A 55,489-nucleotide genomic window follows, 5' to 3' on the forward strand; every position below is an offset into this window, starting at 1 on the left:
CAGTGTTGTGCTCTGAGTTTCGGCCAGAAATCCCCTGAGCTTGGGTGCTGTGACTGCCCGCCGCGCGGGGGGGCGGTGGGGCCGGGGCCGGGCACCACGGCGGTGATCAGTCGGGAAGTCCGCGCCAGAAGGCGCATCGGTGCTCGTCGCCGAGGTCGGCCGGGCCGATGCCGCCCTGGCTCGCGGGTTTCAGGCTGAGCACGGTCTGGCCGGACGGGGTGAAGGGGGGCCAGACGGGTGCGCCGGCGGCCTGCGGCTTGCCGCTGTGGGCGAAGGACGTCCAGTAGCCGATCATCTGCTGCGCCAGCCGCCACTGCTCGGGGGTGAGCCCGTCCCAGGCCTTGCCGTCCAGGTCGAACAGGTAGGGCAGGTCACTGGCGTGCTGGGCGCCCAGCGGGAATTCGGAGGGAATGCCGGCGATGTTCGGGGCCTGGGCGTCGGCGAACTCATAGGCGTACACCGTGGTGCGGGCGGCCATCGCGTGGTTGCCTTCCAGGGTCGGGCAGGCCCATGCGCGGTCGCTGCTCACCGTCGCCCAGGCCAGGCCGGGCGAGGAGAAGGCCGTCAGCGGGTATTCCCGCATCACCGTGCCGGCCTGCTCGCCGAACGCGCTCTTCATCAGAACGGGGTAGTTCTCGGCGGTCACCGGCATGCCGGCCTGTGCGGTGCCGGTGACGAAGCCGTTGCTCTCGCTCCTGGTGGCGCCGGAGATCACCGGCACGCGCAGGAACCTGCCGGTGCGCAGTGCCTGGGCCGGGTCCAGCGGCAGCAGCGGCGTGCCGTGGGCGAGGGCGGAGCCGAACCGTTCGTTGATCTTCATCAGCTCGGAGACCGGCTTGGAGCGCAGGCACTCCAGCTCCTTGCCCGCCGCGCAGCCGAGCTGCCTGGCAGCGGCCAGGCCGATGTCCCGGCTGGTCTTCAGCGAAGCGTATGGCGTGAACGGCGGCATGTCCGGAACGGGGAGGTAGGTGCCGGACGGCCAGTTGAGCGTGCACGCCCCCGACTGCATGACGGCCTTGTCGACCAGGCCGCGCGTGGCCGGGGAGGTCAGCAGCGCGCAGGTGCTCATCCCGCCGGCGGACTGGCCGATCAGCGTCACGTTGCCGGGGTCGCCGCCGAAGGCCGCGGCGTTGCGCTGCACCCATCGCAGGGCTTCGAGCTGGTCGGCCAGCCCGAAGGTGCCCGAGCCTGGCAGCCCCGGCAGCGCGAGGTAGCCGAACGCGCCGAGCCGGTAGTTGGGCGTCACCACGATCACCTCGCCCTGGCCGGCCATCCGCCGGGCGTCGTACATGCTGCCGGAGCCTTCGACGAAGCCGCCGCCGTGCAGCCACACCATCACCGGCAGCGGCTTTCGGGACGCTCTGGCCGGCGCGGTCACGTCGAGGAACAGGCAGTCCTCCCCGCCGAGCTGCTTGCCCCTATCCGCCTGCGGGCATGGCCGGCCGGGCTTGGTGGCGTCGGCCACCCCGCGCCACGGCGCGACCCGCACCGGCTCCTTCCACCGCAGCCTCCCCAGCGGCGGCTGCGCGAAGCGGATCCCCGAGTACGTCCTGACGGCGCCGTCGTCCACTCCCCGTATCCGGCCCGAGTCCAGCTTCACGATCGACGGGCGCGGCTTGGGCGCCGTGGGCGGCTGCGCGGCGGCCTGCGTGACGCCCGCGGTCAGGGCAAGGCAGCCGCCGGTGACCAGAGCGAGTAGCCGCCGCATCGGCCGGCTCGCCATTGACGTGGCAAAACGCGATCTTTTTGCGCTCATGCGGGCCAGTCTCGCCCCGGGCCGGGGGCCGCCGTGAGGTGCGGACGTTGCGGCTTGGCGACCGGTTGTTGTGAATCGGCCACCCTTAGCGGCACCCTGCTCCCCGGACCGCTCGCAGACGTGACGTCAGGGAAGGGCCGCTCCGCGTCCGCTCTCGACCACGAACCCGGCCCGGCAGGGCAGCACGCAACACGTCCCAGACTCGCTCGGCATCGCGATCGCGCTCGGTCCGCAGCGGCCGCCGTCCTCGGCCGTAGCCGAACCCTCGCCCGTCATCGCTCGATGATCCCACCGTAGACGCCTCGGAACTGCCGTCCAGCCCTGCGTATCGCCGCAGGCCAGGAGAATCCGTTGGATACCGCCCGGGCCTACAGCGAGACCGGTTCGGCACAGGCCCGCTCACCCTGGACTACCTCGATGGGATGGTCGGCCGGTTTGCTCACCTGATCCCGCCCGTCGCGCTCACGAGAGCCTCAGGTGGAGCCGGGCGCGGTGGACGGCCAAGGCGCGGACGAGAGGGTGGGCGAAGCCGAGGCCTTCGACGATGTCGGCCAGCCGATCTTCCAGCAGCGCCTGGTGCTCCTCCAAGCGGTTGTCGGTGAACAGCACGCTCAGCAGGAACGCCGCGGTGAGCAGCGTCTCGTCGTGGGTGCGGCCGAGGGTGCGGTCGGCCTCGGCGAGGGCTTCCCGGACGGTGGCGAGCGCGAGGTCCGTCCGTCCGGCCTTCAACTGGGCGTACGCCAGGCGGTAGCCGGCCGACACCATGATCGGGTGTCCGCGTCCCAGCAGGGCCGAGCCCTCTTCCATGGCATCGGCGAAGGCGGCCATCGCCTCCTCGAGCCGGTCGTGGTCGCGGAGCAGGGTCGCGCGTTCGAGCCGGGTGGCGAGGCGTGCCCAGGTGTCCTGTGAGCGGTCGAGGAGCGCGATGCGTTCCTCGACTTCCGCCAGCGCCTCGGACTCCTGATCTCCTTCGCCGTCGGCGCGCTGGAGGGAGACTCGGACGATCACCGTGTCGGGATGGCCGGGGCCCACGTACTGCTCGAACAGGGGCAGCAGTTCCTCCCACATCGCCCGCGCCTGGCTCGATCGGCCGGCGCTGTTCAGCACGACCGCCAGGTTGCTGCGGGCCAGCAGGGTGTCGTGGTGGTGTTCGCCCGCCGTCCTGGTCCGGTACGCGACGATTTTCTCCGCGAGTGCGGTGGCACGGTCGTATTCGCCGGCTCTCATGTGGATCGCGGCCAGGTTGTTGACGCCATGCCAGACGTCGGGATGGTCGTCGCCGAGCAGCGCGGCGCGGCGCTCGGTGACTTTCTCCAGCAGCCGGGCGCCGCGCCGGGGGTCGCCCGCCTTGTCGTACGCGCTGGCAAGGTTGGCCCGGGCTGTCAACGTCTTCGGGTTGTCGTCGCCCACGTGCAGCTGAGCCGAACGCGTCACCCGTTCGGCGATCGGGACGGCCGCCGCGCCCATCTCGTTCTCCAGCAGCAGGATGACGGCCTCGCCGAGCAGGTTCAACGCCTCGGGGAAGTCGTCTTCGGGGGCGGTGCGGGCGATCCAGGCGTTCACATGGGGGAGGAGTTCCAGGCAACGCGCGGTCCGGCCGGCCCGGCCGCCGCTCCGGAGGTAGTCGTGCATCGCGCGGATCGCCGCCTCGCGCCCGGCTGCACCGTGCTCCTCCCGGAGTCGTTCCTGGAGGTCGGGCGACGCCGTGAGGGTGCCGTCCGCGGCGGGTTCGAGCCGGTCGCGGGCCTTCTCCTTGAGCAACCCGGGCGGGATGCCGTCCGAAGCCAGCCAGCCGACGATGAGCAGCGGGTCCTTCATGGTCAGGCTCCGGTGTGCATGTAGGAGGCCCAGATGGTGGGCGTGGCGGGATAACGTTCGCGCTGCCTGCGGACCGCCCGGTGCAGGGCCAGAGCGGGGCCGTCGGTGAGGTGTGCGTAAAGGTCGCGGGAGATCTCGGCGGCGGTCGCGTCGCTCACCGGCCAGAGCGCGCCGATCACGTCCCGGAACCCGGCGAGCTGGAAGGCGGCGGTCAGGTGCACCGCCTCGTCGGAGAGATTCGGGCTGATCTCCGAGGTGCTGCACGCCGACAGCACCGCCAGTCCGCGATCCGGCAGATTCAGTGCGGCGAGGTCGGAAACGGTCAGGGGTTCGCTCTCGTGGTCGGCGAGCAGGAGCCGGCTGGTGCTCGGCGCGTGCACGTCGGTGAGCGCGTGGCAGGCCAGGTGAACGTGCTCGTGGTCGCGCAACGCCGCCAGGAAGGCCGCCTTGGTCGCCTTCGCCCCCTGCAGGACGGTGGCCTCCGGCAGCAGTTCGAGTATCCCGCTCACCTCGTCCGGCACCCCGCGGAGCGCCGATGCCGCGGGCGTCTCGGACTGGGCGACGATCAGTGTACGGCCGGGACTCACTCCCTGCGACGTTCGGCGGACGTGCTCCAGCACGCGCAGGCTCGCCGTGTACGAGGAGACCACCCGGTCGGGCACGCTCCCGGCGGCGTGCCAGGGCAGGTAGGACAGGAGACCGGTTGGGCACCACCACAGGCGCGGCCAGTCGTTCCCGGAGGGCGTCCGGGTGAAGCCCAGCTCGGCCAGGATCGGCTCGGCCGCCGTCTGCCCCACCCATGCCAGCGTGTCGCGCACTTCGGCCTGCGCCAGCCGTCTGACGCGCAGGGAATACGAGTCGTCCGTGGCGAAATGCCGGGCGGTGTGGAAGGTGAGCACGCGTTCGGTCGCGGTGGTGATGTCCAGGCCGGGCAGGGGAAGGGCGCGTACGGGGCGGCTCCGGTCGTTCGTGATCAACAGTGCGTAACCGCTGCCCTGTGCGGCGGCCACCAGCACGATCGGGCCCTCCGCGGCGAGTGTGGCGAGGTCGGAAGGTCCGGCCGCCGCTGCTCTCTGCACCGCCTTCCAGCGCTGGACGAGCGAGGCACGCTCGGCCGCGAGCGTCCGCTCGCTTTCCCGGTCCGGCACGCCGACGGCGGCGGAGGTCCGGTCGCGGGCGTCGACCGCCCGCAGCCTGGTGTCGATCTCGCGCAGCTCCTCGGCGAGCGCCGGGTCCGACGCGTGCAGCGTGGCCAGGTCACCGCGGATGTCCAGGGTGTCGCGGGACAGCAGGCCACGGCTTCGCTCCAGCAGCTCCACCGCGAGTTCGAGCCGGTCCTCCGCCACCCCGGAGGAGACGATGACCCCCGTGAGCCCCGCGTAGGTGCGCAGGGCGTTCTCCCGGTCGGCCCACAGGGGTCCCGACGACACGTTCAGCCGCAGCAGCTCCACGGCCTCGGTGAGGAGGTCCAGCAGGGGGGCGCCGTCGCGCTCGGCCGCCTGCACGCGGAGCAGGGCCGCCTGGAACCGCACATCGGGCCGCGTGGCCGCGGACGCGGTCAGCGCCTCCAGGTCGGCCGCGGTGGACGTGCCGAGCTCGTGCAGGGCCAGGGCTCTTTCCAGGGCGGCGGCCGAGGCGATCGAGACGGGCGCTTCGGTCAGCCGCTCCGCGAGCTCGACGGCCGCACGCATACGGCCGGTGTCCCGCTCGGCGCTGCCCAGCAGCCGGTAGGCCCGGGCCAGGTCAAGCAGCACGAACGGCTCGGCGTAGTCGCCCGGCGAGACCAGGGCCAGCCCTTGCTCGCCCAGCTCGGCGGCCTCTCGGATCGCGGCCTCGTCCCCCGAGAGGGCATGCAGGTCGGACAGCATCGCGACCAGTCCGGACAGCCGGCCGACTCGATCCTCCCGGGGCAGGTCCGGTTGCGAGCAGGCCACCCGAGCGGCGGACACCGCCTCGCGCAACAGGTCGACGTCCTGCCTGCGCGCGGCGTACCGGTGCAGGATCACCGCGTGCGTCGCGGTCACGGAGTCGGGCACGTCGGCGGGGGTGTGCGCCATCGCGAGGCGGCTCTCGTGCAGCGCATCGCGCTGGGCTTCGAGATCCCCGGTGATCTCGTACAGCACGTTGTGGGCGGCGGCCAGGTTGGCACGGACCAGGCGTACATCCACCCGCTCGGCCCGCGATGCGCGCAGGACCGCCGTACGGCCCAGGTCGATCGCTTCGCGGGCGATGTCGGCGTCGTGCGTGCGCTGGGCCAGAGTGCGCAGCGCGTTGGCGGTGTTGTGGGCGGCCTCGGCGACGACCTCGTCGTCGTCGCCGGCCGCGGCGAGCAGCGTGCGGCCCAGCGCGGCGGTCTCCAGCAGCTGCTCCACGCCGCCGTGTGGAGCGGACATCAGAGCGATCCCGCACAGGGTACGCAGCAAGGGCACGTCAGTGGGCGCCCCGCCGGGGGACAGCCACCGGCGGCACACCTCGCCCAGCTCGTCGTGACCGTCCGGATTCGTGAGGAGTGCGCCGAGGAGGTTCGTCAAGGTGTCGGCCGCCCGCGCGTCTCCCCGGTCGACGAGCAGCTCCACCGCCTCGCGGGCAGGCGTCGCGTCACCGGTCATCCGCAGCACCTCGACGGCGGCCGCCGCGAAATTGATCGCGTGGTTGGCGTCATGGCCCAGGCGCCAGCCCTCACGGAAGGCTGCGACGGCGGCCTCGGCCTGTGCGGGGTCATGGTCCGCCGCCGCCAGGCCGAGGGTGGCCAGGCCCAGATTGGCCAGCATCAGCGAGCGCGTGGCGACATCCGGCGTCGTACGGTCGAGGACGAATCGGCTCGCCTCGGCCGCCGCCCGGCACACGTCGGGGGCGTGCGTGGCGGCGCGAAGCAGGCTGAGCTGGGCGGCGAGCGCGCCGGCGATCATCGTGAGCTGGGGGTGCGCGGGCTCGGCGCAGGCCCTGGCCCGCTTGAGAAGGTCGATCGACGCCCACAGGTCCGTGAGGCGTCCCGATGCGTGGTAACGCCGCATCGGCACCTTGGCGCGCTCCAGCCACGCCAAGGGGTCCGTGCCCCCGTGCGGCAGACGCCTGTGCATGAACCGCTCCTTCCGTCGAGCCGGGGACTAGCTAGATCATCGCCGTTATACTCACACCATGTCCGGCACTTCCCCCGAAGTTCTCGCCGAGCTTGCCGAGCGGCTCGAACGTCTCTGCCGGGAGCACGGGCGTGGTGGCCAGCTGGCCGGAATGCTGGCCGACGCGGGTGTCGAAGACCTGCTGGATCAGCTCACCACCCAGGTCGTGGCCGATCCGCAGGAGCCGGGGCGGACGCGAGAGCTGCTCGACGCCGTCGACGAGGTGCTGGCCGAGCAGGGCGTGCACGCTCTCACCCGGCCGAACCGGGAGTGGCGGCCGCTGCCCGGCGTCCGGCCCGGCCAGCCCGAACTGACCGCGTACGTGTGCCCGGTGCGGTGCTGCACCCGGTCGTCGCCGGAAGCGGGCTCGTGCGCCCTGAGCGGCAAACCGCTTGAGGCCCTGCGCCTACCGTCATGATCTCGCTGCTTCAGGAGCTGTCCAAGAAGGCCGCCGAGCGCTGGGCGGCCATCGTCCTCGGTCCTGGGCTGATCTTCGTGGCGTGCGTCGTCGTGGGCCATCACCAGGGGTTCGGCCATGCGCTGTCCATCGGCCACGTGCGGACTCTCGTGCCCGCCGGGCTCCTGAAGGACCCGGCGTGGCTGGCCTCCATGTCGGCCGTGCTCACGCTCGGGGCCGTTGTTGCCGGCCTGACGGCGACCGCGGCCGGCCGGTACGTCGAGCGGCTGTGGATGCCGGGCGGCCCTCAGTGGTACGTCCGACTCCTTACCGCGCTGCGTGCCCGCCGCTGGGACCGCCTCAACGGCCGGCTCCGGGCGGCGGTCACCGAGGCGGGGCGGGTGATGGCGCGTGACCGGCTGCTGGGCGTGGACGACAGCCGGCGCTTCCCGGCCGCGCATCGCCTCCGCGCGCGGCTCGACCGTCTCGGCGAGACCCGTCCTGGCGAGGCCACCTGGTCCGCACAGCGGATGGCCGACGTGACGCGCCATGTCCATCGCCGCTACGGCCTCGACCTGGCGCTGGTGTGGCCGCATCTCTGGGTTCTCACCGACTCCGACGTACGCAAGGAGCTTCAGAACGTCGTGAACGGGTACGCGGCGGCGGCTCGGCTGTCGGTGTGGGGCGCCGCCTACCTGCTGGTCTTCGCGGCCACGGGATGGTGGCCGGCCGGGATCGCGGGGGTCGTGCTACTGGTCATCGCCTGGCGGCGTGGCCGGAGCGCGGTCAGCACGCTGGCGCCCGTTCTGGAGAGCGTGGTCGATCTGCACGTCCGGGCTCTGGCCGAGCGTCTGGGGGTGCCCCAGGACGGTCCTTTCAGGAAGGAGACGGCCGACGGCGTGCACGCGGTTCTGAGGCAGTGACCCGTACCCACACCGCTGGGTGTGGCCGCGAAGCCCGCAGCCAGGACAGGCGCGGCCGAGGCGGTCGGCCTCCTGGACGGTGGACGGCGCCTCCAGCAGCGCGGGATCTTCTTGACCGCCACGTCTGCCTCCGGCCAGAGCGCTGACGCGGAGGGTATGCCCAGCTTCTGATTCCGGATTCGGTGCGGGCTCAGGTGAGGGAGGTGTCTCCGAGCGACTGCAGCAGGGCGCGCAGCGCGTCGGCGAGGTGGTCCGCCTGGTCGCGGTCGAGGGCCTGAAGCAGGCGGGCCTCGTTGGCGATGTGCAGGGCGAACAGGCGGTCCGGGCCGCCTACCAGGCGTTCACCGACGGCGACCTCGACCGGTTCATCGAGTCGCTCGACCCCGGCTTCGTCTCCCGGCAGTCGACGGCCGTCCCCTGGCGCGGCACATACCGGGGACATGAGGGCGTACGGGAGATGTTCGGCAAGCTGGCCGAACACGCCGATGCCACGTACGAGCCGGCACAGTTCATCGAGAGCGACGAGCACATCGTCGTCGTCGGCGACGCCCGCATCGCCCCCCGCGGCGCCGGCGCGGCGACCCCCGTCCGGGAACTGCACGTCTGGCAGGTCACCGGCGGCCGGCTGCTCGGCCTGGAGGTCTTCCTCAACGCCCCCGCACCCCTGCTGGCCGCACTCGGAGCCTGAGGAGCAGGTCCTGGAACGCTCGCACGATCGACCGGCGGGGAGTGCGGCCTCTACCGGGTGCGGATGAGCCCCGCAGCCGCCGGCACGAGCACCCACTTCCGCAAGACGGTGGCCGAGTCGCCTGCCGGTGGTGGCGCCACGCGGCGGCTGGATGCCCGGCGTCGACGAGCGCATGCGCTTCCACCTCGCGCTGACCCGTCGAGGAGGGGGGCGAGCCGAAGCCTGCTCGCCCCCTCACCGGCCAATGGCGTTCAGCATGTGCCGACCAGACGCCAGAGCGAGGTGACTTCCGCAGCGCGGGCGGCATGGAGGAAGTCAGCGGTGTCCCGCGCTCGTGGATGCTGCGGCCTGGTGTCGATTTTGTCCACCACGTGCAGGCCGGCTGCCTTGATGTCGGCCAGCAGTTCGCTCCGCGTCCTGAGCCCGAGGTGCTCGGCCAGGTCCGACAGGATGAGCCAGCCTTCACCTCCCGGTTCGAGATGTGCGGTCAGCCCGTACAGGAAGGCGCGGAGCATGCTGCTGCCCGGGTCGTAGACGCCCTGCTCGACGGCGGAGGTGGGCCGGGCCGGGATCCAGGGCGGGTTGCAGACCACGAGGTGCGCGCATCCGTCCGGAAAGAGGCCGGGGCCCACGACGTCGACGCGTCCGGTGAGGCGCAGCCGGCGGATGTTCTCGCGGGCGCAGGCCAGGGCGCGCGGGCTGATGTCGCTGGCCACGACGTGGCCGATTCCCCGTCGGGCCAGGACGGCGGCGAGCACTCCCGTTCCCGTCCCGAGGTCGAACGCGGTACGGCGACCCGCGGGGAGCGGCGCATGTGCGATGAGGTCGACGTATTCGCCCCTGACCGGGGAGAACACGCCGTAGTGCGGGTGAATGCGAGCGTCGAGGGCCGGTACTTCCACGCCCTTGGTACGCCACTGATGCGCTCCGATCACGCCCAGCAGTTCTGTGAGCGAGACAGCCGTAGGCCCGGACGGCGGACCGTACGCCTCGGTGCATGCCTGGCGCACGTCGGGGGCTCTGCGCAAATTAAGGCTGTAGTCGTCTTCCAGCAGAACGAGGAGCCTGCCGAGCACGCGGGCCCGGTGGGCGCGGGCTCTGCGGTGCAGGTGGAAGGACTCTGCCGGGCTGCCGCCTTGCCGGGAAGGTTTCCGGTCGATGCGGCGGCCCATCGCCTGCAGGAGTTGGCGGGCGTTGTGGAAGTCGCCCTGCCACAGCAAGGCGGTTCCTTCGCAGGCCAGACGGTGAGCGGCGTCGGCTTTCATGCGGTCGTCGGCGCCGACGACCCGGCGGGGAGGCGGTGTTGCGCTCTCGGAATGCCAGTGAGCGGAACGGAGGATGCCTGTCTCGGTCCAGTGAATGGCGGACACCACGTACTCCTCGTGAATCGAACGTGCAGGGACACGAAGAGCACTTCGACGAGGAGCAGGGGTGACGGCCCGTGCTGCTGCAGCACGGGCGCGCGTGTCAGGGCAGGTAGGGCTACCGCTCCCGCGTCGAAGCGCGAGAGGAGAGATCGCCGAGAACCATGCCTAGCGTCACGACCAGCCCTTTCATAGAGATGACACAAGAGGCTCGCACAGCCGCCCCTCCGCAGGCAAACCAGGGGGGCCGGTCGCGGCTCCGGTGACCGGGGCACAGCCGACGTTGCAGCCGTGCGCGACCAGTGACGCGGAGTCCTTCAGTCCCTGCCGTTGTAGGTGCGCAGCTCATGGCGTGCCTGGTGGCGGCTCCGGCGCCGGTCCTCGCGGCGGATGTGAGTCCACTCCCGGCCGCCGCCGAGAATGCCGCATTCGAACAGGTAGTGGTCAGTGGCGCCCCAGTAGCAGCCGCTTCTTCCGCTTCGGTTCATGAACGCGCTGTCGGCGGTGATCTCCTGCGGCAGCGTGCACGGCCCGAACCGGTGGTCGTGCACGGGACGGCAGTTCACCATCGGCGCTTCGGCCATGCCCACCCACCAGGGCCGGGTCTTGTCGGTCTTGCTCATACGGTCACCTTTCGGCTCCGCGACGCCCCGGGATGGGGCCGTCACAAGACCGGATGCACCGTGATCACCTCCACATTCGCCCGCCATGTCGGAGCCGAAAGCTTATCGCGTGGGACGTGTCCCACCCTGTGCACGGTTATCGGGCGGGGCGGGAGATCAGCGCTTCTATGCCGTCCAGCAGGAGGTTGAGGCCGAACTGGAAGTCGGCGTCCTCGGTCCAGCCGGTGGAGTCCCTGAGCAGGCCGGCGCGCATCATGGCCGACAGCGCCGGGTACGTCGCGGGGTCCAGGACCTCGGTGAGTATCTCGCCGTACTCGGTGGCGCCCTTGGCCCTGGCCGCGAGTTCGGTGCCCCCGGCGCCGAGCGAGTGCGTGAGGGTGGCGTCGGTGAGGGCGTAGCCGGTCAGCACCGTGGCGGCGTGGAATCGCTGGCCGTCGTCCAGCCCGGTGCCGGACAGCGCGTCCAGGGCCCGGTCAAGCCAGAGCAGCCGCCGCGGGCCCATGGGCGGGGTGCTCGGGCGCAACTCCAGCAGCCAGGGCCGCGACAGCAGGAGGTCGCGGGTGAGCCGGGTCCACGTGGCCAGGTAGGGGCGCCAGGGCAGGTTGCCGCGTTCGGGCGGTGGGGGGACGGCGCTGTCGGCCATGACGGTCAGCAGTTCGTCCTTGCTGCCGACGTACCGGTAGAGCGCCATCGGGGCGACGCCCACCTGGGCGGCGACGTTGCTCATGGAGACAGCGGCCAGCCCTTCGGCGTCGGCGATCTCGATGGCGGCCGTCGTGATCGTGGCCAGGTCCAGGCGCGGCTTCGGGCCTCTGCGCGTGGTGGGTTCGCGGTCCCACATCCGCGCCACGACGGGTGGCAGCTCTGCCATCGAACATCCTCTCGTGCGATCGGGATCTGTGTATGTCCTATAGGTTAATAACTGCGTATGCCGTACAGAGTAGGCTGTACATGATGATGGAGGCGTGATGGAGATCCGTACGTTCGCACCGGGCGACCGTGCCGAGCTGCGCGAGCTGTTCGGGCGGGTGGGGGTGGGCGCTCCCACGGCGTCGCTGTGGGGGCACGTGGACTCGGAGGCGGCCGTCTACCTGGACCCCTACATGGAGCTGGAGCCGGACTCGCTCTTCGTCGCGGTCTCCGGGGGCGCCCTGGTGGGCTACCTGACGGGGTGCCTCGACAGCGCGAGGTTCCCCGGGGAGGGGGAGCGCATGGAGAAGGCCATGCGGACCTACAAGCTGATGTTCCGGGCCAGGCCGGCGGCCTTCTTCGCGCGCAGCCTGGCCGACCTGGCGTGGGCCGCGGTCCGCAGGCGGCCTCGCGTCGGCGAGTTCGCCGACGCCCGGTGGCCCGCGCACCTGCACATCAACGTGGCACCCGAGGCCCGGGGGACCGGCGCCGCCGACGGGCTGATGAGCCGGTGGTTCGACCGGCTCAGGACGGCCGGGTCTCCTGGCTGCCACCTGCAGACCCTGGTCGAGAACAGCCGGGCGGTGCGGTTCTTCGCACGCATGGGCTTCGCCGAGCACGGCCCGGCGCCCCTGGTGCCCGGCCTCCGGCACGACGGCCGGCGGGTCCATCAGCGGACGATGGTCTGGAGCGCCGTCCGCGCTGCCGGAGAGGCCGAGACCGCCTGGCGTCCATGATCCCGGCCGCACCGCCACATCGACGGCCGAGCACGGCGGAGCATGCCCGGCGATGCGGTGCCGGCAGGTTGAACTCCTGCCACTCCTGCGCCGTCATCGACCTGCCGGCCGCGACGCAGGCCGAGGCGAACAGGTCACGGTCCGCGGGAAGGCCGACGTCCCAGCGCCGCATGGCCGCCTCGACGCCGCCTCCGGCGCTGACCAGCGTGCGCCCGTCCGCACTGAACGCCATCGCCGCGACATACGCCTCATGGCCGGTGATCGCGGCGCCGATCGGCTGCTGGGTGGCCACGTCCCACAGGCGGATCCTCCTGTCGTTGCCGCCGCTGGCCAGGAACCGCCCGTCGGGGCTGAAGGTCAACGAGGTGACGCCCCCGTCGTGCCCGGTCATCGGCGTGCCGATCTGGCGGCGGCTCGCCACATCCCACAACCTGATCGTCCTGTCCACGTCGCTGCCGGCGCTGGCCAGGATGCGGCCGTCGGGGCTGAACGCCAGCGCCGTGATCGTCCCCGTATGACCGGTGAGTGCCGCGATGCGGCGCTGGGCGCCCGCGTCCCACAGGTCCACGACGGTGCCGTCGAACTGGGTCGTGGCGGCCAGGACACGGCCGTCAGGACTCAACGCCGCCGTCGGGTACGACGTCCCATCCAGCCTCATCGGGACGCCGATCGGGCGGCGGGTCGCCACCTCCCACAGCCTCGTCCCCTCCCGGCCGAGCGTGAGCAGCTTCCGGCCGTCCCGGCTGAAGAGCAGGTCATCGACGTACTAGCGATCGGCGGTGAAGGGTTTGCCGAGACGCCTGTGTCCGTCCACGTCCCACAGCTGCACCGTGCCGTCCCCGGTGACCACGGCCAGCGTGCGGCCGTCCGGGGCCGGCGCCGCCAGGTGGCCGGTGAACGGGGCGCCGACCGGGCGGCCGGCGGCCACCTCCCACAGGCGCACCTTGTCGTTGTCGTCCGTCGTGACCAGGGTGTGGCCGTCGGCGCTGAACCCCGCTGACATGAGATCGTCCGTTCCGGTGGTGAGCGGAGTCCCGAACGGGCGGAAGATGGACACGTTCCACAGCCGGACCGTCTTGTCGAGACTCGCGGTGGCCGCCGTCCGGCCGTCGCGGCTGAAGGCCATCGAGACGACCTCGTCCGTGTGGCCGCCGAGCGTGGCGCCGAGCTGGCGCCGGGTGGCCACGTCCCACAGCTTGGTCCCGTCGCCCCCGGTGGTGGCCAGGACCCGGCCGTCGGGGGAGAAGGCCACGTGGTGAGGGTCGTGCCCGCTGCTGATCGAGCCCTTGCTCCGGAGGGTGGCGACGTCCCACAACGCCACCTCCGTGCCGTTGCCCGCCCCGGCCAGCGTGCGGCCGTCCAGGCTGAACGCCACCGATTTGATCTCGTCCTCGAAGCCGACGGCGCCGATCTTGCCGCCGGTCGCCGCGTCCCACAACGTCACGACCTTCTCGCTGGTGGTGGCGAGCCTGCGGCCGTCGGGGCTGAACGCCACCGACCCGATCCCGTAGCCCTGGCCTGCGAGGAGGCGGATCTGGCGGCGCGTGGCCACGTCCCACAGCTGGGCGCCCTTCCCGGTGTGCCCGGAGCCGGCCAGGGTGCGCCCGTCCGGGCTGAACACCAGCGTGCTGAGGTCTTCCCTGCTCTTCAGCGGCCCGCCGAGCGGGCGGCGCGTGGTCACGTCCCACAGGCGTACGGTGGCGTCGGCGGCAGCGGCGGCGAGAATGCGGCCGTCCGGGCTGAACGCCACCGCGTCTATCTCCGTCTTCCGGCTGGTGAGCGGCGCGCCGATCTGGCGCCGGGTGGCCACGTCCCACAGCCGGACGGTGCCGTCCTGACCGGAGCTGGCCACGGTCCGGCCGTCCGGGCCGAACGCCACTCCTTCGACCGCCTCGGCGTGCCCGATGAGCGAGCCCTTGCCGGGTGTGCTCGACGCGCTGAGCAGGGCGCGGCGGGCGTCGTCGGTGGGCGCGAAGTGCCAGGCGGTGGCGGCGAGCGCCTGCGACTGGAGGGGATCGCGGGTCAGGACGCGTTCGCTCTGCGCGGCGAGCTGACGTGACAGGGCCTGACGACTCTGGATCTCGGTCAGCCGCTGCTGCGCGTCGGCGTCGCGGGCCGCGAGGACGGCGGTCCCGGCGCCCGCCAGCGACGTGATCACGAGGGCCACCAGCGTGACGAGCGTCGCCCGCCGCCGCCGCGCCAGCCGCCGCACGGCCTGGTCGCCGGCTCGCAGGAAGTCGCGGACGACCTCCCCGAGCGCTGCGTGCTGGGCGGGGTCCGCCTCCCAGCGCCGCCGCGCGGGGGCGATGGCGGCCAGGCGGGCGCCGCTGTAGAGGTATCCGGGCTGGCGGTGGTGGGTGTCCCAGCGGGCGGCGTCCTGCGCGAGCTGCTGCAGCGCCAGCAGGTCGGCACGGTCGGCCTGGAGCCAGGCGCGCAGCCGGGGCCAGGCCCGGATCAGCGCCTCGTGGACGATCTCCGCCCGGTCGCTGCCGACCGTGACGAGGCGGGCGCGGGTGAAGGCGTCGAGCACCGTACGGGCCAGGTCGTGCTCCTCACCGGCCGGCAGCACGTCGGACAGCGGCGCGGTCCTGCGGGTGTCGCCGGTGTTCTCGCCCAGGTGCACCAGCCGCACCAGCATCCGGCGGGCGAGCCGCTGCCCGTCCTCGCCCAGCCCGTCCAGGATCTGATCGGCGGTACGGGCCAGCGCCTGGCCGATGCCGCCGGTGGCCCGGTACCCGCCCAGGGTGAGCACGCCGTTCTCGCGGCGTTGCCAGGTGGCCAGCAGCGCGTGCGAGAGCAACGGCAGCGGCGGGCCGCCCAGCCCGGCTCCCAGGTCCTCCAGCAGCAGCTCCACCAGCCCTTCTTCGAGGGCCAGGCCCGCCAGCCGGGCGGGCTGCTCGATCACCTCGCGCAGTTGCTCGCAGCTGAGCGGGCCGACCACGACCGGGTGCTCCAGCGCGTGGGTGAGCTCGGGGAAGGCGGTGCAGTGGCCGAAGAAGTCGGCGCGCACGCCGATCACGACCGCGGCGCGGCGCGCCGCCGCGGCCAGCGCCGCGATGAACGCCGCCCGCTGCGCCTGGTCGGTGCATTCGGTGAACAGCTCCTCGAACTGGTCCACCACGATCACCGCGTCCCCGGGCAGGGCCTCCACCAGCTCCGCCCATCCCGCTTGTTCCGCCGGTTCCGCCCGTTCCGGGACGTCGGCGACGGCCTCGATCGCCTCGCGCAGGCGCGCCGGCGGGGCCGCGCCCGGCGTGAGCAGCAGGCAGCGGCGCACGCCCAGAGCCGGGATCAGCCCGGCCCGCAGCACCGACGACTTCCCCGCCCCCGAAGGGCCGGCGACCAGCAGCGGCTCCCCGCCGCAGCGGCGCACGCGCTCCTCCAGCGTGCGCGTGAGCTCCGCGCGGCCGAAGAACAGCGCCGCGTCCTCCTCCCCGTAGGAGTGGAGTCCCAGGAACGGGCTGCGGCTGCCGTCCTGCGCCGCCGGCGCGGGCAGCGGGCGTCCCGCGGGAAGCCGGTAGGCGACGTTGACCGCGAAGGGACGGCGCCCGGCGGCGTCGGCGGCCTGCCTGCGCGGCAGCGGCAGGCCGCGCGCCCGCAGATCCCGGTTGAGCGCGGCGTGCACGTCGTCCAGGGACAGCAGCGGCGGCCCGGCGGGATCCCCCTCCGACAGCAGGCGGATCAGCGCCCCGGTGAACGCCGTGTGCCGCTCGCCGGGCAGCGACCAGGCTGCCTCGTCCATGCTGGTCGCGGTCAGCAGGTAGCTGTCCGGCCAGCCCGCGGCGCGGCCCGCCCAGCAGCAGTCCAGGATCACGATGCTGAGCCCGGCCCGGCTCCTGGTCAGCAGCTCGCGCGCCTCGGCGTACGGCAGCGCCTGGTTGCGCGGCGGCCCCCGTCCCAGGTCCACGCTCGCCCGCGTGGCCAGGTACAGCCGGTTGTCCGGTCCGATCAGCCCGTGGCCGGCGTACCAGAACAGCAGCACCTCGCCCGCCCGCCCGGCCAGGGCGTCGATCTCCGCCGCCAGGTCGGAGGGATCGGGCGGATCCAGCAGGCAGGTCACGTGCTCGCGGGCCAGCCCGGTGGCCTTGACCAGGGCGTCGGCGAGATCCCGCGCGCTCGTGGCCGCCGCGGGCACGTCGCCCGTCAGCGCCCCGGGAACATGCCGGCTCGACCCCACCAGCAGCGCCCGCACCCCAGGGCCGGACAGCAGCCCCGGCCGGTCAGTCACGCGGGCCCTCCGGGGGTGGCGGCCCGTTCTTGAGCGCGGCCTCGACCTGCGCGGCCAGCGCCCGGGTCTGCTCGGCGTTCAGCGTCCTGACGCGCTGGGCGCTGACCTCGACCTCGGTGTCGCCGTCCGTCCTGCGTACCTTGACCGTCACGTCGCTGGTGCGGTAGCGCAGCCAGGCGATCAGGACGCCGGCCACGGCCGCCACCACGCCGGCTGAGCCAGTCACCACCTGCACCGCCTCGGCCACCGGGCCCAGCGCCCCGGGAGGGGGCTCGCGTTCGACCAGGCGCACCCAGCGGCGGACCTGGGGATCCTCGGACAGCCACGCGTGCAGCTCCCGCACCTGGCCCGGCCCGCCGTCCACCGCCAGCACGCCCTGGCCGGCACCCGAGGTCTCGTTCGAACCGCTTCCCATGCCACCCCTCCGCGAGCCGGTACGGCGATCGCCACCTGGGTATCGCTCCGGCCGGTCCCAGCGCTACCCGCCCGGACGCGGATCCCCGGAGTCACAGAGCCGGCCAGGCACCCGGCACCGACGCCGCGCCCCTCGCCATGACGGCCGAGTCGATCTCAACGCACCGAAGCCGGCGAAGTTACCGGCAGCAGGTGCCGCTTGGCCGGGTGCAGCTGATCGGTCGTGGTCTGGCGCCGGTCCAGGAACGGCAGGTCGGCGCGGGGCCCCGGATCGCCGGCTGGACGGCTGGGTCGGCAGGCTCAGAGCCGGATGCCCTTGATGATCTTTGCAAGCTCGGGTACGAGAGGCCGGCTGGCCATCACGGTGACGACGACACCCTTGCGCTCGACCCAGCCCGCGTACTGGCCGTGGCCCAGTGCGCCGTCGCCCTGCTGGGTGAGCACCTGACGGTCACCGATCTTCACGGTCTTGGTCTTTCCGGAGAACGTCCCGATGTCGAACGGCCCGTTCTTGAGCTGCGCCAGCTTGCTCGCCTTCGGCCAGCACACCACCCTGACCCACAGCGACCGGCTCCGGCGATCCACCTCGTCGCGGTCGTCCGTCCACTGGTAGCCGTACTCGGTGATGCCGTCGTGCTTGTTGACGACTACCGCTCCGTTCGTGAACCCCTTCGGGATGTGGTTGACGCGGACTCCCTTGATGGCGGCGGCACCCCTCGGCGGCTTGTCGACCTTGGAGTCGTACGACCGCTTCACCTCCGCCTTGGTCGGGACGGGGCAGGTGGGGCGCTCGGCGGCCTGGGCCGGGAGGGCCACCACGGCCGCGGCGACGGGCAGCACGGACAGCACGGCGATCTTCTGCAACTTGTTCATACGGGGTTGGATGCGACGGATTCGAGAATGGTTCGGTAGCACGCGACCCGCTGGCCGCTCCAGCACGCTCACCCCTGGCGACAGCACCCGATGCGGCCCCGGAACGGCCACGACCTGTACGTGGCCGCCTACAGGACCGCCAGGTGGCCGTATCTGGACAAGGCTGCGGCCAGGTCGCCGGATTTGCCGCGCAGGACGGCGTCCAGGAAGGCTACGGTGGCCGCCGCGGTGATACGCGGCCCGGCGGTGCGGCCGAGGGAGCCGACGAGCGTGGGCAGCGGCGGCAGGATGAGCGGAGCGTCGGTGAAGGTGAGGTGTGCCGAACCGGGGACGGTGAGCCGGTAGCTCGTCGCTGTGCTGAGCTGGAGCACGCGCGTGAGGCGGGGGATGTAGTCCGGCTCCTCGCCCGGCTTCACGTCGTGGGTGAGCGCGAGCACGGGCTGGTCGAACGGTTGCGGCGTGGGGTCTCGTGGGAAGCCGTCCATGTCGATGACGGCTGCGAACCGGGGGTCCTGGCGGGCGGCTTGCAGGGCGGCGGCGCCTCCGAGGGAGTGGCCGGTCGCCGCGGCCCGGCGGACGTCGAGCCGCCCGAGCAGGAGGCCCGGGATCTCACCGCGGTCCAGGCGGCCGAGCTGGGTGAGGACGAAACTGAGGTCGGCGGCCCTGACCGCGGTCCATCCGGCCGCGCGCCTGTCGTCCTCCTCTTGGTCGCCGGTGGACGCGACCCGGGTGCGGATCGTCCGGCCGTCGGCAAGGGTGACGACGGCTGAGTCGTACGGGTGGTCGAGGGCCGCCACGACGTAGCCGCGGCTTGCGAGGTCCTCGGCCCAGGCGGTGCTCTGGGTGCGCACGCCGCCGAGCCCGGGCGAGAACAGCACCACGGGGAACCGGCCGCCTCCGGCGGCCACTGGGGCATCGGGCACTGAGCGCGCGTGGGCGCGTGCCGCCTCGTCGAGCAGGAAGCTCGGAAGGCCGAGGTAGCCGGCCTGGCCGCGGGCGACGAGCCGTGCCTCCTGTGCCGTACGGCCCAGGTACCACGCCCGCCGGGCGGCACGATCGCGGCGCGCGGGATACCAGAGCTGGACGACGACCGTTCGCTGGTCCTCGGCCCGGGACGTGGCGGTTTCCGCTCGGCCGGGGTCGGTCCACTGGACGACGGTGGTGCCGACGGCGTGTGCGCCCGATGGCTCGGGGAACACGGGCCGGGGGAGTGCCCACGCCGCCGCCACGCCCGCGAGGATCAGAGCCAGACATGCCGCCGTCCCCGGCAGGGCCTGCCACCACCGGGCCCGCCGTACGGGCCGCCCGGCACGCCCCCTCAGCAGGGAGAGAGCGGCGAACGTCAGCGCGATGCCACCGCCCGTGAGGACGGGTATGAGCTGCCAGCGGATCCCGGCCACGGCCAGCACGATCGCGGACACCACGAGCGCTGCCGCACCCGCCCACGTCGAAGCCCGGCGCGCGCCGGGCGGCAGCCAGCGGGCCAGCACCAGCACGACGGCGGCCGCCGAGGCCAGGAGCTCTGCCAAGGACAGGCCGAAGAACACGGTCACGGTCACGTTGATCATCGTTTCGGACCGACCTTGCCCGGACAACGGCCCCGATGCGGAGAGCCGTGCGCGACCTCGGTATGACCTCCCGCAGCCGGTCTGCGACCGAGGGCGTAGGGCCCTGTAGCGCTGACGCCATCCGGCAGGGCCCGGTTCCGGGCAGATGCGATGCCGGTGGTGCCGGCCGCCGCCGGATGTCCGGAATGTGCAAGGGGCCTGGTCTCTCCGGGGAAAGACACCGCCGGCCCCTCCGGGATGGGATTCGGGCAACCGTACGGACGGATGCGAGGCGCTGCCGCGCGGACTGGAGCGGATCGACGTTGAGGGCACGACCTGAGGAGCGGCGTACATGAGCGGGGAGTTCGCGGGGCGGCGGGCGTTCGTGACCGGGGGCACCTCGGGGATCGGCGCGGCCACGGCCGTGCTCCTCGCCGAGCAGGGCGCCGAGGTGATCGCGCTCGGACTGCCGCCCGCCGACCCCGCCGACCTGCCCGGCCACCCGCGCGTCCGCGTCGTGGAGCACGACGTGCTGGACCGCGCCGGGCTGAGCGGGCTGCTGTCCACGGGCGGGCCGCTGGACGTCCTGGTGAACTGCGCGGGCGTCAGCCACGACCGCGAGGAGTACGACCTGGCCCGCTGGCAGCGGGTCATCGAGATCAACCTCACCGCCACCATGGTCGCCTGCGAGGCCGCCCGTCCGTCCCTGGCCGCAAGCGGCGGCGCCATCGTGAACGTCTCGTCCATGTTCGCCTTCTTCGGCAGCCGGGACCGGCCCGCCTACAGCGCGAGCAAGGGCGGGGTCTCCCAGCTCACCAGGTCGCTGGCGGCCGAGTACGCCTCCGATGGCATCAGGGTCAACGCCGTCGCCCCCGGCTTCGTGATCACCCCGCTGGCCAGGGGCGTCCTCGACGACCCCCGGGCCACGGCGCAGGTCCTGGCCCGCATCCCGGCCGGGCGCCTCGGGCGGCCGGGTGAGGTCGCCTCGGTGGTGGCGTTCCTGTGCTCGGCGGCGGCCTCGTACGTCACCGGCGCGGTCGTCCCCGTGGACGGCGGCTACCTGGCGGTGTGACCCGCCACCGAGATCGATGCCAGGCCCGAGCGAGCAGGTGGCGGCGCGCGGCGTACTGGTGTATCGCCGGGTGGTACGCGTCATGGACCGCTATGAAGCCGGGGCGTGCGCCCCGTCATGGGCGTACCGCCTGGCCGATCGCCGGATCGATCGGTGGCAGGCCGAACAGGGAGAAGACGCTGCTGTCCATGAACGCGACGACGCCCTCTATCCCGGCCGGGGAAACGGCCAGCACGTGGAGGGCGTGGGCGCGCCAGGCTCCGTCCAGGGTCGCGAGGTAGATCGCGACGCCGGGTTGCCCGTTCGCGTCGACGCGGACGAACCGCGCCTGCCCGGGTGCCGGCAGGCGAGGCGCCTGAGCGGGGTCATGGAAGAGGCGGAGGCCGGCGATCAGGAGGACACCGTCAGCACGATCTTGCCCTGGATGTGCCCCCGCGCGGCCCGCGCGTGCGCGCTGCCCGCCTCGGACAGCGGGTAGGCGCTGTCCACCCCGACCTGGAGCTTGCCCTCGTCGAACAGGCGCCCGATCTCGCCGAGCTGGGGGCCGTTGGAACGCACCTGAATGACCGAGACGGTGATGCCCAGACGCGCCGTCTCCTCCGGGTCGTACTGGGCGAAGAACACCGGAAGCATGGTGCCGCCACGCTTGAGCACGGTCAGGAACCGTGAACTGTCCGGGCCACCCACGGTGTCGATCACCAGGTCGACGCCGCTGACCACGTCCGCGGCCCGCGTCGTGGTGTAGTCGATGAACTCGTCGGCGCCGAGCTTGCGCAGGAACTGCTCGTGCCGCCCCGAGGCCACCGCGATCACGCGTGCCCCCTTCCACTTCGCCAGCTGCACCGCGAAATGCCCCACTCCACCGGCGGCCCCGTTGACCAGCACGGTCATCCCCGGTGTGATCGGCACCGGCCGGTGCACCCGGCCGGTGAAGGGAGAGGGCACGTCGTGGCCGAGATCGACCAGGTACTGCCAGGCCGTCAGCAGGGCCATCGGCGCACCGGCCGCCTCGACGAAGCTGATACCGGCCGGCTTGTGAGCCAGGTCGGAAGCCGGAGCGGCCACGTATTCGGCGTACGTGCGGCCGTCGAATCCCGGGAACCGCAGCATGCCGAAGACCTCGTCACCGACGGCGAACCCGGACACATCTGGAGCGACCGCCTCAACCACGCCCGACATGTCCGTTCCGGGGATGAGTGGGTACTCCAGCACCGGCCTCATCTCGGCCGGTATGACCTTCATTCCCTCACGCAGGTACCAGTCCGGCGGATTGATGCCCGCCGCGTGCACCCGGACGAGCACCTCGCCCGGGCCGATCCCGGGAACCGGCACCTCCTCGTACCGCAGAACTTCCGGCCCGCCCGCCTCGTGGAACTGGATCGCCTTCATCGCGCCCATCGCTTTCTCAGGGGAAACATTGCTCCCCAAGTCAAGGCCCTGGACCGCGTGGCCGTCCAAGACCCCTCCGGCAACGGGTCATTCCGAAACAGCATGACGCGTACCCTGAAACGGTGAACGATCTCGGACGGGACCTGGAACTGCGGCTGGTGCGCTACTTCACCGTGGTGGCGGAACACCAGCACTTCGGCCGGGCCGCCGCCGACCTGCACGTGGCTCAGCCGGCGCTGAGCCGCCAGATCCAGCGGCTCGAGAAGTACCTCGGCACACGGCTGCTGGACCGCACCTCCCAGGGCGCCCGGCTCACTCCGGCCGGCCGGACATTCCTGCCCCGGGCCCAATCCCTGCTGCAGGCCGCCCGCGAGGCCGAACTGGCCGTGCGCGAGCAAGCCCGGAGCGAACGCATCACCATCGGTTACGTCGAGGACCTGGTGATCACCACCGTCGTACGGGAACTGCGCCACCGTCACCCCGACGCCGAGATCGCCACCCGGCATCTGAGCTGCCGCGACGTCGGCGCACTGTCGGACAGGCGCGTCGACGCCCTGATCGCGCGGACCCCGTTGCCGCTGGCCGCCGACGAGGTATCCACCACCCCGCTGTACGAGGAGCCCCGAGTGCTCGTCGTTCCTCGCGGCCATCCCCTGGCCGGCCGCGCGTCGGTGACCGCGGAAGAACTGGCCGGCCAAGAGGCGGCGCCGTGCGCGTTCGAGACCGCGGACTGGACGTCCTACCGCATCCTCGGGGCAGGTGTGCCGCCGATCGAGAGCTACGAGGACAAGCTCGAACTCGTCGCCAGTGGCCGGGCGATCGCCGTCCTGCCGGTCGGTGATCGGCGCAGCTCACTGCGTCCCGACCTCGTCACCGTCCCGATCGAGGGCGCTCCGCCCAGCCAGGTCGTCCTGGCCGGCCGCAGGGGCGACCCGAACCCCATGCTCAAGAGTCTCCGGCTGGCCGCCCGGGCCGTCCTGACGAAGTCCTGAGATCTTGGCGGGTGAGCCGGCTCTTCCCCTGGTCATGGCGTGATCGGGTCGAGGGCCCACATGAGGACCAATCACCTCCGCTTCCGGTGAACTACCTCCTTGTCCCCCTTGCCCGGATACGCCATGATCAGCAGCCGTTGCCCGCTCTCCGCCTCGCCCTTCCAGGGGAACCAGGCGTGGTGCACGCGGATGCGGTAGTGACCCTTGCGCCCGTTGAGGGCGAGGTTGGGCCACTCGGTGCCGCTGAGGCTGTCGTAGAGCACGATCTCGCCGCCCGGGCTGTAGTAGCCGACCTCGACCACCTTGTCCCAGCCCTTGGTCTCGACAGGCGGCCGGCGGGTGTAGGTCTCCAGGGTGACGCAGAGGTCGAAGTCGGGGTGGGTCATGACGGCCAGGATGCCGCGGGAGGAGGAGACCAGCCCGTTGCCGGGGTCCGTGTCCGGCGCCGCTTCCTCCTCTCCTCCCTCGTACGTCTGCAGCACCCCGTAGTTGGTCCACTGCGGCTCCTTCATCCGGATCGCCCTGGCCGGCTTGATGCGCGGGCGGTGGCGCGGTGTGGCGTCGCACATGGCTCGGGCGTCGGCCTGCATCGCCGCGATCTCCTGGTCCTGCTTGGCCTTCGCGGCCTCGACGATGGCGGTGGCGCTGGGGCAGATGCCGGCCAGAGGATCGGTGAGGGAGGCACGGTCGATCTTCAGCCGGGTCAGCTCCCGTGGGTCGTTGCGGGTGTGGACGCCGCACAGGCGGCGCCCGTAGGCGAGCACGACCTGGTCGGGTGTGGTGGCGGGGAACACGTGCAGGCCCCGTGCGCCGTCGTCGCCGCGCAGGGAGCACACGAACTTCTGCTCGGCCGTCAGCTCGCGCGGCGCCGCCTGGCCCGTGTCGACCTCCCACGGCGCGGGCAGGTCGCAGTCCGTGGCGGGGCCGCGGGACTGGTCCGCTGCGGGCAGCAGGCACAGGGCCACCGCCGAGGCGAGCCCCGCCAGGAGGACATGGTGACGGATGCGATGGGCGGGCGGGGCGGCGTACAGGAGGAGCAGGATGAGGCCGGAGGCGGTGAGCGCGAGGGCGTACCAGAGCGGGGAGATGCCGGGGGAGAGGAGCTGGGCGCTCTCGTAGGGGAAGGTGGCGCCCGGCTCGACGTAGAGGCTTTCCGGGTAGAGCCACAGCTCCCCGAAGAAGGTGGAGTACTCCGAGGTGAAGGCGCTCACGGCGCCGGCCCCGCCCAGCAGGAACAGGCTCAGCGTCGTGCCACGCAATAACGTGCGCGTCCGCCGCCGCACGGCTACCAGGATCAGCACCGCCGGCGCGCCGACGCCGACGAGGAGGTCGAGCGCGAACCAGTACGCGGTGGCCTCCGGCCCGGTGAACTCGCGTACCACGTCGCCCAGCACGTTCTTCGGCCCGAGCCAGAACGGGACCCCCTGCGCGAGGTTGACGGCGGCGGGGACCAGCGGGAGCACGATCGCCACGGCCGGCAGCGGCCACCACCTGGCGCGCGCCCGCACGGGCTCCGTCCGGGGAGAGGGAGGCTGGAGCGTGCCCAGGTCGTGCGCGGAACGTGCCCACCAGACCAGCGAGAAGACCGAAACCGCGCTCAGGAGCGAGGGCATCAGCAGCTCCCATGCCACCGATTCCGCGCCGCCGAACGCCACGATCGAGATCGAGCCGGACGAAAGGAGCGAGAAGAAGACCGCGATCACGCCGGCCCGTACCGTCGCGCCGTTCCAGCGCGGATCCCGCGCCTGCGCCACCAGCAGGGACACCAGACACACCGACCACAGGGCGTCCAGCGCCCAGGTCCAGTTCTGCCCGGCGAAGAGGTAGTTGCCGCTCTGGTACGCGATGGTGATGACGCCGTCGTGCACCACACTGAGCGTGCCGGTCACGAGCATGAGCACCCGTGGCCATCGGCGGGGGTTCCCCCGCAGCACGCGGAAGAACAGCCATATCGCCACGAGCTCGACCACATTGGCGACCAGGGACATCCACCACAGGTAGGGGATCGGCAGGTCCCAGGACAGGACGTATACGGACATGGCGTAGAGAGCGACCCGCAGCAGCCGTACCTCCCGGCCGTACCGCGCCGGTTCCCCGCGCAGCCGTCCGCGCAACACCTCCCGGTACGCCCACGCCTGCACCGCGGCGATCGCCACCAGCAGGGCGGCCAGCCACGGCCACGCCCGGATCTCGTCCGCCAGGTGTCCGTTCGGGTCCGCGACGACTCTCCACAGGGGGACGAGGTCGCCGGTGACCAGCCCGACGACGGCGAGGACGCTCACGGCGGCCAAATAGAGGGCCGCGAAGCCGGCTGCGAACCGGCCGAAACGATGGCGGCGCATGAGGCACTCCGGCATGGGGGATGGGGAGGAAAGCGCCCAACCTTACTGATCCCCGGCCAAGTGGATCAAGCGCCGGCTGCAGTCGCCGGAGGCGCGGCGGGATGTCCCAAAGGGATGTGGCCGATGAGTCATTGACCGCACACGGGTTGTTTCGTACGTTCATGGGGCTCGTCGGACGGCATCGCCGGGAGGCGCTCATGACGGAAGTGTCCAGCACCCCATGGCCATGGCCCGACCTTCCGCCCGGTCCGCTCGGCACCGCCTCCCCTGAGCTGGCCCGCAGGCTCGCCGAGGCTCCGGCGGAGCCCGTCACGATGCCGAGCGGGGACCAGGTGCCGATGATCGTCGGCTATGAGGACGTCCGTACCGTTCTCGCCTCGCCGGCCAGCAGCCGCAACCTGCGCGAACCCGGGCTTCCCAGGATGGTCAGCGGCACCTCCCTCGAGGACGACCCCTCGGCACTGATCAACCAGGACCCGCCGGAGCACACGCGATACCGCCGCATCATGCAGGGCACCTTCACGCCCAGACACATCGAACGCTGGCGGCCACGCGCGGCCGCGATCGCCGACGAGCTGATCGACGCGGCCGGCCAGGAGTTCGACCTGGTCACCGAGTTCGCCCTGCCGCTGCCCGCGCGCGTGATCTGCGAGATGCTCGGCGTCCCGATGGACCGGTTCGACCAGTTCCGCGGCTGGACGGAGATGTTCCTGTCCACGTCCGAGGCGAGCGCCGAAGCCAGGGGAGAGGGATTCGCCGCGTTCATGGCGTACGCCGGCGAGCTGATCGCCGAGCACCGCGCCAAGCCGGGCGACGACCTCATCGACCTGCTCATCGAGGCGCGCGACGAGGGGGACAGGCTCAGCGAGCCGGAGCTGACCCACATGGTGTTCACCCTGATCATGGCGGGGCACGAGACCACCGCATCGATCATCATCCGAGGCGCGTTCCGCCTTCTGTGTCACCCTGACCAGTACGCGCAGCTGGCGGCCCGCCCCGAACTGCTGGAACCGGCGGTGGAGGAGATCCTGCGCTGCGAAGGCCCCGGAGGGAACGGCCTGCTCAGGCTGGTCACCGAGGACATCGAGCTGCCCGGCGGCGTGATTCCCGAGGGCACCGTCGTGCTGCCCAACCCCACGGGCGCCAACCACGACCCGTCGGCGTTCGACGACCCGCTGCGGTTCGACATCCGGAGGTTCGCCGGAACGGCGCCGCCCAATCCGCACCTGACGTTCGGCCACGGTCCCCATTACTGCCTGGGGGCGAATCTGGCCAGGATGGAACTGCAGGAAGCCTTCCGCGCCCTGGTGACGCGGCTGCCCTCCCTCCGCGCCCAGGAGGACCTGTCGACGCTCCGCTGGACCAACGACGGACTGATCCATCGCCCGGTCCGGCTCCCGGTCAAGAAGAACGCGTCCTGAACGGCCCCTTGATCCATGTACGAGGGGGAGGCGGCAGTATGAGCCCGCAGGGGCATGGCGTTGTCGTCGGCCCAGGACCAGGCCGCCGAAGGGATCAGGCCGAATGGATCAGGTTCGGTCGGGCGCGCTGATCCTCTCCAGACCGATCACCGGCCACGGAACCGCAGGCTGCCGCGAGCCCGACATGTCATAATTACGCCCCGAATGACGATCTCGATGGCGGTGATCGACGGGGGGATCGTGTGGAGCTGCGCGATATCGAGATGTTCCTGACTCTTGCGGAGGAACTGCACTTCGGCCGGACGGCGGAGCGGCTGCACGTCTCCGTGGCGGCGGTCAGCAAGGCGATCAAGAAGCAGGAACGAGGCATCGGCGCCGAACTCTTCGCCCGCGACAGCCGCAATGTGCGGCTGACGCCGGTGGGTGAGCAGCTCCGCGACGACCTGCGCAAGCTGCACCAGGAGCTGGCGCAGAGCCTGGAGCGGGCACGGCTGGCGGCCCGGGGCAAGACCGCCACGCTGCGGGTCAGCTTGTTTCCCACCAACGTCATGGAACTGCGCCGTTACTGGGAGGCGTTCCGCTCCCGGCACCTCCAGTGGGAACTACGCCTGCGGATGGCGAGGTACGCCAATCCGTTCGCCCAGTTGCGCAACGGCGAGGTGGACGTCCTCGTCACCTGGCTACCGGTGGAGGAGCCCGATCTGATCGTGGGTCCCGTGCTCTTCGCCGAGCCGAGGGTGCTGGCCGTGGCCGCCGACGACGTCCTCGCCGGCCGGTCCACGACCTCCCTCGAGGCGGTCGGCGACTATCGGCACGTGACCATGGAACAGGCGCCCCAATACTGGTTCGATCACTACGTTCCGCAGCTCACGGCGAGGGGCCGGTCGATCGAGCGTACGGACCTCGTGGACAACATCGAGGACATCTTCATGCACACGACCATGGGAGACGCGGTCTCCCTCTTCCCGGTGCACGTGAGCCGGTACTACCCGCGCCCCGACATCGTCTACCTGCCGGTCACCGACATGAAGCCGCTGCAGTACGCGCTGGTGTGGCGCGGCGACGCGGAGAACGACCTCATCCGCGCCCTGGCCGGCGTGGTCCGTGACCTGGGACCACTGCCCGTCTGAGACCGTCAACCAGCGGTCAACGACCGTTGCGATCATCGCCGTTGATCCGCGGCGCGGCCCGGCGCGATGCTTGGTCCATCCCAAGCAGACGCTCATCGGGAGGTAGATCGGGATATGTCATTTTCTGGCGCTGTGACGTGAACATCGTCTCTTCCGCCATATCCCTGACCGTCGCCGACCCGCCCGCCTCCAGCCGGTTCTTCACCAGCCATCTCGGCTTCCGCGAGATCCTGGCCGGTGAGGAGTTCATCGCGCTGGGCCGTGACGACGGAGCAGTCGACCTGGTCCTGGTCGAGCGCGACCTCGAGCGATGGCAGCCGGGTCAGGGGCTGGCGGACCTGATCGTGGTGTTCGCGGCAACCGGCCTGGCCGCCGAGTACGAGCGGCTGCGCCGCGAAGGCGCCCCCATCGCCCTCCCGCTCCGCCGGGAGCCGTGGGGTGAGCTGCTGATGCAACTCGTCGACCCCAACGGCGTGAAGATCCAGCTCACCGAGTGGATCGCCCCCATCACGGGCTGACTCCCGTCCGGCCTGCACCGTTCCCGCGTGACGCCATGGCGTGCGCTGCCATGTCAGCGGCGGCGTCAGGAGGGCGACGGCAGGGGCTGCGATCTGAGCCACACCAACACTGTAGACAAGGAGACTCATCATGGGACACAGCGACTTCACCGCAGCGGGGCTGCGCAGGCTGCGTGAGGTGCTGGCGCGGCATGTCGATTCCGGGAAGATCCCCGGAGCTGTTGCTCTGGTCAGCCGCGGCGGCCGGACGCACGTGGAGGCGATCGGCACGATGCGCCATGACGGTGGCGCGCTGATGCGCCGCGACACGATCTTCCGGATGGCTTCCACGTCCAAGCCGGTCACGATCGCGGCGGCGATGGTGCTGCTGGACGAGTGCCGGCTGCGGCTGGACGACCCGGTGGACGCGTGGCTGCCCGAGCTGGCCGACCGGCGCGTGCTGAAGCGGATCGACGGTCCGCTGGACGACACCGTGCCGGCGCGGCGGCCGATCACCGTGCGGGACGTGCTGGCCTCCACGTTCGGGCTGGGCATGGACATGACGGCGCTGGGCACGCCGATCCTGAACGCGATCTTCGAGCGGGGCCTGACGCCGAACCTGCCGGTGGAGGTTCCCGAGCAGGACGAGTGGATGCGCCGCCTGGGCGAGCTGCCGCTCATGCACCAGCCCGGCGAGCAGTGGCAGTACCAGATCAGCAGCGACCTGGTCGGCGTGCTCGTCTCCCGGGTCACCGGTCAGTCGTTCGAGGAGTTCCTGCGCGAGCCGCCGGCTCCGCACACAAGGCCGCCACCGAAGGCTCGATCGCCCTGACGCCGGCGACCGGGCCGATCGGGCACGTGCTCGCCAAGGCGCCCAGGGCGTGAAGTACGGCAAGTCCGTGGCCGGCCTCGACGACGAGCTCTCGTCGTCGTCGAGGCGTCCACCCGGCCGCAGCCGGGCAGGACCGCTCGTAACTGGACAGGATGCTCAAGGAAGACGTGGCGTGCTTCTGGGATGCGCAAAGACCGCGCCACCACTCGTGGGGGACACATTGAGAGAGTTGGCCTGCGTCGCGCCAGAGGTCCGCAACCGGCTCGTCGTACGATTCGGACCTGAGGTGCGGACCTGGTGCGATGGCTTGCCGGCCCTCGTGACCGAACTCGCCGCCCGCTGGGATCTGACTCCTGTCGCGGCGGGTGGAGGAGGCACCTCGCGGGTGTTCCGCTGCGTCAAGCGGGACACCGGTATCTCGGCGTGGCTGAAAGTCACGCCGGACCCCGAGATCGCCCGGGAGGAAGCCGAGGCCCTGCGGGCCTGGGAGAAGACACCATCGGTTGTCACGCTGCTGGCGCAGGATCTGGCCGCCGGGGCCCTGCTGCTGGAGGACGTGAAGCCGGGCGTGCCGGTGGGGCAGCGTGCATGGAACATGGCCGAGGTCGCGACACTGCTGCGAAACCTGCGGGTCTCTGCTCTCCCGCCGGGGGAGCACTCGGTACTGCGGACTCTGTCACACCGCGTCGATTTCATGTTCGACCTGACCGACCGCCGGCTCGCGGCGGCCGGCGTGCACGATCCGGCCGCCTCAAGGGTGCTTCGGCAGTCGCGAGCGGCAGCCCTGGAACTCGCGGGCGATGGGCCCGTAGGACTCGTTCACGGTGATCTTCACGCAGCCAACGTGCTGTCCGGTCCGGATGCTCGCATGGTGGCGATCGATCCCAGGCCCACGTGGGGAGACCCGGACTTCGACGCCGTGGACTGGGTGCTGGAGGGCGCTGGGGATCTCGCCGTGCTGGAACAAAGGATCGAGGAACTGGCGGCACTGGTTTCCGGCCTGTCTTCTCACCGGGTGCTGGGCTGGTGCCGGGCTTTGGCCGCCCTCATCGCTGTCCCCAGAGTGTGCGCCGGGCGGGACGACGCGGAGACTCGGTTCCTCGCGGCCCTGGCGGGCCTCTGACCCCCTCGTCGGTACGGGCGATCCCTTGCCACCGTGCCTGGCCACTGCTGTCCGTGTCCGGAGCGGGGCTTTCCATGCCTAGGGATCACTCGTCCCGCAGGACGTGCGGTGCCGATGCGTTCCCGGGCGCGTGAGTGGGTTCGCCCTCCCGGGGTAGGCGCCCGCCTGAGACCCTCAGGAGGCATCATGGACAGCCCTCGTACAGCCGCCGGTAGAAGCCCCGTGCAATTGGCGGCCTTCGTCACCGGCGTCGTCTTCCTCCTCGTCGGCGTGCTCGGATTCATCCCCGGCATCACCGCCAACTACGACGAGATGACGTTCGCCGGGCACGAATCCGGCGCACTGCTCCTCAACGTCTTCCAGGTATCGATCCTGCACAACCTCGTCCACCTGCTGTTCGGCGTCGGCGGCATCCTGCTGTCCAGAACCTGGTCCCAGGCTCGCGCCTTCCTCATCGGCGGCGGCGTCGTCTACCTGCTGCTGTGGATCTACGGCCTGCTGATCGGGCACGACAGCCCGGCGAACTTCGTGCCGCTCAACACGGCCGACAACTGGCTGCACCTCATCCTGGGCGTCGGGATGATCGGCCTCGGCTTCCTCCTCTCCCGTCGGCGCGCATCAGCCGTACGGTGACTCCGGCAAGCCGACCACCACAGCAGCTGACCAGTTCGGGGACCCGCGCTCGAACTGGTCGGCCACGACCCTCACGGCGCTGGCCACTCCTCAAGGACCGGGTCGCCGACCTGGAGGAACCCGCCGCCCGCCGTGCGGAGGGCGGCGCGCGGCGGCTCGGCATCGCCGAGCGCACGGTGGAGAGGCACATCCCCACCGAGAAGGGTCGGCTGCATCGGGCCCACCGTCGTCATGACAGCGCCTCCCGTCGATGTGGGCGAGGGAGAGGCCGAGGCTTCATGGGGGTGGGTGATGCGCCGCGCCTTCCTCTGCGGGCCGCGGTAGGGCGGGCAGAGTCAGGGTCAGGACAGCCCCGCCCTGTGGGGCGTTGGCCGCGGTGAGGGTGCCGCCGTGCAGGTGTGCGTTCTCGGCTGCGATGGCCAGGCCCAGGCCGCTGCCCTCGGTCCGGGTGCGGGCGGCGTCGCCCTTGGTGAAACGGTCGAAGACGTGCGGCAGGAGGTGGGCGGGGATGCCCGGTCCGTCGTCGGAGACGGTGACGGTGATCTGGTCGGTATCGGACCGTACCTGGACGACAACGGACACCCCCGTGCCGCCGTGCCGCAGCGCGTTGCCGACGAGGTTGGCCAGGATGACATCGGCGCGACGCGGATCGAGGCGGGCGCGTAGCCCGGCCGGGATGTCGGTGCGGACCCGCTCCTGCCAGCGCCGGAGCGCGAGCGTCTTGGTGATGAGCTGGCCCAGGTCGACCTCGTCGTAGTGCAGCACGACGGCGCCCGCGTCGAAGCGGGACACCTCGATCAGGTCCTCGACCAGGCGGGTGAGCTTGCGCGTCTCGTCGGAAACCAGCTGCAGCGCCTCTGCGGTGAGCGGCGCAAGCCGGCCGCTCGCGGCGTCGGCGTCGAGGATCTCGGTGACCGCGCTCATGGCGGCCAGTGGCGTGCGCAGTTCGTGGGAGACGTCGGCGGCGAACCTGCGCGCGCGTGCCTCCATCACGCGCAACGTCGCGGCGTCGGCCTGCAGGGTGGCGGCCATCGTGTTGAAGGTGCGGCCGAGGTCGGCGAGCTCGTCCTCGCCAGTGGCGTTCACCCGGGTGTCCAGACGGCCGCCCGCCATCTGCTCAGCGGCGGTACGCAGCCGCCGCACCGGCCGTAGCAGCCGGCGTGCGGCCAGCAGCGCGGGCACGATGGAGGCTGTGGCGACGGGCAGCGCGCCGGCGCGGGCGGCGGCGGCCAGCGTGTCCACGTCCTGCTGATGCGAGGTCAGCGGGAGGCAGGCGTAGACGAGGAGCGGTGCGGGACCGTGCGGGCTCGCGGCGGCAGTGACGGGAAGGACCACGGCGAGCCAGGGCGACCGGTCGTGGTGGAAGCGCTGGGCCAGGGCCGTGGTCGCCGTGGCGGCCCGGGCGCGCAGTCGCGCGGGCAGCGGCGGCGCCTGCGTTCCGGCGGTGACAGGCGGGCCGCCGCGGTAGGACAGCGCAGTGCGCCACTCGCGTACGCCCGCCGCGCGGTCCAGTTGCCGGGCCAGCGTGCGCAGGTCCGCCTCGCTGGGGTCGGCTGGCAGGTCGGGTACGCGGGCGGCGAGGTGGACGCGCAGCTCCTGCAAGGCGTCGGCCTGGGCGCGTTCCACGATCGCGGTGCGGCCCTGGTGAAAGGTGACCGCGGCGGCGACCACCGCGCTGAGCGCGGAAACCAGGAAGAACACCAGCACCAGCTGGGCCCGCAGCCCGCGGACGAGCGACAGCCGGATCACAGCGGGCCGAACCGGTAGCCGAAGCCGCGCACGGTCTGGATGTAGCGCGGATCGCGGGAGTCGTCCTCGATCTTGGATCGCAGCCGCATGACGCACGCGTCGACCAGCCGGTAGTCGCCGTGGAAGGTGTGCTCCCACACCTGCTCGAGCAGTTGCTGGCGGCTGAAGGTCTGCTCGGGCGCGGCCGACAGGAACAGCAGCAGCTTCATCTCCGTCGGCGCGAGCGCGAGCTCCGTGCCCTGCTTGAGCACACGCAGCGCGACCCGGTCGATGAGCAGGTCGCCGTAGGGGATGCGGGCCTGGTCGACGGACGGCTGGGAGGTGCGGCGCAGCACCGCGCGCATGCGGGCCTCGATGACCTCGCCGCTCGCCGGTTTGATCACGTAATCGTCGGCGCCGGCCTCCAGGCCCACGACGATGTCCACGTCATCGTCGCGCGCCGAAAGGATCACGATGGGCACCTGGCTGAACGCGCGGATGCGGCGGCAGGTCTCCAGGCCGCTCATGCCGGGCAGCATCAGGTCGAGCAGCACGATGTCGGGGGCACTGGCCACGAGTTCGGCCAGCCCGTCCTCACCGGTCGTGACCACCAGGGCCTCGTGTCCGCGGTGGCGCAGGCCGAGACTCACGCCCCGCCGCACCGCCGGATCATCCTCGATCAGCAGCACCCGGGTCATGAGAAGCCTCCCTGCTCAACGGGGACGGCCGTCCCGCTCTCGTCGCACCTGACCAGCCAGGGGTCGTCGCCCATGCCGGGCTCCAGCACCTCGATGACGGGATCGCCGCCGGCGTCCGAGGCCACGGCGGCCGTGCACACCAGTTGGCTCACCGCGGCGTGCTGCAGGTCGCGCACCAGCCACGGCAGACGCAGTTCCACCCGGCCCTCGCTCGTGCGGGCCTGGATCGGCCGAGACGTCGAAGGCAGGCGCGTGATCAGCCCACGGGCGCGTTCGTCGGCTGTGGGGCCGGCCAGCAGCGCCTTCATGGCCTGCGGCAGCCGGTCGCCGGCCAGGGCCGGGCGGGACACCGGCCAGGTGCCCTGCGGGGTGATGAAGTACACCCGCAGCAACCGGCTGCTGCTCGCGGTCAGACCGCCTTCGACCGGCCGCCCCGCAGGGTGTACGTCGGTGTCGGTGATTCCGCAGCCCGCCAGCATCGCCGCCGCGGCCAGGGCGGCTGCCATGCGACCCAGCGTCCCGGGCATCTGTCGTCTCCTGTTCTCGGGCATGATCGGTGCGGTCACAGCTGGTCGAGTCTGCTCACGTCCACCGTCCCGGCACCGCTCACCGGCCGCGGGATCGCCGCCCACAGGCCCACCGCCGTGACCGCCGTGACCACCAGCGCCGCCCATCCGCGTCGTCCGGTGGCCCACCGGGCGCGCAGCCGTACCGGATCTTCGACGGCGGCCTTCGAGATTACCGCAGCCAGCAGTGACAGCCCGATCGCGGCGATCGTCCAGGCCCAGTCCCGCACGCCGCCGGGCGCGGCCGCCGGGCGCGGCAGCAGCAGGTAGATCGGCCAGTGCCACAGGTACAGGCTGTAGGACAGCTCGCCCAGGCGGCGCGGCAGGGTGCTGCCGAGCGCCCGCCCCAGCAGCCCATCGGACCCCTGCGCGAGAAGCGCGATCAGTGCGGCGCCGGCCAGGGAATGCGCGAACATCCCACCGGTGAACAGTCCTGGCGTCTTCTCCCCGGCGGTCAGCATCCAGGAGAGGCCCAGCCCGCACAGCAGCATCACGCAGATCATGTCCGTGACCGGGCGTGGCAGCCGGGCCACGACGTGCCGTACGGGCACGGCGGCGGCGGCCGCGCCGAGCAGCAGCGAGAACGCACGGGTGTCGCTGCCCTCGTAGGCGCGGGTGGTGTCCACAGCCGTGGCAAGCCTGATCATGAGCAGGAGCGAGACGAGCGCACCGGCGACCGCGACGAGCGCGACCCTGCGAGGCCCGTGCGGCCCTCTTCCGGCCACCGCCACGATCAGGGGCCAGACCAGGTAGAACTGCCACTCGACGCTGATGCTCCACAGATGGGCGAACAGGCGGGTGCCGGAGGCGTTCCAGTAGCCGATCTGCTCGCTGATGTAGTGCCAGTTGACGCTTTGGGCGGCTACCCACGGCGCGTCCAGCAGAGCGGAACTCAGCATGTCCGGCCTGGCGAGCGCCCAGGCCAGCAGCAGGACCGTCGTCACCATGAGGGTGAGCGCGGGCAGGAGCCTGCGGGCCCGGCGCTGCCAGAAGGCTGTCAGGCCGAGGTGGCCTTGCCTGCCGAGCTCGTCCAGCAGCAGAGCGGTGATCAGGAACCCGGACAGGACGAAGAACAGGTCCACGCCCAGGAACCCGCCGCGCAGATGCCCGGCGTGAAACAGCAGGACTGCGGCGACGGCGAGCCCGCGCAGCCCGTCGAGCGCGCCGATGTGCGCACGACGGGAAACGCCGGCCTGTTCCGGGCGGGAGGCGGTGGCACGGTCGCGTGGAGGGACCGAAGCCATCAGCCGCAGCCGAGCTTGACGAAGCGCTTGTCGCCGGTCCAGGGCCCGGTTGCCCAGAGTCGGGGCGCGAGCGGGGTGAAGCCCGTCAGCTTGCCGAGCTGTCCGGTGAACCAGGTGGCGAAGGCCGCCGACCCCTGCTGGCAGGAGTGGATGCCGTCCTTGGCGCGCTGGGCCTTGCCGGCTCTGTAGTCGCCGCCCCACAGTTCGGCGGCATCCAGGTAGTCGGCGCCGGTGCCGTCGGCTGCCTTGGCGGCCATCGCGGGCGCCCTCTTGATCGCGGTCTCGTGCGGCTTGAAGAATTCGTCGATCTTGAACGGTGGCGCGGATACCAGCACGAGCCGGGCGCCGGCGTCCCCGGCCGTCCTGGCGAGCGTGCGGTAGGCCGACAGTTGCTGGCGCGCGCTGCCCCAGTCGTAGCTGGTGAGCTGGTAAGCGATCACCGTCGGGCGGAAGGAGGAGAGGTTCTTCCGCAGCGCCTTCCAGGTGTCGGCGGCCACCTTGGCCGTCACGGGATGGTCGCCGGCGACGATGTTGCCGCCCCCGTCGGAAGAGGCGTCCTTGAACGCCACGCCGTTAGCCCTGAGCGCCGCTTCCAGGGCCGGGGCCTGCGCACCGGCGATGGAGTCGCCCATCCACAACACCCTGACGCCGGTCACGGCCTGCTGAGTGTGCAGGTCCGTCCTCTCGGCCATCGCTGGTCGGCTGTCTGCCGTTGTGCCGCAGCCCGCGAGCATGGTCAAGGCTGCCGCGGTCGCTGCTGCCGGTGATATGACGGCTCCGGTACGGCGGCGGACGGCCGGCCTTTGCGCGCGCCGGACGTTCGGAGAAAGGTTCGTCGATCGCATGACCATCAGGCAATCAGGCGGATCCGGAGGTCACCGTCGTTGTCATCGTTTCATCACACGATGAGGGACATGCCGTCATGGAGGCGGGCCGGCAGTGACTCGTAGCCGACGGCGTCTCCGATGTTTCCGGTCAGCCGGCGTGAGTGGCAAGGCCCGCGAGGAGCACCTGCAGAGCCTTACGGCGACGCTCGGCGGGGGCGGTGCCGTCCGCCATGCGCATGAACGCCGCCACGTCCTCCACAGTGACGTCCTCTCGCAGCGCTCCTGCCGCCTGGGCCCGCTCCACCAGCGGGCCGATCACCTGGGCCGTCACCGCCCTGCCTTTGTCGGCGCTCGGCGGGCTGACCCGGGACAGCAGGTCGAACAGCGCCAGATCGTGCTCGCTCAGGACGCACGCCTCCATAAACACCAGCTCGAACGCCTGCCAGGGATCCGGCTCGGTGGCCGCGCGTGCCGCCACCTCCCGAGCTCCTTGGCCCAGCTCGTGCAGCAGCGCGTCCACCAGGTCATCCTTGGCCGGGAAATGCCGGTAGAACGTGGTGGCTCCCACGCCGGCTCGCCGGGCGATCTCCTCCACACTCACCCCGCCCCCTCGCTCCATGAACGCCTCCCGCGCGGCATCGAGCAACCGCCGCCGATTGCGTTCCTGATCTTTGCGCGGCACGAGACACCTCCCACTAAGAAACGGTAGTGGTGCTACCGTTTCGCTGTTACGGTAGTGACACTACCGTTTTTGGCACTCTAGTTCACGGAGCGATCCATGCGCGCACTACAAGCCACCGGCGACCCCGCCCGCCTCGTGGAATTCACCGACATCCCCGACCCCGTACCCGCCCCCCACGAGGCCCTGATCCGCGTCGAGGTCTTTTCACTGAATCGCCCCGACTACCTCTACCTCGCCATGCCCGACACCGACTATCGGCCTGGAATCGACGCGGTAGGCGTGGTGGAACACCCCGCCGCGGACGGTTCGGGCCCGCGGGCGGGCCAACGGGTGGTCATGCACGTCCCCACCGGCGGCGCCGCCGCCGAACGGATCGCGGCTCCCACCACCCAACTCGCAGCCGTTCCCGACACCCTCACCTCCGACGCCGCCGCCGGACTCCCTCTGGCAGGCATGGTCGCCCTGCGCCTACTGCGCGCTGCAGGCCCGCTGAAGGGCCTGAACCTGCTCGCCACCGGGGCCACCGGCGGCGTCGGCCAGTTCCTGGTGCAACTGGCCGTGCACGAAGGCGCGGCCATCACCGTCGTCGCCCGCGAACACGACCCCTGGGCCCACCTCGCCAGGGCCGGTGCCATCATCGCGCACGACGTGGACCTCCTGCCCCCGGGCGGCTTCGACGTGGTCCTGGAATCGGTGGGCGGCCGGCTCGGCTCGGCGGCGGCGCTACGCCTGCGTACCGGCGGCCTCTTCCTCTGGTACGGCCAAGCCTCCGCCGAGCCTCTCACCCTGGACTTCTTCGAGCTGTTCGGCGGGGGCCAGTCCATGACGCTGCGGCACTTCGTGTACTCGGGGCTGTCCGACGACCACGAGGACCTCGCCGTCCTGCTCCACCTGGCGGCCAGGGGCGTGCTCCAGGTGGAGATCGGCCACCGGGGCGACTGGGGCCAGACCGCTGACGTGCTCGACAGCATCTCCCGGGGCCACCTGCGGGGCAAGGCCGTGCTCGAGGTGAGATGAGGGGACCGCGGGCGCCAGGTGAGCGCCCAGCACGGACACCTGGGACGACGACTACCTCCCGAGGAGGCCGAGGAACGCTCCCGCGTGGTCGGAGGCCCATGTGCGGAAGGTGCGGGCGCGCCTTCCCATGACCGTCTCAACCGTGGAGGTGAGCGGGCCTGGCCGGACTGCGACAGCAGCTCGGGTCCCGTCAGCTCGTAAACGGCGCCGGTGTGGCCGTCGCCCGTCAGAGCCCGCACCGCGACGGCGGCGAGGTCGCGCTCGTGGATGGGCGCGGTGGTCGCCTTCCCGTACGGGCCGTGAACCGTGCCCTCCTCGCGGATGCCACACCAGGAAGACCGCGTCGACGCCGTCCAGGGCGACGTGGCTGCCCACCGTGCCGGACGCGCCGGTCACCAGAATCTTCGTCATGTCGGCAGCCTAGGGAGCTCGAGTGAGACGTTCTATGTGCGTGAGTCGCCGGACTATGCGCGATCGTCTACTCTCCCGCTGTGGACGTACTCAGCGATGTGATCGCCGTCATGCGGACGGGGCGGCCTCGTTCCGCCCGCGTGGAGTGGTACGCCCCCTGGGGGCAGCGCTTCCCGTCAGCTCACGGTTCGGCGGGATTCCAGGTGATCCTGAAAGGCTCGTGCTGGCCGATCCCGCCGGACGACGGGGAGGCGATCGCGCTGGGCGTCGCTCGCCAGCGCTTGCCACGTCCATGTCACCCGCCCTGCCAGGGATGGCGGACCGGTTCTGTCCGCTGAGGATCAGAGCTGCCAGGAACCGGCCGCTTCACCTGCTGGCAAGATCCCGGCATCGCCCTCACCTCGTCGATGAGGATCGCACGCGTCAGGCATGTCTCTTCGGGGTCTTCGGGAGTACGAGCACCGCCACCGCCCCGGCGGCCACGACGCCGGCGCAGGCTCCGAACGCGAGGGAGTATCCGGAGGTCTGCGCGCTGGTATGGGCCGCGGCCAAGGTCGTCAGCGCGGCCAGGCCGAGCGAGCCGCCGATCTGGCGGGAGGAGTTGAGGATGCCGGAGACCAGCCCCGCCTCGCCGGGGCCGACCCCCGCGGTGGCGGCCATGGCGATCGGCGCGGAAGTGAGGCCCATTCCGCCGGTGATGAGCACGCCCGGCAGCACGATGCCGGTGAGCAGGCCACTGTCCGGCGTGATCGTCGCCTGCCAGGCGAAACCCGCCGCCGAGATCAGCGCGCCTGTGGCCAGCAGCGGACGCAGGCCGACCCGGCCGGCCAGCCACGGCGTGGCCTTGGACGCGACGATGATGGCGAGGGTGTGCGGCAGGAACGCCAGGCCCGCCTGAAGCGCGCTGTAGTGCAGGACCTGCTGCATGTAGAGAGACAGGAAGTACCAGACCGCGAAGCCCGCAGCGCCCAGCAGGAACTGTACGAGGAGCGCGCCGGACACCGAGCGGGCCCTGAAGACCCGTAACGGCATCAGCGGCGCCCGCGCGAACCTGGCCTGCACCAGGACGAACGCGGCCAGAGCCAGCACGCCCACCCCCAGGGGGATCAGCACGCGCGCCGAACCCCAGCCGTGCGCGGGGGTCTGCAGCACGCCGAACTCCAGCGCCGACAGCCCCACCGTCACCGTGATCGCCCCGGTCAGGTCGAGCCCGCGGGTGCCGAGGTCGCGGCTTTCGGCGAGCAGGCGCAGCGCGGCGATGATCGCGACCGTCCCGATCGGCGCGTTGATCAGCAGGATCCAGCGCCACGACAGGTAGTCCGTGAGCAGCCCGCCGACGAGCGACCCCGCCGCCCCACCGGCCGCCCCGACCGCACCCCAGGTGGCGATGGCCCTGGCCCGCGCCTGCCCGGCGGGGATCGCGGTGGTGAGGATCGTCAGCGTGGCCGGGGCGACCACCGCCGCGCCGAGCCCCTGGATCGCCCGCGCGGCGATCAGCAGCCCCGGCGTTGTGGCGAGCCCGCCCGCCAGGCTGGCGATCGAGAATACCGCCAGGCCCGCCACGAAGGTACGCCTGCGCCCGTAGAGATCGGCCGCCCGGCCGCCCAGCAGCAGGAACCCGGCGAAGGTGAGGATGTAGCCGTTGACCACCCATTGCAATCCGTCGGCCCCCAGGCGGAGGTCGGATTCCATGGCGGGCAGCGCGACGTTCACGATCGACACGTCGAGAACCATCATGAACTGCGCCAGACAGACCAGGCCGACGATCGACCAGGCGGGGGCGGGCGACTTCGTGGAGCCTCGCCCGGCAGGGGGTGCATCAGCTACGTTCGTCATACTCGGAACCTGTCCTGAACCCGTCACTATCGGGATAATCGCTGGCTCGCCGGCTTGAGTGCGGATCAAGGCCCAGCGGGCAGTGGTTTCGTGATGTTGCGGCGGTGGCCGGGCCCGCGGCCCCTACCTAGCGGGCGGGTGCGGGGCAGGCCACGCCCCAGCATCAGAACCGGGCCATTCGACGACCGGTGGATTCTCCTGCCCCCGAGGGGGTTACACGACGGCGACGGCGTCGATCTCGACGAGGAACCCGGGACCCAGGCCGGCAACGACGTGGACCGTGATGGCCGGCGGCGGGTCGGCCCGGTTCCACACCTCCTGGAAGGCGGCCACACCCTCGTCGAACGTGTTGCCCTCCACCACGGCGATGCGCCAGTGCACGATGTTCGCCAGGCTGGCTCCCTCGCTCTCCAAGATGGTCATGAGGTTGCGGAACGCCTGCCTGGACTGCTCTCCGACCGTGGGCCCGACGACTTTCCCGTCGGCGCCGACGCCGTTCTGCCCGCCGATGTAAATCGTCTTCGCCGGCTGCTCGACCACGACGGCCTGGCTGAAAGCCGGGCTGCTGTGCATCCCGGCGGGGTTGATGTGTCGTACACCCATGTGTGGGCCTCCTTCAGACGATGACACTGGTTATACCGGTGTCGCTGACGACACCAGTTATAGTGGTGTCATGCGAACGAGTGCAACCGGGCGAACGTTGCACGACCCCAAGGGAGGGTCGTTCTGGTTCGATGCCGGCGCCGTCTGCCTGGACTTCGCCCACACCGGCGGCGAGGGTCCGTACGCGGTGTTCGAATCCCTCCACGAGCCTGCCGACCTGGCCGAATGGCTGGCCCAGCCGCCGATCGCCGCGGTCATGACGGTCCCCCTGACGGCCCGCGAGCTGACCTCGGCCAAGGCCCTGCGCCAGGCGATCTGGGACGCGGCGCACGCCCGGGCGGCGCATCGGCCCCTCCCCGCCGAAGCGATCGAGACCATCAACCGGGCCGCAGCCGCGGCGCCACTGGTCCCCGAGCTGGCCGCCGACGGCACGACCGCAGGCTGGGCACCGCCGGTACGGGCCACGCAAGCGCTGTCGACACTGGCCCGGGAGATGATCGAGCTGTTGTCCGGGCCGCTCTCCGGGCGCATCCGCGAGTGCGCGAGCGACAACTGCCCGCTGGTGTTCGTCGACACGTCCCGCCCCGGCGCCCGGCGGTGGTGCGCGATGGAGCGCTGCGGCAACCGCCACAAGCTCCGGGCTCGCCGCGCCCGGCAGACCTCGGACGCGTGACGTGCCCCCAAGCGCGGCCAACGCCCTGGTGACTGTGGCGCCGCTGATCACGACCTGCGGTGGCGCTACTGCTCGCGGTGGGCACCGCCCCGGCCAGCGTCTTGTGGTCAGCTGCCCTGCCTCGCTGTCAGCGCACCCTTGCCCTCGTCCTCCTCGCGGGCGGTCGTACTGAGATGGCGGTCGCGGAGGTCCTGCTGGAATGCGGCGATGAGGTCGGGGTGACCGTAGAGGCCGGCGAACTGCGGGACGGTGCTCTCGGTGGTGCGGTCGAGCATGGATCCGACGGCGGCGAGTTCGAACAGGAGGGGGACAAGGCCTCGCGGAGCACCAGCACATCGACAGCTGGGATCTCGTCGACCGGGCAGCGCCGCGCGTGATCGGGACCTACCTGATCGGGCGGGACCATGCGCCGCTGTTCACGCTCGCCGGGTCCGCCTCCGTATGGGAGAGGCGCACAACGATCACCGCTGCCTTCCAGCTCATCCGCGCGGGTGACCTCGACACCCCCATCCGCCTCATCGACATGCTGCTCGACGATCCGGAGCACTTCGTGCAGACGTCCGTCGGGACAGCGCTTCGCGAGCTGCATCGTGCCTCACCCGAAGCGGCCCGGGAATTCCTCGCACGCAACGGCGAGCGGCTCAGCAGCACGACCCGGCGACTGATGCGCGACAGCCGAGCCGCGTCACGACGCCCCGGCGCATGAAGCGTCCTGTGTGGCTGACGCACGACTCAAGCATCACACGGAGTCCCACACTCGCCCGAACTCCTACCACCAGGGCGACGAGCGTGCCCTTGTTTGGCCTGCACCCAGGCGCGTGAAGCGGTGTGGCTGGCCCTGGACTCCGCGTTCGTCGACGGCCTCGGCGCCGTCGCCGGCAGGCTGACCGTGGCCGAACAGCACGCCGCCGCCGGTCACGTGCCACCGTCCTGCATTGTGGCGATCGGGGAACAGGCCGACCGCCCCGCCACCACCCTCGCTGCGCCGGCGGATGAGCGGCTGGTCGTCGCTACGGACGGCTCCCGCAAGGGCTTCCACTCCGGGATGGCGTTCCTCTGACCGACAGCAGGAAAGCGCTGAAGTATCTGCGCGCCTGGCGTAAGGAGAACGGCGGCATGATGCCGCCCGGCTACCTGGCGCCGGGCACCCGTTGAACGAGGCCGGCGGACGAGCTGGCCAAGCTCGCCCGCCGGCGCGTCCCCGGGAGAGGGAAGGTGAACGATTCCCGCGCAACGTGCCGCGCGGGTTCGTGCGTTCGCGGCGGCCGCGTACGCTCTGGTCAGAGCGGCAGATGAGGCCTGAAGGGATGCTCTCCCTGCTCCACGAAGGAGTAGTCGCGCGCCTCGGCGACCAGCCCCTGCCCGTCGAACCTGAGCAGGGTGATGCCGGCGATGGCGAGCGGTCCGCTGGCGTAACGGCTCCGCGCCCAGTATTCGACCGCCGCGTGGCCGTTGCTGATCAGCGGCTCACCGAACCGGCACACCGTCGGCTCGACCTCGTCGTCGAACACCTCTGTCAGGTAGCGCCTGAGCCCTTCTTTGCCCTGGTAGACCGGGCGGAAGGGGGATGCCCAGTGAAGCCCCTCGGGCGCCTGCAGGGCCACGATGGCCGCCACGTCCTTGGCCGGCCAGGCCTCCTGCCACACCCGCGCCCATCGCCGGGCCGCTGCCAGTTCGTCCATGGATCGCACCCTACCGATCTCCACTGACGGTCTCGTCGAACTGGTGCCCGAATCCAGGCGGCGGTGCGCCGGTGCAGATCGCCTCCGGCTCGTTCGCGCGCGCCCTTCCCGCCTGCCGGTCCCGGATACGACTGCCCGAGGGCGACGATCGCCGAGCGAGCACTGACCACCGCGGCCTCGGGCCGGCGGCGAGTCAGATGGCGGCCGGGACGTCGTTCTCGGCCGCCTGCGTTGTCGCGCGAGTTCGGGGCAGGACGAGGTAAGTCAGGGCCAGGCCCGCCAGGCTCAGCACCGCACCGACCAGACCGGTCCAGCGCAGGGCGCCTGCCGAGACGATGACGCCGCCCAGGGCCGAACCGGCGGCCGCGCCAAGGTTGAAGGCGCCCACGTTGGCGGAGACGGCCAGCGTGGGGGCATCGCCGGCGTGGCGCAGGATCAGCCCCTGCAGTGGCGCGATGGTGGCGGTGGAGAGCAGGCCGAGCACCAAGACCGCCGCCACTGCGGAAGGTTGCCAGACGGCGGCGAACGGAATGAGCACGAGCACGCCGGCCAGCCCGCCGAAGACGCCGCGCACGGTGGCGCTCATGGACTTGTCGGTGAGCCGGCCGGCAAGGAGGTTGCCGACAAAGCTGCCTGCTCCGTAGGCGAGCAGCAGCCCGGATACCGCTGTGGAAGAGAAGCCAGACACGCGCGTCATCAGCGGGGCGATGTAGGTGAACACCGTAGCGACGCCGGAGAATCCGACCGCGGTGGTGGCGATGGCCAGCAGGACTGGCCGGCGGGTCACCACGCGGACCTCGTCTCGCAGCCGTGTAGCCGGGGCCGGCTGCTTGGGCAGGACGGCTGCGAGCAGCACGACGCCTGCCAGCGCCAGGGCGGTCAGGACGGCGAACGGGGTGCGCCATCCGGCGCTCTCGCCCAGCAGCGCGCCCAAAGGCACACCGAGCAGGGTTGCCACGGTGAAGCCGGAGGCGACCGTGGAGATCGCCGTCCCCGTCTTGTCCGGCGGCACCACGCTGGTCGCCATCACCAGGGCCAGGGCGAGGAAGGCGGCGTGGCTGAAGGAAGAGAGCAGGCGTCCTGCCAGCAGCAGTTCGTAGGAGGGGGCCAGAGCGCTGATTGCGCTGCCGGCCGCGAACAGCAGCATCAGACCGAGCGCCAGTCCTTTACGGGGCATCTTGGCAGTCAGCGCGGCCACAAGGGGCCCACCGACCACGACTCCCAGCGCGTAGACGGTGACGGCTTGGCCCGCCATGCCTACGGATATGCGCAGGTCCGCTCCCACCTGAGGCAGCAGCCCGGCGATCAGGTATTCCGACGTTCCGACGACGAAGACGCTCACGCACAGGGCGGCGAGTGTCGCGAATGTCCTTCTCATGGCGAGGACGCTAGAGTCTCACATAGATGTGAGAGTCAAGTCGTACGACGACTTCCCGCGGCACACGAAGGAGGCGCCATGCGCATCGGTGACCTGTCACGACGGACCGGCGTTCACGAGCGCCTGCTGCGCTACTACGAAGAACAGGGCCTGCTCCACCCCGCACGGCGCCCCAGCGGCTACCGGGAATACAGCGACGAAGACATCGACACCGTCCGGCGCATCCGTAGCCTCTTGGCCGCCGGTTTGAACACCTCCGCCATCGCCACGATCCTCCCTTGCCTACGCGATGACGGCGACCGGCTGATCCCCACGTGCTCCGACCTTCTCGCCGACCTTCACCGGGAGCGGGAAAGGATCACACAGTCGATCACAGACCTGCAGACGTCCCTGGGCGCACTCGACAGGGTCATCGCGGCAGCCCCGCCCGATGTCACACGGCGTGCACTCGCCACGCTCGATCATTGAACGACGTGCCGGACGAGGATGCCACCACCGTCACGGTGTTACGCGGCATCGCGGCTGGCCCGTCCTTGCGCGATGCCTTGTTCAACCGGTCGAGGGTTGCGGTGTGGCGGCGTCGACTGCCGCCTCCTGCCGGTCCTCGGGCACCATGTGCTCGATCGGCACGTCTCGGAGGCGTCGTAGAAGACGGCCTCGAAAAGGGCGTAAAGGTCCAGCAGGGCCAAGGCGTCCATCACCACCAGCGAGCTCGTCGCCAACCCATCGGTCTGGGGGAGTGCCACGGCGACTTCCGAGCTTGGCCGAGCGCGCAGGTGGTGAGCGCGCCCGGCCTCGTACGGTGGGCATGGGCGCACGCTCCGACCAGCGGCGCGTTCGCAGGTCGAAGGCGTAAACGGTGTCCCGGACGTTCACCTGGCCGCGGTCGCGGCCGCCCACCACGTAGAACGTCGAGCCGATGACGGCCCCGCCGACGTGGTCGCGCGCCTCGGGCAGGTCGGACAGCTTCTCCCAGCGGCCGCTCACCACGTCGTACGTCGCCACGGTGTCCTGGAGGCCGCCGGGTCCCGGCGTCAGCGTGAGCATGCCGCCCGCGAGGTAGACCTTCGTTCCGCGCACGCCTATCGCGGCGCTGCCTGTCCAAAGCTTCATGACGTCTCCTTCGGCTGCCCCAAAACGCTGGCCGAGCGGACAGCCGGGCACCAGGCGCCGGTTAACCCGGTGACGTCATCACCAGTGTGAGCGCCGCCTTCTCGCCGGGAGCGGAACCGACGACCGTGGGATCTCGAAAGTCGAAGGAGGAATCGCCTGATGTCCGAAAATCTGGTTGTTCTTGTGACCGGGGCCGGCAGCGGGATCGGCCGCGCTGCAGCCGTGGAACTCGCCCGTGCGGGCAGTTCCTGCACGCCCTCGACACCAACGCGGTGTCCCGGCTGCGGGCGAACCGGGCCCTGCTCCCGGTCATGCGAGTTCCTCGGGAGCATCCAATGATCGGCACGTTGATCGGCACGTTCTAGGGGCGTTCACCGGCTTCCACATCGTGGTCCATCGAATCATCGACGGCCGCGGCCGCGACGGCGACGGCTTCGTCGGCGTACGTGGCGAGGTGCGCGGCGTGCACACCGGTGAGCTGTCCGGCGTCGCACCGACGGGCCGCGAGATCCAGGTCCGCATTCACGAATTCCACGAAACCTCCGGCGGACGCATCGTCCGCACCTGGCACCTGGAGGACTGGCTCAGCCGGCTCGGCCAGGTCGACGCAGTGAAAGGCACGAACTGATGAAGGCATTGCACTACACCGCCTACGGCGAGCGCCCGGTCGTCGCCGAGCTCCCCGACCCGGTCCTCTCCGCCGGCCACGTGCTGGTCAAGGTCGCCGGCGCGGCGCTCAACCCGCTGGACGTCAAGATCGGCGCCGGCCATGTGCGGGACTTCTTCCCGATCACCTTCCCCTCGATCGTGGGCACCGACCTCGCCGGAACCATCGAGCACGTCGGGCCCGAAGTCACCGGCTGGAGCGTCGGTGACGCGGTGATCGCCCGTACCGACCCCGGCTCGGGCGGGGCCGTCGCCTCGCATGCCGCCGTCGCGGCGACGGGGCTGGTGGCCGCTCCGGTCTCGGTCCCGCTCGGCCTCGCCGCGAGTCTGGTGACAGCCGCCGGCACGGCTTGGCAGGTGGTGTTCGAAGTCGCGGAGCTGAAGCCCGGCCAGAAGGTGCTGGTCCATGGCGGTGCCGGGGGTGTCGGCGGGTTCGTCATCCAGTTCGCGCGCCAGGCGGGCGCGCACGTCGTCACCACCGTGTCCCCGCGCGGCGCCGAGATCGTCAGGAAGCTCGGCGCGCACGAGGTGATCGACTACACCGCGACCGACTTCCGCGCCGTGGTCTCCCGCGCCGACGTGGTCATCGACCCGATCGCGGGCGACACCGAGGCGGCCTCCCTCGACGTGCTCCGGCCGGGCGGCCTGCTCGTCGGCCTCAACGTCCCGCCGGACGCCGAACGAGCCGCCGGCCGGAACGTTCGCGCCGAGTTCGTCTTCCACGGCTCCGACACGGAGCGGCTCGCGAAGGTCGCCGCCGCCGCCGACGCGGGACTGGAGATCACGGTTGACCGCACGGTTCCCCTGGCACGGGCCTCCGAGGCGTTCGACCACCTCGCCCAGGGCCACGCCAAGGGCAAGGTCATCATCCAGCCGTAGAAGCGCTGAGGTCGTGGCTGCCCAGAACGTCGAGCAGCGCGAGCTTCTCGGCCGAGTCGCCGCCGACCGGCGCGGTGAACCAGAGCAGCCGCTGCGTTCCGTCCTCGCTGAGCAGGCTGAGGCAGTCGAGCTCGAGTTCGCCCAGCTCCGAGTGCAGGAGGCGCTTGCGGTCGGCCCGCCGTACCGCGACCTCCTGGTGTGCCCACAGCTCGGCGAACTCGTGGCTGGCCGACAGCAACGCGCCGATCAGGCCGGCCACCTGCTCGTCCCGGCCGCGCCGTGCCGCCACGGCGCGCAGATCCGCCACGAAGACGCGCGACTGATGACCATGCTCGTCCGGGTGGTAGCGCGAACGTGCCTGCGGATCGGTGAACCAGCGGTAGACGAAGCTCGCCTCGCGCCCCTTGGCCTTGCTGATCGGCCCGAGGAGCGCGGTGGCGAGGCGGTTCTGGACGAGGACGGCGTGCAGATCAGTGATCACTGCCGCCGGGGTCGTGGGCAGCCGCTGCAGGAGGTCGAGCATGCCGGGGTGTATGTGCGCGGCGAGACTGTGCTTCGGCGGGATGGGGCGGCCTGCCAGGAAGTACAGGTGAGCTCGCTCGTCCTCGCTCAACCGGAGCGCGCGGGCGAGCGCCGCCACCATCTGCTCCGACGGCTGCGCGCCGCGCCCCTGCTCAAGCTGGTTGTAGTAGTCGATGGAGGCACCGGCCAGGGCGGCCACCTCATCCCGGCGCAGCCCAGGCACGCGGCGGCGCGCCTGGACCGGCAAGCCCACCTCGCCGGGCCGGATGCGATCCCGCCGCGACCTCAAGAACTCGCCGAACTCACGCAGATCCATACCCGCCATTGTGAACCGGGCACCGTACAGGAAGGCAGGCGACGTCATCGCCACCCCAACCTCGAACTGCCGGACCGACGCGCGCCCTCCCACGAGGGCACGGAGGACAGGGTGGCGAAGAACCGGGCTAAGGCGCCACGCCGTTCGCCCACTCGGACGCGTGGTCCCGGACGAACTCGTCGAACGAGCGGGGCGGGCGGCCGGTCAGGTCCAGCACCGCGGTGCTGACCATATCGTCCCGGCCGGCGCTGAGGCCGGCGTCCACGGCGGCAAGGGCGGCGGCGAATTCGGCCGGCATGCCGGCGGCCCGGTAACCGGCCGCCAGCTCGTCCGTTTCGACGGGCAGCACCCGAATCGGCCTGCCGGTGCGGGCGGTGATGATCGCCGCCGCGTCCTGGTAGCTCAACGCTTTCGGCCCGGTGAGCAGGTAGTCGCGCCGGTCGCCCGGCCCTTCACCAGGCCTCCCGCTGGGCTCGTCATCGGGGTTGGTCAGCAGGGCGGAGGCGGCGGCCGCGATGTCGCGCGCGTCGATCCAGCCCAGCCGGCCGCCACCGGCGGCGGTGTGAATCTCGCCGTGCTGCCGGAGCCACTCGCCCAGCGGATGCGGGCGCAGGAAGTTCTGCATGAACCCGGACGCGCGCAGCACGACCCACCCGGGCCGAGTCCGTACCCGTGCGGCCAGCTCAAGCGCGCCGGGGGCGTTCGGCAGCACGACGGCGGAGCCGAGGAGCACCACGCGGCGCACGCCGAGCCGCTCCGCCTCGTCCAGGAACGGCTCGACCAGCGGCATCGGATTCACGGCGTTCACCGGAGGCACCAGATAGACGCGGTCCATCGCGTGCAGCGCGGCCCGATGCGTGCCCGGGTCGTTCCAGTCGAACGGGACGGCGTCAGGATCCCCGGCAGCCGGGTTGCGGGCGGCGACCCGGACCGGCACGCCGTTGCCCCGCAGCAGCTCCGCCAGCACGCTGCCGGTCTTCCCGGTGCCGCCGGTGACCAGCACGCCGCTCATCGGGAGGCTCCCGAGCGCAGCGAGCCGAGCAGTTCGGGCAGCGTCCCGGTCGCCGAGGCGGCGGCCAGCGGGCTCCAATAGTCCCTGTAGTGCGTGATCAGGCCATCATGGACCGTGATCACGGAGATGTAGTCCATGCGGTAGGGCTCGCCGGTGCGCACCGTGTACCCGTGCGCGGTGAACTCCACCACGATGGTGTCCGGCCGTTGCGTGTGATGCACGGTCGCTACAGGTATCTCCCGTACGTCCATCCGTTCCGGATATCCGGCCAGATAGTCACGGACGGCATCCCGCCCCGCCAGCCGCCGCGGCGCGTCCCCTGCGGCGAACGGGAACTCGGCGGTGCCCTGCTCCGCCCACAGATCGGCGATGGCATCCATGTCCTTGGCCAGCAGCAGATCCAGCAGTCGGCGGATCGTCTCCTCAGGAGCGCGTGGCATGTTCGTCCTCCGGTGTCCCGTGGAATGTGGTCATGCCAGCCTGGCCGCGGACCCGGGCGCCGCGGAACGGACGGGTAAGCCCCGGACTCCTGGTCCGTGGCTAAGGCGGCCGCCACTGTGGCAGCCTGGACGGGTGAGCAGAGCTGAACTGGCCGACTTTCTCCGTCGCCGGCGGGAGGCGCTGCGCCCGGACCAGCTGCCGGCCACGGCCGTCCACCCGCCAGGCCGCCGCGCCCGTCGTACTCCCGGCCTGCGCCGCGAAGAAGTGGCCACGCTGGCCGGGGTCTCCACCAGCTACTACGAACGGCTTGAGCAGGCCCGCGCTCCGCATCCGTCCCCGCAGGTCATAGCCGCGCTGGGCACGGCACTGCGGCTCACCGCCGCCGAGCGCGAGCACCTGGCGCGGCTGGCCGGGCAGGCCCCGCCCGCCCCGGAGACCGGCCGGGCGCCGGTGCCCGCCTTCGCCCGCGAGCTGCTGGACCGGCTCGGGCCGGTGCCCGCCTACCTCACCGACGAACGCCAGGACATTGTGGCCTGGAACGAAGCGGCAGCCGACCTGATCATCGACTTCGGGTCGCTGCCCGCTGAGGAACGCAACGCCGTGCGGCTGTCCATCCGGCTGAACGGCACCCTCTGCTCGGCCGCCGACGGCTCGCAGGGCGAATACGCCCGGCAGACCGCCGCCCAGCTGCGCGCGGCCAGCGCCCGTCACCCGGCCGAACGCGTACTTGGCGAGCTGGTCAACGAGTTCGCCGCGCACAGCCCCGACTTCGCCGCCAGCTGGCGCAACCACGAGGTACGCCCCATACCGACGCTGCGCAAGCACCTGCACCACCCCGAGCTGGGCGTGCTGGAGCTGGACTGCCAGACTCTGCTGCTGCCCGGCACCGATCTGCGGATGGTGATCTACACCGCGCGTCCGGGCAGCCCCAGCGCCGCCGCACTCACCCGGCTCGCCGCACGCGGCACGTAGATCGAATGAGAAGTACGAGATGCCGTCGGGCATGCGCCTGCCGGGCGAGCCGCCCAACGAATGGTACGTCCAGGACGGTGCCATGAGCGCCGACGGTAAGGCTAGCCTGCACCTATTCCGTCTGGCTGGAGTTGCCAGTATGGCCCGACCAGGGGTGTTCACGGGCTTCGTGCAGAAAGCTTTCAGCTGGCCCGGCCCAAGGTCACGGTGCGGGTTCCGGGTGTGAAGTCGCTGAAGGACTGTTGCCAGGATTCACCGGGCCAGTAGTAGGTCACAAGGCCCTCGGCGGGTCGGTAGTGGGCGGTGTAGAGCGTTACCGTCCCCTGCTCGTCGACGGATCGATACAGCGGCGGCTTGAGCATCGCCGCCACGTCCGCGCCCGCGGCGCGGATGGCTCGCAGCCGCTCCTGCGTCCGCATGGCCCGCTCCTGCTCGTCGGTCACCGGCAGGTGCTGGTGATTGGAGGCGCAGGCGTCCGGTGCCACCGTCAGCGGCATATCCGGTCCCACGAACACCGTCATCGCCTTCTTGGGATCGACAAGGGTGAGGTTCTGGGGGACGGCGACCGGCAGGGACCGCAGCCTGTCGACCGCCTCATCGACGGTGTCGCACGTCTCCAGCAGGTAGCGCACGAGGATGAGAATGGCGAAGCCACGTCCGTAGACAGAACGTCCGCCCCAGGTGAGCGAGATCGCGAGACCGGCATCGTTCATCCCGTCCTGCATGCCCCACAGCATGTCCTGCATCCCGATCACGGGGCGCAGGAAGCAGGAGGAGACGATGGTCCCCTCGCACTGATCGGGCCGCAGGTCATAGTTGCGCAGCAAAGTGCCGTTCTGGCCGATCTGGGTGCAGGCCTGGGAGAACGGCCGCAGAGCCGCGTGGGTGAGGAAGACTTCCGCCCCGGGCCGGTCGAGTTGGCCGGCCAGACGGTCCAGAACCGGGACCAGTTCCGGCATATGCGCACGGAACAGCGCCCGAACACGATCCGCGCCCTCCGCAGTCCGGCCCTCCTCGGTCAGCAGGCCCTCCATCTCCTGCCACAGGGCCCGGGCGTGAGCGGCCCACCGCCCGTCGCCGCCGTCGCCGACTTCGATCGCCTGGAAGGTCTTGCGCTGTTGCCGCACGGCTGCCACTCCCGTGTGAGAATCGGACGAGGTGAAGCAACCTAGCCAATTGGGCAGGTGTTCACCAGGTGGCCGCCACCGGTCAGGACGGCTCGGTCCTGCGCAGGATGAGCATCGTGGTGTCATCGTGCTGACCGGCCGCGCTGAAGCCATGCAGGTCCTCGCTCAGAGCGCGGACGAGACTGGCGGGCGGCTCCGCGGCCCACGCGCGCAACCGCTCCTCCAAGGGATAGAACCCGCCGCCCGCGTCACGCGCCTCGGTAACCCCGTCCGTGCACAGCAGCAAGCGCGCACCGCGTGCGAATCTGAACGACACGCCTGCGCGCGGCGCCGGGGCCAGCGCCGCCAGGCCGAGGGGAACTTCAGGCTGGCCCAGGTCGACCTGCCGGACGTCCTGGCCCTGAATCATGTACGGGGCGATGTGGCCACAGTTGACCACCTCGACCGCCTCGGTCTGCGAGGCGTCCTTGATGTCCAGGATGAGCGCGGTGACCAGCCGCTCCGGCTCGCCGTCCTGAGCCGCGAAGTAGTTGTGCCTGACCACCGAGTTCTCCAGTGCGGCTACTACGCCGGTGAGCGTCTCCTCCCGGTGGGCCGCCTCTCTGAACGAACCCAGCAGCGCGACCACCATCCCGATCGCCGACAGGCCCTTGCCGTGCACGTCCGCGATCAGCACCCGGGTGCCGTTCTGGGCGACGGCCACGTCGTACATGTCGCCGCCCATCATGGTGTCCTCCTCTACCGGCTGGTAGAGGCCCTCCACCGCGATCTCCGCCGTGCGCAGAGGCAGCGGGCGCACCAGGAGCTGTCTCAGGGCGGAGGTCGCCGAACGCAACCGGAAAACCTCCGCCTCCCGCTTCACCCGGTAGCGGCACCCGGCCACGCTCAGCAACCCGAACAGGCCGGTGAACCCGGCCGCCAGCAGGATGTCGTCAGGCTCGCCACGCAGGTAGATCGCCGTGCCGACCTCCACCACCAGCACCCACACCGCGGCGACGGCCGTCTGCCACACCGCCCCGAGCCCCGACACGATGGCCGGCAGGAAGATCAGCAGCGGGTACAGGCGAACCGCGGTGCCCGTGGACACGTCCAGCACGATCACCACGGCGGTGACGAGGGCGAGCCCTGCCAGGAACAGCGGCGTCCGCAGACTGGGACCGGCCCCAGGCCGCCCCCCAGCGTCGTCCGTCACCCCTGCCCCCTTCGCCGCCAGAACACCTTCTACCAGCGATATCTCCGCCCAGTCCGTTCGGCGCGCCCATGTGACCCTTCCTTGTGCCGATGACTGTCTGGAGGTCATCTGGGCCCCTGGCCCGTAAGCGGCCACGGTCACCTGGACCCTCACCGAGGCCGGGATCGAGTCACTCCCGGAGCCGAACCTCCAGCCGGGCGCGCAGTTCCGGGACGGAGACGCCGTACGTCTCGATCTCACGCACGCCGTCGGGGACGATCCCGAACACGGCCTGATCGGTGTAGACGTGGCCGACACCCGTCAGGGCGCGCCGCTCATCATGATCGTGCCGTTCGCTGTAGATCGGCATGCGGCCGGTGCACTCGGCCCGTACGGTGCGCAGCCACCGCTCGGCCTCCGCCTGCGAAGACAGCTTCCAAGTCGGCATCCCGGTTGCTGATGAACGCGGAAGGCGCCTGGGAGTGTTCGCCATGAGGGTGCGGCGTCCCGGCTCGTCTGCGCCAGGCACGGCCCGAGGGCCCAGAATCTCCGTCCTCGGGCGGCCGTAGCAGCTCGGATGCGTGCATGGCGTCGGACCAGCCGTTGAGCCCGCAATCCGGGCGCCGGGAGTCGTGCTGGCGCGGCCAGGACCACCCGGCCGGCGCAGCACCGCCACTTCGTGTCGAAGCGCCATCATCACCCGCCCTGGCCGCCGTACTCGGCTTCTGTCCGGCGTGCTGCTTCTAGATTCCGTTCCAAATCTCTTGACCCCCGCCCCGTAGCAGCGCCCGCCTGAAGGGGGGCAGTCCTCCCGCCCCCTTTCGGGGCGGGCGTCACCTCGGAGAACGCGCGCCACGGCGTGAGCGGGGACGGCGCGCCCGTCGAGGTCACCGTCCCGGACCGGCGGGCAGGTGGCGAGTCCAGTGAGCGCGCGGTGCGCAAGACGGATGCGGCCACCGGTGACAGACCAGCGGGACGAACCGGGCACGCGCGTGGGTGAGCCGCGCACGATCGGTGCGGGAGGCGCCTGTACGCGAACGGCGGAGCCAGGCACGTACTCGAACAGGGGTGCGGTTCAAGCTTCGTCGGGACGGCCGGGACACGCTCCAGGACGCAGCAGGCGGTGGCGCGGCCGACGGAGAACACCTTGCTGTGCGGGACCGACCAGACGGTGGACACGATCGCCAAGAAGGTGGGCTACACCAACGCCTTCGCGCTGAGCGTGGCCTTGAAGGCCGGTAAGCGAGCGAAATTCGGTTGCGCAATGGTCAAGGGTCGTTGACCATTGTCCGCATGCCTACCGATGATCTTCCTGAGACGTTTCACGTCACCACCGACGACCAGCTCCGCGCCGTCTCCAATCTCACGCGTCACCGGATCATGGCCGTGCTCCGCTTCGAGCCGGCGACGATCACGCAGATCGCCCAGCGGGTGGGCCTGGCGAAGGGAAGTTCCAGCTATCACGTGCGGCTGCTCGAGCGGGCCGGCTTGGTGAAGGTGGTGCGGACGCGGAAGGTGAGGGGGGTCACCGAGCGGTACTACGCGATGGCCGCGCGGTCGATCATGCTGCCGGATCCGGGGCCGGGACAGCCGGACGTACTACTGCGGAATGCGGTGGCGGACCTGGAGGCGTCCCCGGCCGATGGCGAGCGGCACGTGCGGATGGCACATCTGCGACTTACCGAAGAGCAGTTCACGGAGCTGGGGGAGCGGCTGCAGGCACTGGCGGATGAGTACCGGGCGCTGTCTGATCCCTCGCTGCCGGACGCGTCGCTGGTCTTCGCGCTGTTCCAGCCGGCTCCGCGCCGGCAGGTCGACCAGCAAGTCGACGGGGACGCCGAGTGACCCCAAAACTGACGAATGACGTGGCGAAGTTGCCTGCCGGGTTCGGGCGACTGTGGACCGCGCAGACGGCGTCCTCGCTTGGTGATGGGGTGACGCATGCCGCGCTGCCGCTGATCGCGTTGACGTTGACCCGGGATCCGATGGCGCTGGCCGTCGTCACGGCCGCAGGGACGCTGCCATGGCTGCTGTTCGGCGTGCTCGGCGGTGCGCTGGTGGACCGCTGGGACCGTCGCCGTACGATGTGGGTCGCGGATACGGCGCGTGCGGTGCTGCTCGCGATACCGGCGGCCGCGGCCATGCTCGACGTGCTGAGCATTCCGCTGCTGGCGGCTGTCGCGTTCCTGCTCGCCCTCGGAGGGCTCTTCTTCGACACGGCCGCCACTGCTTATCTGCCGGATCTGCTCGGCCGCGACCCCGCGCTCCTGCAACACGCCAACTCCCGACTGCGCAGCACCCAGACGGCGGCGTCCGGCTTCGCCGGGCCACCTGCGGGCAGTGCGCTGCTAGCGCTGGGGCAACCGGTTCCGCTGCTCGCCGACATGATGTCGTTCGTGTTCTCCGCACTGCTCGTACGGTCACTGCCCGCCGTGCCGCGGCCTACCGCGGGCGCCCGAGAGTCACTGCTCCGCCAGGCGCGGGCCGGAGCCTCCTACGTCTTCCGTGATCGGCTGCTGCTCGGGCTCGCGCTGCGTCCAGCGGTCGGGAACGTCGCCTTCCTCGCCGTGGAGACCGTCTTGGCCCTCCTCGCCCATGAGCGCCTCGGCATCGGCCCTTTCGGCTTCGGTCTGCTCCTCACCGCGGAGGCCGCGGGCGGCCTGCTCGGCGCGGGCATCGCCTCCTTCCTCAGCCGGCGGCTCGGCACCGGCACCGCGCTGACCTGCACGGCCGCGGTCGAGGGGCTTGCCATCCTGGGACTGGCCGCCGCTCCTGGTCCGTACGTGGCCGGGCTCGCACTGGCCGTCTGCGGGGCGGGCATGGGCGCCACGATGGTGCTCGGGCCCTCCCTCCGGCAGGCGATCGTCCCGGCTCATCTGATGGGCCGGGTCGCCTCCACCTCCCGCATGCTCGCCATGTGCGCCGCCCCGTTCGGCGCCTTCCTCGGCGGCTGGCTGGCCACCGCCTACGACGTGCGCACCCCGCTCTACGCCGCCGCCGGTCTCCTCCTCATGATGACCGCCGTCACGGCCACCATGACCAGCAACCGCCGAGTCGAGACGGCCCTGCGCAACGCCGCCGCGGCTCCGGCACGCTGA

The 55,489-nt window shown here is 71.3% G+C and carries 54 protein-coding genes and 1 pseudogene; 24 read left to right on the forward strand and 31 right to left on the reverse strand.

Going from position 1 to position 55,489, the window contains the following annotated elements; translation table 11 throughout:
- Positions 1–106: 106 nt before the first annotated feature.
- The 3 genes from ACWDXC_RS42820 to ACWDXC_RS42830 all read right to left on the reverse strand — a co-directional run bounded on the left by ACWDXC_RS42820 (position 107) and on the right by ACWDXC_RS42830 (position 6,654).
- Positions 107–1,708, reverse strand: a complete 1,602-nt coding sequence (locus ACWDXC_RS42820) for a carboxylesterase/lipase family protein (RefSeq protein WP_449992456.1) — start codon at positions 1,706–1,708, stop codon at positions 107–109.
- A gap of 510 nt (positions 1,709–2,218) precedes the next feature.
- Positions 2,219–3,574: a tetratricopeptide repeat protein gene (locus tag ACWDXC_RS42825; protein ID WP_449992459.1), complete on the reverse strand. Its 1,356-nt coding sequence runs from the start codon at positions 3,572–3,574 to the stop codon at positions 2,219–2,221.
- Between the two features lie 2 nt (positions 3,575–3,576).
- On the reverse strand, positions 3,577–6,654 hold the full coding sequence (locus ACWDXC_RS42830; protein WP_449992462.1) for a CHAT domain-containing protein: 3,078 nt from the start codon (positions 6,652–6,654) through the stop codon (positions 3,577–3,579).
- Positions 6,655–6,712: 58 nt separating this feature from the next.
- Between ACWDXC_RS42830 and ACWDXC_RS42835 the strand changes: the two genes are divergently transcribed.
- The 3 genes from ACWDXC_RS42835 to ACWDXC_RS42845 all read left to right on the forward strand — a co-directional run bounded on the left by ACWDXC_RS42835 (position 6,713) and on the right by ACWDXC_RS42845 (position 8,701).
- On the forward strand, positions 6,713–7,111 hold the full coding sequence (locus tag ACWDXC_RS42835) for a hypothetical protein (RefSeq protein WP_449992464.1): 399 nt from the start codon (positions 6,713–6,715) through the stop codon (positions 7,109–7,111).
- Positions 7,108–8,013, forward strand: coding sequence for a hypothetical protein (locus ACWDXC_RS42840; protein WP_449992467.1), 906 nt, complete (start codon positions 7,108–7,110; stop codon positions 8,011–8,013). The genes ACWDXC_RS42835 and ACWDXC_RS42840 overlap by 4 nt, the downstream gene beginning before the upstream one ends.
- Before the next feature lie 247 nt (positions 8,014–8,260).
- Positions 8,261–8,701, forward strand: coding sequence for a nuclear transport factor 2 family protein (locus ACWDXC_RS42845; protein ID WP_449992470.1), 441 nt, complete (start codon positions 8,261–8,263; stop codon positions 8,699–8,701).
- A gap of 251 nt (positions 8,702–8,952) precedes the next feature.
- Here ACWDXC_RS42845 and ACWDXC_RS42850 read toward each other — a convergent pair whose 3' ends face one another.
- From ACWDXC_RS42850 to ACWDXC_RS42860, 3 genes are all read right to left on the reverse strand, one after another.
- Positions 8,953–10,071, reverse strand: a complete 1,119-nt coding sequence (locus ACWDXC_RS42850; protein WP_449992472.1) for a methyltransferase — start codon at positions 10,069–10,071, stop codon at positions 8,953–8,955.
- 311 nt (positions 10,072–10,382) lie between these two features.
- Positions 10,383–10,688 (reverse strand): hypothetical protein, encoded by a 306-nt coding sequence (locus ACWDXC_RS42855; RefSeq protein ID WP_449992475.1) that lies wholly within the window; start codon positions 10,686–10,688, stop codon positions 10,383–10,385.
- Between the two features lie 136 nt (positions 10,689–10,824).
- Entirely contained in the window at positions 10,825–11,559 is a 735-nt protein-coding gene (locus ACWDXC_RS42860) for a TetR/AcrR family transcriptional regulator (protein ID WP_449992477.1), read from the reverse strand.
- A gap of 97 nt (positions 11,560–11,656) precedes the next feature.
- Between ACWDXC_RS42860 and ACWDXC_RS42865 the strand changes: the two genes are divergently transcribed.
- Positions 11,657–12,334, forward strand: a complete 678-nt coding sequence (locus tag ACWDXC_RS42865; protein ID WP_449992478.1) for a GNAT family N-acetyltransferase — start codon at positions 11,657–11,659, stop codon at positions 12,332–12,334.
- Positions 12,335–12,557: 223 nt separating this feature from the next.
- Here the strand turns inward: ACWDXC_RS42865 and ACWDXC_RS42870 are convergent.
- From ACWDXC_RS42870 to ACWDXC_RS42890, 5 genes and pseudogenes are all read right to left on the reverse strand, one after another.
- Positions 12,558–12,992: pseudogene (locus ACWDXC_RS42870) on the reverse strand (WD40 repeat domain-containing protein); the annotation flags it as partial.
- A gap of 108 nt (positions 12,993–13,100) precedes the next feature.
- Positions 13,101–16,562, reverse strand: coding sequence for a caspase, EACC1-associated type (locus tag ACWDXC_RS42875; protein ID WP_449992481.1), 3,462 nt, complete (start codon positions 16,560–16,562; stop codon positions 13,101–13,103).
- Positions 16,555–16,977: an effector-associated constant component EACC1 gene (locus tag ACWDXC_RS42880; RefSeq protein ID WP_449992484.1), complete on the reverse strand. Its 423-nt coding sequence runs from the start codon at positions 16,975–16,977 to the stop codon at positions 16,555–16,557. The genes ACWDXC_RS42875 and ACWDXC_RS42880 overlap by 8 nt, the downstream gene beginning before the upstream one ends.
- A 299-nt stretch (positions 16,978–17,276) precedes the next feature.
- Positions 17,277–17,849: a hypothetical protein gene (locus tag ACWDXC_RS42885; RefSeq protein ID WP_449992487.1), complete on the reverse strand. Its 573-nt coding sequence runs from the start codon at positions 17,847–17,849 to the stop codon at positions 17,277–17,279.
- 128 nt (positions 17,850–17,977) lie between these two features.
- Positions 17,978–19,417 (reverse strand): alpha/beta hydrolase, encoded by a 1,440-nt coding sequence (locus ACWDXC_RS42890; RefSeq protein ID WP_449992490.1) that lies wholly within the window; start codon positions 19,415–19,417, stop codon positions 17,978–17,980.
- A 331-nt stretch (positions 19,418–19,748) separates the two neighbouring features.
- On the opposite strand from ACWDXC_RS42890, the gene ACWDXC_RS42895 reads away from it, so the two are divergent.
- Entirely contained in the window at positions 19,749–20,468 is a 720-nt protein-coding gene (locus ACWDXC_RS42895; RefSeq protein ID WP_449992492.1) for an SDR family NAD(P)-dependent oxidoreductase, read from the forward strand.
- Positions 20,469–20,858: 390 nt separating this feature from the next.
- On the opposite strand, the gene ACWDXC_RS42900 is transcribed toward ACWDXC_RS42895, so the two are convergent.
- Entirely contained in the window at positions 20,859–21,926 is a 1,068-nt protein-coding gene (locus ACWDXC_RS42900; protein ID WP_449992495.1) for an NADP-dependent oxidoreductase, read from the reverse strand.
- A gap of 53 nt (positions 21,927–21,979) precedes the next feature.
- Here ACWDXC_RS42900 and ACWDXC_RS42905 point away from each other — a divergent pair, with 53 nt between their 5' ends.
- Positions 21,980–22,849, forward strand: a complete 870-nt coding sequence (locus ACWDXC_RS42905; RefSeq protein ID WP_449992497.1) for a LysR family transcriptional regulator — start codon at positions 21,980–21,982, stop codon at positions 22,847–22,849.
- Between the two features lie 71 nt (positions 22,850–22,920).
- On the opposite strand, the gene ACWDXC_RS42910 is transcribed toward ACWDXC_RS42905, so the two are convergent.
- Complete coding sequence (locus tag ACWDXC_RS42910; protein ID WP_449992499.1) at positions 22,921–25,191, reverse strand: hypothetical protein; 2,271 nt, start codon at positions 25,189–25,191, stop codon at positions 22,921–22,923.
- A gap of 197 nt (positions 25,192–25,388) precedes the next feature.
- Here ACWDXC_RS42910 and ACWDXC_RS42915 point away from each other — a divergent pair, with 197 nt between their 5' ends.
- The 6 genes from ACWDXC_RS42915 (at position 25,389) to ACWDXC_RS42940 (ending at position 30,827) form a co-directional block, all read left to right on the forward strand.
- On the forward strand, positions 25,389–26,612 hold the full coding sequence (locus ACWDXC_RS42915) for a cytochrome P450 (RefSeq protein ID WP_449992502.1): 1,224 nt from the start codon (positions 25,389–25,391) through the stop codon (positions 26,610–26,612).
- 242 nt (positions 26,613–26,854) lie between these two features.
- On the forward strand, positions 26,855–27,742 hold the full coding sequence (locus ACWDXC_RS42920; protein ID WP_449992504.1) for a LysR family transcriptional regulator: 888 nt from the start codon (positions 26,855–26,857) through the stop codon (positions 27,740–27,742).
- Positions 27,743–27,879: 137 nt separating this feature from the next.
- On the forward strand, positions 27,880–28,260 hold the full coding sequence (locus ACWDXC_RS42925) for a VOC family protein (protein WP_449992507.1): 381 nt from the start codon (positions 27,880–27,882) through the stop codon (positions 28,258–28,260).
- Positions 28,261–28,390: 130 nt separating this feature from the next.
- The gene (locus tag ACWDXC_RS42930) at positions 28,391–29,071 is read left to right on the forward strand and encodes a serine hydrolase domain-containing protein (protein WP_449992510.1); all 681 of its coding nucleotides are present in this window, start codon (positions 28,391–28,393) and stop codon (positions 29,069–29,071) included.
- Positions 29,072–29,390: 319 nt separating this feature from the next.
- On the forward strand, positions 29,391–30,194 hold the full coding sequence (locus ACWDXC_RS42935) for an aminoglycoside phosphotransferase family protein (RefSeq protein ID WP_449992513.1): 804 nt from the start codon (positions 29,391–29,393) through the stop codon (positions 30,192–30,194).
- Positions 30,195–30,380: 186 nt separating this feature from the next.
- Positions 30,381–30,827 (forward strand): DUF4383 domain-containing protein, encoded by a 447-nt coding sequence (locus ACWDXC_RS42940; RefSeq protein ID WP_449992516.1) that lies wholly within the window; start codon positions 30,381–30,383, stop codon positions 30,825–30,827.
- Between the two features lie 276 nt (positions 30,828–31,103).
- Here the strand turns inward: ACWDXC_RS42940 and ACWDXC_RS42945 are convergent, their stop codons facing one another.
- The 6 genes from ACWDXC_RS42945 to ACWDXC_RS42970 form a co-directional block, all read right to left on the reverse strand.
- Positions 31,104–32,576, reverse strand: a complete 1,473-nt coding sequence (locus ACWDXC_RS42945) for a sensor histidine kinase (RefSeq protein ID WP_449992519.1) — start codon at positions 32,574–32,576, stop codon at positions 31,104–31,106.
- Entirely contained in the window at positions 32,573–33,253 is a 681-nt protein-coding gene (locus tag ACWDXC_RS42950; protein WP_449992521.1) for a winged helix-turn-helix domain-containing protein, read from the reverse strand. The genes ACWDXC_RS42945 and ACWDXC_RS42950 overlap by 4 nt, the downstream gene beginning before the upstream one ends.
- Positions 33,250–33,759: a hypothetical protein gene (locus ACWDXC_RS42955; protein ID WP_219518806.1), complete on the reverse strand. Its 510-nt coding sequence runs from the start codon at positions 33,757–33,759 to the stop codon at positions 33,250–33,252. Before ACWDXC_RS42955 ends, ACWDXC_RS42950 begins: the two co-directional genes overlap by 4 nt.
- 56 nt (positions 33,760–33,815) lie before the next feature.
- Complete coding sequence (locus ACWDXC_RS42960; RefSeq protein WP_449992524.1) at positions 33,816–35,063, reverse strand: acyltransferase family protein; 1,248 nt, start codon at positions 35,061–35,063, stop codon at positions 33,816–33,818.
- The gene (locus ACWDXC_RS42965; protein ID WP_219518810.1) at positions 35,063–35,755 is read right to left on the reverse strand and encodes an SGNH hydrolase domain-containing protein; all 693 of its coding nucleotides are present in this window, start codon (positions 35,753–35,755) and stop codon (positions 35,063–35,065) included. Before ACWDXC_RS42965 ends, ACWDXC_RS42960 begins: the two co-directional genes overlap by 1 nt.
- Before the next feature lie 283 nt (positions 35,756–36,038).
- Positions 36,039–36,572, reverse strand: coding sequence for a TetR/AcrR family transcriptional regulator (locus ACWDXC_RS42970; RefSeq protein WP_449992529.1), 534 nt, complete (start codon positions 36,570–36,572; stop codon positions 36,039–36,041).
- A 96-nt stretch (positions 36,573–36,668) separates the two neighbouring features.
- Here ACWDXC_RS42970 and ACWDXC_RS42975 point away from each other — a divergent pair, with 96 nt between their 5' ends.
- Complete coding sequence (locus ACWDXC_RS42975) at positions 36,669–37,589, forward strand: zinc-binding dehydrogenase (protein WP_449992532.1); 921 nt, start codon at positions 36,669–36,671, stop codon at positions 37,587–37,589.
- Positions 37,590–38,080: 491 nt separating this feature from the next.
- A complete protein-coding gene (locus ACWDXC_RS42980; RefSeq protein ID WP_449992534.1) occupies positions 38,081–38,338 on the forward strand; it encodes a cupin domain-containing protein in 258 nt (85 codons plus the stop codon).
- An 85-nt stretch (positions 38,339–38,423) separates the two neighbouring features.
- Here the strand turns inward: ACWDXC_RS42980 and ACWDXC_RS42985 are convergent, their stop codons facing one another.
- Both ACWDXC_RS42985 and ACWDXC_RS42990 read right to left on the reverse strand, forming a co-directional pair.
- Positions 38,424–39,836 carry an MFS transporter gene (locus tag ACWDXC_RS42985; RefSeq protein WP_449992536.1) on the reverse strand — a complete coding sequence of 471 codons (1,413 nt, stop codon included), beginning with the start codon at positions 39,834–39,836 and terminating at the stop codon, positions 38,424–38,426.
- A gap of 213 nt (positions 39,837–40,049) precedes the next feature.
- A complete protein-coding gene (locus tag ACWDXC_RS42990) occupies positions 40,050–40,439 on the reverse strand; it encodes a RidA family protein (protein WP_364183313.1) in 390 nt (129 codons plus the stop codon).
- Between the two features lie 70 nt (positions 40,440–40,509).
- On the opposite strand from ACWDXC_RS42990, the gene ACWDXC_RS42995 reads away from it, so the two are divergent.
- Entirely contained in the window at positions 40,510–41,112 is a 603-nt protein-coding gene (locus tag ACWDXC_RS42995) for a CGNR zinc finger domain-containing protein (RefSeq protein WP_449992539.1), read from the forward strand.
- Positions 41,113–41,219: 107 nt separating this feature from the next.
- On the opposite strand, the gene ACWDXC_RS43000 is transcribed toward ACWDXC_RS42995, so the two are convergent.
- A complete protein-coding gene (locus tag ACWDXC_RS43000; RefSeq protein ID WP_449992542.1) occupies positions 41,220–41,387 on the reverse strand; it encodes a hypothetical protein in 168 nt (55 codons plus the stop codon).
- A 59-nt stretch (positions 41,388–41,446) separates the two neighbouring features.
- On the opposite strand from ACWDXC_RS43000, the gene ACWDXC_RS43005 reads away from it, so the two are divergent.
- Together ACWDXC_RS43005 and ACWDXC_RS43010 are read left to right on the forward strand one after the other, a co-directional pair.
- Positions 41,447–41,818 (forward strand): DNA alkylation repair protein, encoded by a 372-nt coding sequence (locus ACWDXC_RS43005; protein ID WP_449992614.1) that lies wholly within the window; start codon positions 41,447–41,449, stop codon positions 41,816–41,818.
- A 93-nt stretch (positions 41,819–41,911) separates the two neighbouring features.
- Entirely contained in the window at positions 41,912–42,172 is a 261-nt protein-coding gene (locus ACWDXC_RS43010) for a hypothetical protein (protein ID WP_449992545.1), read from the forward strand.
- A gap of 220 nt (positions 42,173–42,392) precedes the next feature.
- Here ACWDXC_RS43010 and ACWDXC_RS43015 read toward each other — a convergent pair whose 3' ends face one another.
- Entirely contained in the window at positions 42,393–42,794 is a 402-nt protein-coding gene (locus tag ACWDXC_RS43015; protein ID WP_449992546.1) for a nuclear transport factor 2 family protein, read from the reverse strand.
- 193 nt (positions 42,795–42,987) lie between these two features.
- On the reverse strand, positions 42,988–44,172 hold the full coding sequence (locus ACWDXC_RS43020) for an MFS transporter (protein ID WP_449992549.1): 1,185 nt from the start codon (positions 44,170–44,172) through the stop codon (positions 42,988–42,990).
- A gap of 78 nt (positions 44,173–44,250) precedes the next feature.
- Between ACWDXC_RS43020 and ACWDXC_RS43025 the strand changes: the two genes are divergently transcribed.
- Positions 44,251–44,640: a MerR family transcriptional regulator gene (locus ACWDXC_RS43025; RefSeq protein WP_357592501.1), complete on the forward strand. Its 390-nt coding sequence runs from the start codon at positions 44,251–44,253 to the stop codon at positions 44,638–44,640.
- Between the two features lie 81 nt (positions 44,641–44,721).
- Here ACWDXC_RS43025 and ACWDXC_RS43030 read toward each other — a convergent pair whose 3' ends face one another.
- Positions 44,722–45,285, reverse strand: a complete 564-nt coding sequence (locus ACWDXC_RS43030) for a kelch repeat-containing protein (protein ID WP_449992552.1) — start codon at positions 45,283–45,285, stop codon at positions 44,722–44,724.
- 388 nt (positions 45,286–45,673) lie between these two features.
- On the opposite strand from ACWDXC_RS43030, the gene ACWDXC_RS43035 reads away from it, so the two are divergent.
- Both ACWDXC_RS43035 and ACWDXC_RS43040 read left to right on the forward strand, forming a co-directional pair.
- Positions 45,674–45,913 (forward strand): ester cyclase, encoded by a 240-nt coding sequence (locus ACWDXC_RS43035; RefSeq protein ID WP_449992555.1) that lies wholly within the window; start codon positions 45,674–45,676, stop codon positions 45,911–45,913.
- Positions 45,913–46,830 carry an NADP-dependent oxidoreductase gene (locus ACWDXC_RS43040; RefSeq protein WP_449992557.1) on the forward strand — a complete coding sequence of 306 codons (918 nt, stop codon included), beginning with the start codon at positions 45,913–45,915 and terminating at the stop codon, positions 46,828–46,830. Before ACWDXC_RS43035 ends, ACWDXC_RS43040 begins: the two co-directional genes overlap by 1 nt.
- On the opposite strand, the gene ACWDXC_RS43045 is transcribed toward ACWDXC_RS43040, so the two are convergent.
- The 3 genes from ACWDXC_RS43045 to ACWDXC_RS43055 form a co-directional block, all read right to left on the reverse strand.
- The gene (locus tag ACWDXC_RS43045; protein WP_449992560.1) at positions 46,817–47,668 is read right to left on the reverse strand and encodes a helix-turn-helix transcriptional regulator; all 852 of its coding nucleotides are present in this window, start codon (positions 47,666–47,668) and stop codon (positions 46,817–46,819) included. The two genes, ACWDXC_RS43040 and ACWDXC_RS43045, sit on opposite strands and share 14 nt — an antisense overlap.
- A gap of 127 nt (positions 47,669–47,795) precedes the next feature.
- Positions 47,796–48,680 carry an NAD(P)H-binding protein gene (locus ACWDXC_RS43050; RefSeq protein WP_449992563.1) on the reverse strand — a complete coding sequence of 295 codons (885 nt, stop codon included), beginning with the start codon at positions 48,678–48,680 and terminating at the stop codon, positions 47,796–47,798.
- Entirely contained in the window at positions 48,677–49,120 is a 444-nt protein-coding gene (locus tag ACWDXC_RS43055; protein ID WP_449992565.1) for a nuclear transport factor 2 family protein, read from the reverse strand. The genes ACWDXC_RS43050 and ACWDXC_RS43055 overlap by 4 nt, the downstream gene beginning before the upstream one ends.
- A gap of 133 nt (positions 49,121–49,253) precedes the next feature.
- Here ACWDXC_RS43055 and ACWDXC_RS43060 point away from each other — a divergent pair, with 133 nt between their 5' ends.
- A complete protein-coding gene (locus ACWDXC_RS43060; protein ID WP_449992568.1) occupies positions 49,254–50,093 on the forward strand; it encodes a helix-turn-helix transcriptional regulator in 840 nt (279 codons plus the stop codon).
- A gap of 182 nt (positions 50,094–50,275) precedes the next feature.
- On the opposite strand, the gene ACWDXC_RS43065 is transcribed toward ACWDXC_RS43060, so the two are convergent.
- The 3 genes from ACWDXC_RS43065 to ACWDXC_RS43075 all read right to left on the reverse strand — a co-directional run bounded on the left by ACWDXC_RS43065 (position 50,276) and on the right by ACWDXC_RS43075 (position 52,839).
- The gene (locus tag ACWDXC_RS43065; protein ID WP_449992570.1) at positions 50,276–51,220 is read right to left on the reverse strand and encodes a C45 family autoproteolytic acyltransferase/hydolase; all 945 of its coding nucleotides are present in this window, start codon (positions 51,218–51,220) and stop codon (positions 50,276–50,278) included.
- Between the two features lie 82 nt (positions 51,221–51,302).
- Positions 51,303–52,412, reverse strand: coding sequence for a PP2C family protein-serine/threonine phosphatase (locus ACWDXC_RS43070; RefSeq protein ID WP_449992573.1), 1,110 nt, complete (start codon positions 52,410–52,412; stop codon positions 51,303–51,305).
- Between the two features lie 169 nt (positions 52,413–52,581).
- Positions 52,582–52,839 (reverse strand): hypothetical protein, encoded by a 258-nt coding sequence (locus ACWDXC_RS43075; RefSeq protein ID WP_449992575.1) that lies wholly within the window; start codon positions 52,837–52,839, stop codon positions 52,582–52,584.
- A 675-nt stretch (positions 52,840–53,514) separates the two neighbouring features.
- On the opposite strand from ACWDXC_RS43075, the gene ACWDXC_RS43080 reads away from it, so the two are divergent.
- The 3 genes from ACWDXC_RS43080 to ACWDXC_RS43090 are packed head-to-tail and all read left to right on the forward strand — an operon-like array spanning position 53,515 to position 55,489.
- Positions 53,515–53,673, forward strand: coding sequence for a hypothetical protein (locus tag ACWDXC_RS43080; protein WP_449992577.1), 159 nt, complete (start codon positions 53,515–53,517; stop codon positions 53,671–53,673).
- 11 nt (positions 53,674–53,684) lie between these two features.
- Positions 53,685–54,236, forward strand: a complete 552-nt coding sequence (locus tag ACWDXC_RS43085) for an ArsR/SmtB family transcription factor (protein ID WP_449992580.1) — start codon at positions 53,685–53,687, stop codon at positions 54,234–54,236.
- A 20-nt stretch (positions 54,237–54,256) separates the two neighbouring features.
- Positions 54,257–55,489, forward strand: a complete 1,233-nt coding sequence (locus ACWDXC_RS43090; RefSeq protein WP_449992581.1) for an MFS transporter — start codon at positions 54,257–54,259, stop codon at positions 55,487–55,489.

Source organism: Nonomuraea sp. NPDC003214, from assembly GCF_053590035.1.

Excerpts from the sequence above, each read along its gene's own strand:
- ACWDXC_RS42820 (WP_449992456.1), bottom strand. The coding sequence starts at position 1,708 with ATGCGGCGGCTACTCGCTCTGGTCACCGGCGGCTGCCTTGCCCTGACC.
- ACWDXC_RS42825 (WP_449992459.1), bottom strand. The coding sequence starts at position 3,574 with ATGAAGGACCCGCTGCTCATCGTCGGCTGGCTGGCTTCGGACGGCATC.
- ACWDXC_RS42830 (WP_449992462.1), bottom strand. The coding sequence starts at position 6,654 with ATGCACAGGCGTCTGCCGCACGGGGGCACGGACCCCTTGGCGTGGCTG.
- ACWDXC_RS42835 (WP_449992464.1), top strand. The coding sequence starts at position 6,713 with ATGTCCGGCACTTCCCCCGAAGTTCTCGCCGAGCTTGCCGAGCGGCTC.
- ACWDXC_RS42840 (WP_449992467.1), top strand. The coding sequence starts at position 7,108 with ATGATCTCGCTGCTTCAGGAGCTGTCCAAGAAGGCCGCCGAGCGCTGG.
- ACWDXC_RS42855 (WP_449992475.1), bottom strand. The coding sequence starts at position 10,688 with ATGAGCAAGACCGACAAGACCCGGCCCTGGTGGGTGGGCATGGCCGAA.
- ACWDXC_RS42860 (WP_449992477.1), bottom strand. The coding sequence starts at position 11,559 with ATGGCAGAGCTGCCACCCGTCGTGGCGCGGATGTGGGACCGCGAACCC.
- ACWDXC_RS42865 (WP_449992478.1), top strand. The coding sequence starts at position 11,657 with ATGGAGATCCGTACGTTCGCACCGGGCGACCGTGCCGAGCTGCGCGAG.
- ACWDXC_RS42880 (WP_449992484.1), bottom strand. The coding sequence starts at position 16,977 with ATGGGAAGCGGTTCGAACGAGACCTCGGGTGCCGGCCAGGGCGTGCTG.
- ACWDXC_RS42885 (WP_449992487.1), bottom strand. The coding sequence starts at position 17,849 with ATGAACAAGTTGCAGAAGATCGCCGTGCTGTCCGTGCTGCCCGTCGCC.
- ACWDXC_RS42890 (WP_449992490.1), bottom strand. The coding sequence starts at position 19,417 with ATGATCAACGTGACCGTGACCGTGTTCTTCGGCCTGTCCTTGGCAGAG.
- ACWDXC_RS42895 (WP_449992492.1), top strand. The coding sequence starts at position 19,749 with ATGAGCGGGGAGTTCGCGGGGCGGCGGGCGTTCGTGACCGGGGGCACC.
- ACWDXC_RS42910 (WP_449992499.1), bottom strand. The coding sequence starts at position 25,191 with ATGCGCCGCCATCGTTTCGGCCGGTTCGCAGCCGGCTTCGCGGCCCTC.
- ACWDXC_RS42915 (WP_449992502.1), top strand. The coding sequence starts at position 25,389 with ATGACGGAAGTGTCCAGCACCCCATGGCCATGGCCCGACCTTCCGCCC.
- ACWDXC_RS42930 (WP_449992510.1), top strand. The coding sequence starts at position 28,391 with ATGGGACACAGCGACTTCACCGCAGCGGGGCTGCGCAGGCTGCGTGAG.
- ACWDXC_RS42940 (WP_449992516.1), top strand. The coding sequence starts at position 30,381 with ATGGACAGCCCTCGTACAGCCGCCGGTAGAAGCCCCGTGCAATTGGCG.
- ACWDXC_RS42950 (WP_449992521.1), bottom strand. The coding sequence starts at position 33,253 with ATGACCCGGGTGCTGCTGATCGAGGATGATCCGGCGGTGCGGCGGGGC.
- ACWDXC_RS42955 (WP_219518806.1), bottom strand. The coding sequence starts at position 33,759 with ATGGCAGCCGCCCTGGCCGCGGCGGCGATGCTGGCGGGCTGCGGAATC.
- ACWDXC_RS42960 (WP_449992524.1), bottom strand. The coding sequence starts at position 35,063 with ATGGCTTCGGTCCCTCCACGCGACCGTGCCACCGCCTCCCGCCCGGAA.
- ACWDXC_RS42965 (WP_219518810.1), bottom strand. The coding sequence starts at position 35,755 with ATGGCCGAGAGGACGGACCTGCACACTCAGCAGGCCGTGACCGGCGTC.
- ACWDXC_RS42975 (WP_449992532.1), top strand. The coding sequence starts at position 36,669 with ATGCGCGCACTACAAGCCACCGGCGACCCCGCCCGCCTCGTGGAATTC.
- ACWDXC_RS42985 (WP_449992536.1), bottom strand. The coding sequence starts at position 39,836 with ATGACGAACGTAGCTGATGCACCCCCTGCCGGGCGAGGCTCCACGAAG.
- ACWDXC_RS42990 (WP_364183313.1), bottom strand. The coding sequence starts at position 40,439 with ATGGGTGTACGACACATCAACCCCGCCGGGATGCACAGCAGCCCGGCT.
- ACWDXC_RS42995 (WP_449992539.1), top strand. The coding sequence starts at position 40,510 with ATGCGAACGAGTGCAACCGGGCGAACGTTGCACGACCCCAAGGGAGGG.
- ACWDXC_RS43000 (WP_449992542.1), bottom strand. The coding sequence starts at position 41,387 with ATGCTCGACCGCACCACCGAGAGCACCGTCCCGCAGTTCGCCGGCCTC.
- ACWDXC_RS43015 (WP_449992546.1), bottom strand. The coding sequence starts at position 42,794 with ATGGACGAACTGGCAGCGGCCCGGCGATGGGCGCGGGTGTGGCAGGAG.
- ACWDXC_RS43020 (WP_449992549.1), bottom strand. The coding sequence starts at position 44,172 with ATGAGAAGGACATTCGCGACACTCGCCGCCCTGTGCGTGAGCGTCTTC.
- ACWDXC_RS43025 (WP_357592501.1), top strand. The coding sequence starts at position 44,251 with ATGCGCATCGGTGACCTGTCACGACGGACCGGCGTTCACGAGCGCCTG.
- ACWDXC_RS43030 (WP_449992552.1), bottom strand. The coding sequence starts at position 45,285 with ATGAAGCTTTGGACAGGCAGCGCCGCGATAGGCGTGCGCGGAACGAAG.
- ACWDXC_RS43040 (WP_449992557.1), top strand. The coding sequence starts at position 45,913 with ATGAAGGCATTGCACTACACCGCCTACGGCGAGCGCCCGGTCGTCGCC.
- ACWDXC_RS43045 (WP_449992560.1), bottom strand. The coding sequence starts at position 47,668 with ATGGATCTGCGTGAGTTCGGCGAGTTCTTGAGGTCGCGGCGGGATCGC.
- ACWDXC_RS43050 (WP_449992563.1), bottom strand. The coding sequence starts at position 48,680 with ATGAGCGGCGTGCTGGTCACCGGCGGCACCGGGAAGACCGGCAGCGTG.
- ACWDXC_RS43055 (WP_449992565.1), bottom strand. The coding sequence starts at position 49,120 with ATGCCACGCGCTCCTGAGGAGACGATCCGCCGACTGCTGGATCTGCTG.
- ACWDXC_RS43075 (WP_449992575.1), bottom strand. The coding sequence starts at position 52,839 with ATGCCGACTTGGAAGCTGTCTTCGCAGGCGGAGGCCGAGCGGTGGCTG.
- ACWDXC_RS43085 (WP_449992580.1), top strand. The coding sequence starts at position 53,685 with ATGCCTACCGATGATCTTCCTGAGACGTTTCACGTCACCACCGACGAC.